At 66.9% G+C, this 55,444-nt stretch carries 56 protein-coding genes (1 of these 56 cut by a window edge); 34 read left to right on the top strand and 22 right to left on the bottom strand.

Annotation, left to right across the window (positions count from 1 at the left end):
* From GVV77_RS16130 to GVV77_RS16110, 5 genes are all read left to right on the top strand, one after another.
* Positions 1-1,383, top strand: the 3' portion of a protein-coding gene (locus GVV77_RS16130) for an aldehyde dehydrogenase family protein (protein WP_246199868.1). Its footprint begins 99 nt before the window's first position; 1,383 of the gene's 1,482 nt are visible here — the last part of the coding sequence; its start codon lies beyond the left edge, outside the window; its stop codon occupies positions 1,381-1,383.
* Positions 1,384-1,461: 78 nt separating this feature from the next.
* Positions 1,462-2,544 (top strand): ABC transporter substrate-binding protein, encoded by a 1,083-nt coding sequence (locus GVV77_RS16125; RefSeq protein WP_159620076.1) that lies wholly within the window; start codon positions 1,462-1,464, stop codon positions 2,542-2,544.
* A gap of 57 nt (positions 2,545-2,601) precedes the next feature.
* Positions 2,602-4,182 (top strand): sugar ABC transporter ATP-binding protein, encoded by a 1,581-nt coding sequence (locus tag GVV77_RS16120; protein WP_159620074.1) that lies wholly within the window; start codon positions 2,602-2,604, stop codon positions 4,180-4,182.
* A complete protein-coding gene (locus GVV77_RS16115) occupies positions 4,179-5,147 on the top strand; it encodes an ABC transporter permease (RefSeq protein WP_201291491.1) in 969 nt (322 codons plus the stop codon). The genes GVV77_RS16120 and GVV77_RS16115 overlap by 4 nt, the downstream gene beginning before the upstream one ends.
* Positions 5,144-6,142, top strand: a complete 999-nt coding sequence (locus GVV77_RS16110) for an ABC transporter permease (protein WP_159620072.1) — start codon at positions 5,144-5,146, stop codon at positions 6,140-6,142. Before GVV77_RS16115 ends, GVV77_RS16110 begins: the two co-directional genes overlap by 4 nt.
* A 35-nt stretch (positions 6,143-6,177) precedes the next feature.
* Here the strand turns inward: GVV77_RS16110 and GVV77_RS16105 are convergent, their stop codons facing one another.
* The 4 genes from GVV77_RS16105 to GVV77_RS16090 form a co-directional block, all read right to left on the bottom strand.
* A complete protein-coding gene (locus GVV77_RS16105; protein ID WP_159620070.1) occupies positions 6,178-6,951 on the bottom strand; it encodes an SDR family NAD(P)-dependent oxidoreductase in 774 nt (257 codons plus the stop codon).
* Positions 6,948-7,655, bottom strand: a complete 708-nt coding sequence (locus GVV77_RS16100) for a hypothetical protein (protein WP_159620068.1) — start codon at positions 7,653-7,655, stop codon at positions 6,948-6,950. The genes GVV77_RS16105 and GVV77_RS16100 overlap by 4 nt, the downstream gene beginning before the upstream one ends.
* Positions 7,656-7,730: 75 nt before the next feature.
* Positions 7,731-8,828: a glycerophosphodiester phosphodiesterase gene (locus tag GVV77_RS16095; protein ID WP_159620066.1), complete on the bottom strand. Its 1,098-nt coding sequence runs from the start codon at positions 8,826-8,828 to the stop codon at positions 7,731-7,733.
* Between the two features lie 105 nt (positions 8,829-8,933).
* On the bottom strand, positions 8,934-9,251 hold the full coding sequence (locus GVV77_RS16090) for a hypothetical protein (protein WP_159620064.1): 318 nt from the start codon (positions 9,249-9,251) through the stop codon (positions 8,934-8,936).
* 294 nt (positions 9,252-9,545) lie between these two features.
* Between GVV77_RS16090 and GVV77_RS16085 the strand changes: the two genes are divergently transcribed.
* A complete protein-coding gene (locus GVV77_RS16085; protein WP_159620062.1) occupies positions 9,546-10,223 on the top strand; it encodes a nucleoside/nucleotide kinase family protein in 678 nt (225 codons plus the stop codon).
* Between the two features lie 15 nt (positions 10,224-10,238).
* Here GVV77_RS16085 and GVV77_RS16080 read toward each other — a convergent pair whose 3' ends face one another.
* Positions 10,239-10,838, bottom strand: coding sequence for a CGNR zinc finger domain-containing protein (locus GVV77_RS16080; protein ID WP_159620060.1), 600 nt, complete (start codon positions 10,836-10,838; stop codon positions 10,239-10,241).
* A gap of 101 nt (positions 10,839-10,939) precedes the next feature.
* Here GVV77_RS16080 and GVV77_RS16075 point away from each other — a divergent pair, with 101 nt between their 5' ends.
* Positions 10,940-11,788, top strand: coding sequence for an SDR family NAD(P)-dependent oxidoreductase (locus GVV77_RS16075; protein WP_159620058.1), 849 nt, complete (start codon positions 10,940-10,942; stop codon positions 11,786-11,788).
* Between the two features lie 152 nt (positions 11,789-11,940).
* On the opposite strand, the gene GVV77_RS16070 is transcribed toward GVV77_RS16075, so the two are convergent.
* The gene (locus GVV77_RS16070; RefSeq protein WP_159620056.1) at positions 11,941-12,315 is read right to left on the bottom strand and encodes a VOC family protein; all 375 of its coding nucleotides are present in this window, start codon (positions 12,313-12,315) and stop codon (positions 11,941-11,943) included.
* Between the two features lie 63 nt (positions 12,316-12,378).
* Positions 12,379-14,352 carry an AfsR/SARP family transcriptional regulator gene (locus GVV77_RS16065; RefSeq protein ID WP_159620054.1) on the bottom strand — a complete coding sequence of 658 codons (1,974 nt, stop codon included), beginning with the start codon at positions 14,350-14,352 and terminating at the stop codon, positions 12,379-12,381.
* 134 nt (positions 14,353-14,486) lie between these two features.
* Between GVV77_RS16065 and GVV77_RS16060 the strand changes: the two genes are divergently transcribed.
* Entirely contained in the window at positions 14,487-15,365 is an 879-nt protein-coding gene (locus GVV77_RS16060) for an alpha/beta fold hydrolase (RefSeq protein ID WP_159620052.1), read from the top strand.
* A gap of 167 nt (positions 15,366-15,532) precedes the next feature.
* The gene (locus GVV77_RS16055; RefSeq protein WP_159620050.1) at positions 15,533-16,945 is read left to right on the top strand and encodes an FAD-binding oxidoreductase; all 1,413 of its coding nucleotides are present in this window, start codon (positions 15,533-15,535) and stop codon (positions 16,943-16,945) included.
* A gap of 117 nt (positions 16,946-17,062) precedes the next feature.
* Here the strand turns inward: GVV77_RS16055 and GVV77_RS16050 are convergent, their stop codons facing one another.
* Positions 17,063-17,554 (bottom strand): MarR family winged helix-turn-helix transcriptional regulator, encoded by a 492-nt coding sequence (locus GVV77_RS16050; protein ID WP_159620048.1) that lies wholly within the window; start codon positions 17,552-17,554, stop codon positions 17,063-17,065.
* Between the two features lie 188 nt (positions 17,555-17,742).
* Here GVV77_RS16050 and GVV77_RS16045 point away from each other — a divergent pair, with 188 nt between their 5' ends.
* The 5 genes from GVV77_RS16045 (at position 17,743) to GVV77_RS16025 (ending at position 23,546) form a co-directional block, all read left to right on the top strand.
* Complete coding sequence (locus GVV77_RS16045; protein ID WP_159620046.1) at positions 17,743-19,212, top strand: MFS transporter; 1,470 nt, start codon at positions 17,743-17,745, stop codon at positions 19,210-19,212.
* A complete protein-coding gene (locus GVV77_RS16040) occupies positions 19,209-20,543 on the top strand; it encodes an FAD-binding oxidoreductase (RefSeq protein WP_159620044.1) in 1,335 nt (444 codons plus the stop codon). Before GVV77_RS16045 ends, GVV77_RS16040 begins: the two co-directional genes overlap by 4 nt.
* Before the next feature lie 36 nt (positions 20,544-20,579).
* Positions 20,580-21,350: an SDR family oxidoreductase gene (locus GVV77_RS16035; RefSeq protein WP_159620042.1), complete on the top strand. Its 771-nt coding sequence runs from the start codon at positions 20,580-20,582 to the stop codon at positions 21,348-21,350.
* A gap of 246 nt (positions 21,351-21,596) precedes the next feature.
* On the top strand, positions 21,597-22,517 hold the full coding sequence (locus tag GVV77_RS16030; protein ID WP_159620040.1) for an NADP-dependent oxidoreductase: 921 nt from the start codon (positions 21,597-21,599) through the stop codon (positions 22,515-22,517).
* A gap of 42 nt (positions 22,518-22,559) precedes the next feature.
* Positions 22,560-23,546 (top strand): alpha/beta hydrolase, encoded by a 987-nt coding sequence (locus GVV77_RS16025; protein ID WP_159620038.1) that lies wholly within the window; start codon positions 22,560-22,562, stop codon positions 23,544-23,546.
* A 161-nt stretch (positions 23,547-23,707) separates the two neighbouring features.
* Here the strand turns inward: GVV77_RS16025 and GVV77_RS16020 are convergent, their stop codons facing one another.
* The gene (locus tag GVV77_RS16020) at positions 23,708-24,007 is read right to left on the bottom strand and encodes a hypothetical protein (RefSeq protein ID WP_159620036.1); all 300 of its coding nucleotides are present in this window, start codon (positions 24,005-24,007) and stop codon (positions 23,708-23,710) included.
* A gap of 406 nt (positions 24,008-24,413) precedes the next feature.
* Between GVV77_RS16020 and GVV77_RS16015 the strand changes: the two genes are divergently transcribed.
* Both GVV77_RS16015 and GVV77_RS16010 read left to right on the top strand, forming a co-directional pair.
* Entirely contained in the window at positions 24,414-24,743 is a 330-nt protein-coding gene (locus GVV77_RS16015; RefSeq protein WP_159620034.1) for a hypothetical protein, read from the top strand.
* Between the two features lie 153 nt (positions 24,744-24,896).
* Positions 24,897-25,478 carry a dihydrofolate reductase family protein gene (locus GVV77_RS16010; protein ID WP_159620032.1) on the top strand — a complete coding sequence of 194 codons (582 nt, stop codon included), beginning with the start codon at positions 24,897-24,899 and terminating at the stop codon, positions 25,476-25,478.
* A 149-nt stretch (positions 25,479-25,627) separates the two neighbouring features.
* Here the strand turns inward: GVV77_RS16010 and GVV77_RS18510 are convergent, their stop codons facing one another.
* From GVV77_RS18510 to GVV77_RS15995, 4 genes are all read right to left on the bottom strand, one after another.
* Entirely contained in the window at positions 25,628-25,753 is a 126-nt protein-coding gene (locus GVV77_RS18510; protein ID WP_281350602.1) for a hypothetical protein, read from the bottom strand.
* Positions 25,754-25,828: 75 nt separating this feature from the next.
* The gene (locus tag GVV77_RS16005; protein ID WP_159620030.1) at positions 25,829-26,164 is read right to left on the bottom strand and encodes an NAD(P)-binding domain-containing protein; all 336 of its coding nucleotides are present in this window, start codon (positions 26,162-26,164) and stop codon (positions 25,829-25,831) included.
* 25 nt (positions 26,165-26,189) lie between these two features.
* Complete coding sequence (locus tag GVV77_RS16000) at positions 26,190-27,116, bottom strand: SDR family NAD(P)-dependent oxidoreductase (RefSeq protein ID WP_159620028.1); 927 nt, start codon at positions 27,114-27,116, stop codon at positions 26,190-26,192.
* A gap of 229 nt (positions 27,117-27,345) precedes the next feature.
* A complete protein-coding gene (locus GVV77_RS15995) occupies positions 27,346-28,176 on the bottom strand; it encodes a helix-turn-helix transcriptional regulator (protein WP_159620026.1) in 831 nt (276 codons plus the stop codon).
* 440 nt (positions 28,177-28,616) lie between these two features.
* On the opposite strand from GVV77_RS15995, the gene GVV77_RS15990 reads away from it, so the two are divergent.
* The gene (locus GVV77_RS15990) at positions 28,617-29,048 is read left to right on the top strand and encodes a hypothetical protein (RefSeq protein WP_159620024.1); all 432 of its coding nucleotides are present in this window, start codon (positions 28,617-28,619) and stop codon (positions 29,046-29,048) included.
* Positions 29,049-29,303: 255 nt separating this feature from the next.
* Here the strand turns inward: GVV77_RS15990 and GVV77_RS15985 are convergent, their stop codons facing one another.
* Entirely contained in the window at positions 29,304-30,206 is a 903-nt protein-coding gene (locus GVV77_RS15985; RefSeq protein WP_246199867.1) for a DUF4352 domain-containing protein, read from the bottom strand.
* Positions 30,207-30,570: 364 nt separating this feature from the next.
* On the opposite strand from GVV77_RS15985, the gene GVV77_RS15980 reads away from it, so the two are divergent.
* From GVV77_RS15980 to GVV77_RS15970, 3 genes are all read left to right on the top strand, one after another.
* Positions 30,571-31,398 carry a hypothetical protein gene (locus GVV77_RS15980; RefSeq protein WP_159620022.1) on the top strand — a complete coding sequence of 276 codons (828 nt, stop codon included), beginning with the start codon at positions 30,571-30,573 and terminating at the stop codon, positions 31,396-31,398.
* 229 nt (positions 31,399-31,627) lie between these two features.
* On the top strand, positions 31,628-32,215 hold the full coding sequence (locus GVV77_RS15975) for an Rv1352/Rv1906c domain-containing protein (RefSeq protein WP_159620020.1): 588 nt from the start codon (positions 31,628-31,630) through the stop codon (positions 32,213-32,215).
* Between the two features lie 348 nt (positions 32,216-32,563).
* Positions 32,564-33,001: a VOC family protein gene (locus tag GVV77_RS15970; RefSeq protein ID WP_159620018.1), complete on the top strand. Its 438-nt coding sequence runs from the start codon at positions 32,564-32,566 to the stop codon at positions 32,999-33,001.
* Between the two features lie 15 nt (positions 33,002-33,016).
* Here GVV77_RS15970 and GVV77_RS15965 read toward each other — a convergent pair whose 3' ends face one another.
* On the bottom strand, positions 33,017-33,676 hold the full coding sequence (locus tag GVV77_RS15965; RefSeq protein WP_159620016.1) for an isochorismatase family protein: 660 nt from the start codon (positions 33,674-33,676) through the stop codon (positions 33,017-33,019).
* A gap of 130 nt (positions 33,677-33,806) precedes the next feature.
* Here GVV77_RS15965 and GVV77_RS15960 point away from each other — a divergent pair, with 130 nt between their 5' ends.
* The 5 genes from GVV77_RS15960 (at position 33,807) to GVV77_RS15940 (ending at position 39,243) form a co-directional block, all read left to right on the top strand.
* Complete coding sequence (locus GVV77_RS15960) at positions 33,807-34,772, top strand: GlxA family transcriptional regulator (protein WP_159620014.1); 966 nt, start codon at positions 33,807-33,809, stop codon at positions 34,770-34,772.
* Positions 34,773-34,936: 164 nt separating this feature from the next.
* On the top strand, positions 34,937-36,283 hold the full coding sequence (locus GVV77_RS15955; protein ID WP_159620012.1) for a sensor histidine kinase: 1,347 nt from the start codon (positions 34,937-34,939) through the stop codon (positions 36,281-36,283).
* A gap of 56 nt (positions 36,284-36,339) precedes the next feature.
* Entirely contained in the window at positions 36,340-37,038 is a 699-nt protein-coding gene (locus GVV77_RS15950; RefSeq protein WP_159620010.1) for a response regulator transcription factor, read from the top strand.
* 88 nt (positions 37,039-37,126) lie between these two features.
* On the top strand, positions 37,127-38,008 hold the full coding sequence (locus GVV77_RS15945; protein WP_159620008.1) for an ABC transporter ATP-binding protein: 882 nt from the start codon (positions 37,127-37,129) through the stop codon (positions 38,006-38,008).
* Complete coding sequence (locus tag GVV77_RS15940) at positions 38,005-39,243, top strand: ABC transporter permease (RefSeq protein WP_159620006.1); 1,239 nt, start codon at positions 38,005-38,007, stop codon at positions 39,241-39,243. Before GVV77_RS15945 ends, GVV77_RS15940 begins: the two co-directional genes overlap by 4 nt.
* Positions 39,244-39,390: 147 nt before the next feature.
* Here GVV77_RS15940 and GVV77_RS15930 read toward each other — a convergent pair whose 3' ends face one another.
* From GVV77_RS15930 to GVV77_RS15915, 4 genes are all read right to left on the bottom strand, one after another.
* Positions 39,391-40,185, bottom strand: coding sequence for an SGNH/GDSL hydrolase family protein (locus tag GVV77_RS15930; protein WP_159620004.1), 795 nt, complete (start codon positions 40,183-40,185; stop codon positions 39,391-39,393).
* 128 nt (positions 40,186-40,313) lie between these two features.
* A complete protein-coding gene (locus tag GVV77_RS15925) occupies positions 40,314-41,465 on the bottom strand; it encodes an AI-2E family transporter (RefSeq protein WP_159620002.1) in 1,152 nt (383 codons plus the stop codon).
* 257 nt (positions 41,466-41,722) lie between these two features.
* On the bottom strand, positions 41,723-42,808 hold the full coding sequence (locus GVV77_RS15920; protein WP_159620000.1) for an alpha/beta fold hydrolase: 1,086 nt from the start codon (positions 42,806-42,808) through the stop codon (positions 41,723-41,725).
* Between the two features lie 59 nt (positions 42,809-42,867).
* Entirely contained in the window at positions 42,868-43,314 is a 447-nt protein-coding gene (locus GVV77_RS15915; protein WP_159619998.1) for a VOC family protein, read from the bottom strand.
* A gap of 314 nt (positions 43,315-43,628) precedes the next feature.
* Between GVV77_RS15915 and GVV77_RS15910 the strand changes: the two genes are divergently transcribed.
* The 3 genes from GVV77_RS15910 to GVV77_RS15900 all read left to right on the top strand — a co-directional run bounded on the left by GVV77_RS15910 (position 43,629) and on the right by GVV77_RS15900 (position 45,626).
* Positions 43,629-44,231 (top strand): TetR/AcrR family transcriptional regulator, encoded by a 603-nt coding sequence (locus tag GVV77_RS15910; protein ID WP_159619996.1) that lies wholly within the window; start codon positions 43,629-43,631, stop codon positions 44,229-44,231.
* Between the two features lie 45 nt (positions 44,232-44,276).
* Entirely contained in the window at positions 44,277-45,062 is a 786-nt protein-coding gene (locus GVV77_RS15905) for an MBL fold metallo-hydrolase (protein ID WP_246199866.1), read from the top strand.
* Between the two features lie 132 nt (positions 45,063-45,194).
* Positions 45,195-45,626, top strand: a complete 432-nt coding sequence (locus tag GVV77_RS15900) for an OsmC family protein (protein WP_159619994.1) — start codon at positions 45,195-45,197, stop codon at positions 45,624-45,626.
* 257 nt (positions 45,627-45,883) lie between these two features.
* On the opposite strand, the gene GVV77_RS15895 is transcribed toward GVV77_RS15900, so the two are convergent.
* Both GVV77_RS15895 and GVV77_RS15890 read right to left on the bottom strand, forming a co-directional pair.
* A complete protein-coding gene (locus tag GVV77_RS15895; RefSeq protein ID WP_159619992.1) occupies positions 45,884-46,918 on the bottom strand; it encodes an N-acetylglucosamine kinase in 1,035 nt (344 codons plus the stop codon).
* Complete coding sequence (locus tag GVV77_RS15890; RefSeq protein WP_159619990.1) at positions 46,906-48,165, bottom strand: 6-phospho-beta-glucosidase; 1,260 nt, start codon at positions 48,163-48,165, stop codon at positions 46,906-46,908. The genes GVV77_RS15895 and GVV77_RS15890 overlap by 13 nt, the downstream gene beginning before the upstream one ends.
* A 344-nt stretch (positions 48,166-48,509) precedes the next feature.
* On the opposite strand from GVV77_RS15890, the gene GVV77_RS15885 reads away from it, so the two are divergent.
* Together GVV77_RS15885 and GVV77_RS15880 are read left to right on the top strand one after the other, a co-directional pair.
* Positions 48,510-49,727, top strand: a complete 1,218-nt coding sequence (locus tag GVV77_RS15885) for an MFS transporter (protein ID WP_159619989.1) — start codon at positions 48,510-48,512, stop codon at positions 49,725-49,727.
* Positions 49,728-49,796: 69 nt separating this feature from the next.
* The gene (locus GVV77_RS15880; RefSeq protein ID WP_159619988.1) at positions 49,797-50,180 is read left to right on the top strand and encodes a VOC family protein; all 384 of its coding nucleotides are present in this window, start codon (positions 49,797-49,799) and stop codon (positions 50,178-50,180) included.
* 86 nt (positions 50,181-50,266) lie between these two features.
* Here the strand turns inward: GVV77_RS15880 and GVV77_RS15875 are convergent, their stop codons facing one another.
* Entirely contained in the window at positions 50,267-51,610 is a 1,344-nt protein-coding gene (locus tag GVV77_RS15875; RefSeq protein WP_159619987.1) for an APC family permease, read from the bottom strand.
* Between the two features lie 189 nt (positions 51,611-51,799).
* On the opposite strand from GVV77_RS15875, the gene GVV77_RS15870 reads away from it, so the two are divergent.
* From GVV77_RS15870 to GVV77_RS15855, 4 genes are all read left to right on the top strand, one after another.
* Positions 51,800-52,402 (top strand): TetR/AcrR family transcriptional regulator, encoded by a 603-nt coding sequence (locus GVV77_RS15870; protein WP_159619986.1) that lies wholly within the window; start codon positions 51,800-51,802, stop codon positions 52,400-52,402.
* Positions 52,403-52,695: 293 nt separating this feature from the next.
* Positions 52,696-53,241: a carboxymuconolactone decarboxylase family protein gene (locus GVV77_RS15865; protein WP_159619985.1), complete on the top strand. Its 546-nt coding sequence runs from the start codon at positions 52,696-52,698 to the stop codon at positions 53,239-53,241.
* Between the two features lie 269 nt (positions 53,242-53,510).
* Positions 53,511-54,521 carry a type I glyceraldehyde-3-phosphate dehydrogenase gene (gap, locus tag GVV77_RS15860; RefSeq protein WP_159619984.1) on the top strand — a complete coding sequence of 337 codons (1,011 nt, stop codon included), beginning with the start codon at positions 53,511-53,513 and terminating at the stop codon, positions 54,519-54,521.
* Positions 54,522-54,638: 117 nt separating this feature from the next.
* Positions 54,639-55,076 carry an HIT family protein gene (locus tag GVV77_RS15855; RefSeq protein WP_159619983.1) on the top strand — a complete coding sequence of 146 codons (438 nt, stop codon included), beginning with the start codon at positions 54,639-54,641 and terminating at the stop codon, positions 55,074-55,076.
* Positions 55,077-55,444: the final 368 nt, after the last annotated feature.

The following is a 55,444-nucleotide window of genomic DNA, read 5'->3' as shown; positions in this document are numbered from 1 at the left end:
GACAACCCTGCCACCGGCGAGGTGCTCACCGAAGTGCCCGAGGCCGGCCCGGAACACCTTGAGGAGACGCTCGCCGTCGCCTATAAGGCCCAGAAGGACTGGGGCCGGCGCACCTACGCGGAGCGCGCCGACGTCCTGGCCGCCGTGATCGACGCCGTCGAGGAGCACGCCGAGGAACTGGCGCAGATCGTCGTCGCCGAGCAGGGCAAGACGATCACCGAGGCGCGCGGGGAAATCGGCGGGGTCAAGGCCTTCTTCGACTTCGCGCTCACCCAGAAGTACCGCAACGTCGGCGAGGTGGTCGCCTCCTCGGCGGCCAACCGCCAGCTAATCGTGCGCGAGGAACCCATCGGCATCGTCGCGGCGATCATCCCGTGGAACTTCCCGGCGGCGATCTATGCGCGGAAGGTCGCCCCCGCCCTGATGGCCGGCAACGCCATCGTGCTCAAACCCAGCGAGCTGACTCCACTGTCGGCCCTCGCCCTGGCGAAGGTCTGCGAGAAGGCGGGCGTCCCGGCCGGTCTGGTGAGCGTCCTCACCGGCGGGGGCCGGAGCATCGGCAAGGCCCTCGTCGAACACCCGCTGGTAGGCATGGTCACCGTGACCGGGTCGACCCGCGCGGGCCGGGAAATCCTGGCCCAGGCGGCGCACAAGGTGATCCCGGTGTCCCTCGAACTCGGCGGCAAGGCCCCCGTCATCGTCTTCGACGACGCCGACCTCGACCTGGCCGTGCAGGAGGCCTTCGAGTCGCGGTTCTGGAACTGCGGGCAGGTCTGCACCTGCAACGAGCGAACCTATGTCCAGCGGGGGGTGCACGACGAGTTCGTGCGGCGCCTCCTGGAGAAGGTGAACGGGCTCGTGGTCGGCGACCCGCTGGACGAGGGCAGCCAGATCGGCCCCAAGGTCTCCCAGGCCGAATGGGACAAGGTCAAGGCCTTCGTCGACGGCGCGGTCGGCGCCGGTGCGCGGCTTGAGGCCGGCGGCGGCCGGCCCGAGCACCTCGCGGAGGACAAGGGATTCTGGTTCGCCCCCACCGTCCTGACCGGCGTCAGCAACGACATGGACATCGTGCAGCAGGAAGTATTCGGCCCGGTGCTCCCGATCATCCCCTTCGACACCTACGACGAGGTGGTGGAGTACGCCAACTCGACCGATTACGGCCTGACCGCGTACGCCTACACCGAGGACTTCCGGACGGCCCTCTCGCTCACCGAGGACCTCGAGTTCGGCGAGGTGTACATCAACCAGACCGGCCCCGAGCAGGTGCAGGGCTTCCACACCGGTTGGAAAATGTCCGGTCTGGGCGGCGACGACGGCCAGCACGGCTTCGAGCGCTACACCCGCAAGAAAACTGTCTACCTGGACTACCGGCGCGGCAACTAGCCGCCTCCGCCTTTCGAGGCCCCGCCACAGCAGTCGGGGCCGCAGCCGAGCACGAAACTCAACAAGGAAGTTGGAATCATGAATCTGCACGCCACCCCGATCCTCAAGTCCCTGGCCTGCGCCGCCGTGCTGGGCTTCGCCCTGACCGGCTGCACCAACACGGGGACCACCACCGGGGGCTCCGGAGGCGGCTCCGAGACCCCTGAGGGAACTCAGCAGTCCGTCGCCTCCTCCGAGGGCCCCACCTGCTCCATTGAGGACTACGGAGCCGAGAAGATCGACCTGAAGGACGCCGTCGTCGGGTTCTCCCAGTCGGAGAAGGAGGACAACCCCTTCCGCATCGCCGAGACGCAGTCGATCAAGGATGAAGCCGAGAAGCTGGGGGTGAAGAAGCTGATCACCACCAACGCGCAGTCGACCCTGTCCAAGCAGATCTCCGACATCCAGGACATGATCTCCCAAGGAGCCCAGGCGCTCATCGTCGCCCCCCTGAACTCCGACGGCCTGGAGCCTGCCCTGCAGGCGGCCCGCGACAAGAACATCCCGGTCATCACCATCGACCGCAAGGTCAACGCGACCGCCTGCGAGGACTACGTCACCTTTCTGGGCTCGAACTTCGTGGAGCAGGGCAAACGAGCCGCCGACCAGCTGATCGAGGGAACCGGGGGGGAGGCGAAGGTCGCGATCCTGCTGGGCTCCTCCGGCAACGCCGTGACCACCGACCGGACCAAGGGGTTCAAGGACCAGGTCGCCGCCGAGGCGCCGGGTATCGAGATCGTGGCCGAGCAGACCGGCGACTTCGCCCGCGACAAGGGCCAGTCGGTCACCGAACAGCTGCTGCAGGCCAACCCGGACATCACCGCGATCTACGCGGAGAACGACGAGATGGGCCTCGGTGCCCAGGCGGCGATCGTCGCGGCGGGCAAGACGCCGGGCGAGGACATCCAGATCTACTCCATCGACGGCACCCGGAACGCGGTCGAACAGATCACCGCCGGCTCCTACAACGGCGTCATCGAATCCAACCCCCGCTTCGGTCCGCTGGCCTTCCAGACCCTGGTCGACTTCATGGACGGCAAGCCGGTGGGGCAGAACATCATCATCGCCGATTCGGAATACGACCCCTCGAACGCTGCCGAACGGGTGAACTCCGCGTACTGATTCCCCGGGGGCGGGGCCGCTCCGGTCCCGCCCCATCGTTCCAGAAAGGCAGCAAACGTGACAGAGCAGCTCAGCACCGCCGCACCGGCGCCCGTGCTCGAAGCCCGCGGGGTGGGCAAGACCTTCACCGGAGTCGCGGCCCTGCAGGGCGTCGACTTCACCCTCCGCGCCGGTGAAAGCCTCGCCCTGATGGGAGAGAACGGCGCCGGGAAGTCGACGCTGATCAAGGTGCTCACCGGGGTGTACCAGCCGGACGAAGGCCAGTTGTTCCTCCATGGCGAGCCGGCCAGCTTCGCCAAGCCGGTCGACGCCCAGCACGCCGGGATCAGCACCATCTACCAGGAGGTCAACCTCGTCCCCCTGATGACGGTGGCCCAGAACATCTTCCTGGGCCGCGAGCCCCGGAACCGGTTCGGCCTGATCGACTTCCGGAAGATGCAGGAGGACGCCCGCGCCCTCCTGGCGACGTACGACATCCACGTCGACGTGCGCCGTCCGCTGCGCAGCCTGGCCCTGGGCATGCAGCAGATGGTCGCGCTCGCCCGGGCTGTCTCCATCGACGCCCGCGTCGTCATCATGGATGAGCCGACGTCGTCGCTCGAGGCCCGCGAGGTGGAGACCCTCTTCCGGGTGATCGGGATGCTCCGCTCGCAGGGCATCGCGATCGTCTACGTCAGCCACCGGATGGATGAGATCTTCACCATCTGCGAAACGGTCACGGTCCTGCGGGACGGCAAGGTGGTCCACAACGGCCGCCTGGCCGACCTGTCACGGGTCGAACTGGTGGCGCTGATGCTCGGGCGGTCGGTGGAGAAGGTCAAGCGCGGCGGCGTGACCGCCTTCGGCGAGGTCAAGGAGGGCGAGGGCGAACCGGTCCTCACCGCCCGGGACATGAGCCGCAAGCACCAGATCAGCGGCATCGGCCTGGACATCCGGCCCGGGGAAGTGGTGGGCCTGGGCGGCCTGCTCGGCTCCGGGCGCTCCGAGACGCTCAAGGCGATGGCCGGCGTCATGCAGCTGGACGAGGGAAGCCTCACCGTCGACGGGAAACGCGTCCGCAGCGGATCGGTCGCGGCCGCCATCAAGGCGGGGGTCGTCATGCTCCCCGAGGACCGGAAGGCCGAAGGCATCATTCCGAACCTCTCCATCCGCGACAACATCGTCCTGGCCGCCCTGCCGCGCCTCTCCCGCGCCGGGTTCACCTCGCGCGCCAAGCAGGACGCCATCGTGGACGTGTTCATGAAGCGCCTGCGGATCAAGGCCGCGAGCCCCAACCAGGTGGTTTCCGAGCTGTCCGGCGGCAACCAGCAGAAGGTCATGATCGCCCGCTGGCTGGCTATGAACCCGAAGGTCCTGCTGCTCGACGAGCCCACCCGCGGGATCGACGTCGGCGCCAAGGCCGAGGTCCAGGCGCTCATCAACGAGCTGGCCGACGAAGGCCTGGCGATCGTCCTGGTCTCCTCCGAACTCGAGGAGGTCGTCGAGGGATCCGCGCGCGTCGTCGTCCTGCGCGACGGCGCGGTCGAGCGGGAGCTGCGCGGCAGCGAGGTCACCGAGCATCACCTCCTGGCCGCGCTGGTGGGCGAGAACCACTCACCGGCCGAAGAGTCACCAGCTGAGATTAAGGAACGCCTGTGAGTACCGTAACTTCCGCTGTCCGCCTGCCGCAGAAGGGATCGGCGCTGGTCTTCCTCCAGCGGTACGGCGTGTACCTGGCCATTGCGCTGCTCCTGCTGTTCAACCTGTTCTTCACTCCGAACTTCATGACGATCGATAACTTCCGCGTCCAGTTCATCCAGGTCGTGCCGGTGCTCATCGTGGCCCTCGGCATGGCCCTGGTGATCGGCACGGAGGGCATCGACCTCAGCGTCGGTGCGGTCATGGCGCTCTCCGCGGCGGTGATCCCCCTCTATATCGGGTACGGCGCGCTGCCGGCGGCAATCTTTGCGGTCCTCGCCGGCTGCCTGATCGGCCTGGCCAACGGCACAATGATCGCGCTCATCGGGGTGCAGCCGATCGTGGCGACACTCTCCCTCATGGTCGCCGGGCGCGGCATCGCCCTGCTGGTGGCCGACGAGCAGCTCAAGTCCGTCGTCGACCCGGGCTTCCTGGCCCTGGGCCGTGGAACCATCGCCGGGGTGCCCTACAGCGTCCTGCTCGCCCTGATCCTGGTGGGACTCGTGGCGGTGCTGGTGAACCGGACGACCTTCGGCAAGCAGCTGGTCTCCATCGGCGGAAGCCGGCGGGCCGCCGAGCTCGCCGGGCTGCCGGTGAAGCGCGTGCTGATCACCATCTACATCCTCGCGGCCGCACTCGCCTCCATCGCCGGCATCATTCAGACCGCAAGGCTCAGCGCCTCGGTGCCCTCGACGGTCGGAAACCTCATCGAACTTTCGGCGATCACCGCCGTCGTGATCGGCGGCACCCCGCTCAGCGGCGGCCAGGTGAAGGTTTTGGGGACCGTCGCCGGCGCCCTGCTCCTTCAGCTCATCGCGGCGTCGCTGATCAAGCACAATGTGCCCGATGCGTACTCCCAGATCACACAGGCCGTCATCATCCTCCTCGCGGTCTACCTTCAGCGTGGAAAGGCGGTGCTCAAGTGAGCCTGGCCCTTGAACCCAGTGTCGGACCGGCAACGACCAAGCAGGTCACGCGGGAGCGCATCGCCGGGAACGTGCAGCGCTACGGGGCGGCGATCGTCCTGGGGCTGCTGCTGGTGGTCGGCAGCCTTGCCTTCCCCACCTTCCCCACCCTGAGCAACTTCACGAATATCGCCACCCAGTCCTCGTTCCTGCTCATCGTCGCCGTCGGGATGACCTTCGTGATCCTGACCGGCGGGATCGACCTCTCCGTCGGCTCCGTCTACGCGCTCGGCGGGATCCTTGCCGCCTACGGCTCCACCTGGGGGATCGCCGGCGCCGTGCTCCTGCCGCTGCTGGTCTGCGGGACCGTCGGCATTCTCCAGGGCCTGCTGATCGCCTATGGCGGGATGGCGCCCTTCATCGTCACGCTGGCGGGCCTGCTCGGCATCCGCGGCCTGGTCTTCGCCCTGACCAACGAGGGCGCCAACACCCCGCTGATCAAGGATGCAGCGGTGACCGCCCTGGGCCAGGGCGGCATGCTCGGCCTGCGCTGGCCGGTGGTGATCGCCGTGGTCGTCGTGGTCATCGGGTCGGTGCTGCTCGCCCGCGGCAGGGGCTCCCAGACGGTCCTGGCCGTCGGCGGCTCCGAGAGCGCGGCGGTGCTGATGGGCCTGCCGGTGGCCCGCGTGAAGTTCAGCGTCTACGTGGTGAGCGGCCTGTGCGCCGGCCTCGCCGGCGCGTTGAATGCGGCCTACTCCTCCTCGGGGGTGCCGACCGTCGGCGTCGGGCTCGAACTGAGCGCGATCGCCGCCGTCGTCATCGGCGGAACGCTGCTCACCGGCGGCCGCGGCAACCTGATCGGGACGACGGCGGGCGTGCTGCTGCTGACGGTGATCCAGAACCTGATCAACCAGGTCGGCTCCCTCACCTCCTCGGTGCAGGCGGTGGTGTCCGGGATCTTCCTGGCCGTCGTGGTCATCATCCAGACAGTGCTCTCCCGCACCCAGCGTTTGTAGCCGGGCCCGCGGTTGCCGGGGCGTCCTACCAGCGGTCAGCGCAGGTAGGACGCCCCGTTTGCGTCGACCACGGTTCCGCTGACCCACTCTGGGGCGCCGGTCGCCAGCCACAGCACGACGGCGGCGACCTCCTCCGGCTCGGCGACCCGCCCGAACGGGCTCTGGGCGCGGACGGCGTCGCCCTGGGCGCCCTGCAGCACCGGCCGGCCCATCCTGGTGTCGACGAACCCGGGGGCGACGGCGGCCGCGACGATGCCGTGCGGTGCCAGGGCCACCGCGAGTGACTGGGTCATTGAGTGGAGCGCGGCCTTGCTCGCGCCGTACGCGGGGGTGGCCGGTTCGCCCCGGTAGGCGCCGCGGGAGCCCACACTGATCAGCCGCCCGCCCGCGGGCCCGCGGGAACGGTGGATCAGGTGGTCTGCCATCAGCCAGGACAAGTTGGCCGGGCCCATCAGGTTGACCTCGAGGGTCTGCCGCCACGCCTGCTGCCAGTCGGCATAGGAGGTGCCGTCCACGGGGTGGGAGGAGAAGATGCCCGCATTGTTAACCAGCACGTCGATGCCGCCGAGCTCCCGCACCGCCGCGGTGAAGACCCGCCGGCAGGCCTCCGGTGAGGCGACGTCGCCGACGACGACGGCGTGGCCGTCACCGGGCAGCCCGGCCCGCACCCGCTCGGCGGCGTCGGCGTCATGCCCTGCGTGCACGGCCACCCGGTGGCCGGCGTCCGCGAGCGCATAAGCAATGGCGGCGCCGATGCCGCGGCCGGCACCCGTCACGAGGCTTGAGGTCGTTGGGCTCGATGTCGTCATTCCGGCGACGATACCCAACCCGGGCCCGGAGTGCCATCGGATTCCCCGGAGGTGGCCTCCCGGGCGAGCTCCACGGCGGCGGCGGCCATCTCGTCGGAAAGCTTCAAGACATCCCACACCCCCGTGAGCCGCAGATCCCCGCTGAAGGCCGTCACGGTGGTTCCGCCGCCGTCGTGCGCGGCGAAGAAGTGAAGGAAGACCGGATGCTTTCGATGGATTGACGCTTCGTGGTGCCGCAGCCCCGTGGTGTCCCAGTCCCTGCCCAGCTCCACCCAGACGGAGGAGTCAACCTCCCGGGCGGTGGCACCCGGCCGGGTGAACACCGCCTGCAGGGTGGAGAGCGTTTCGGAAACTCCTTGGGGCGAGGTCCAGGAGTCCCGGGTGGAAAACCGCGCGGCGGCCGTACGCAGCATGACGTCCGAGGGCAGCCGGACGGGCCGCCGGAAGACCGCGCCCTGGGTGAAGAGCACCGCGAGCGAAAAGCCGGCCAGGTAGAAGTAGGGCGTGGACAGCGGGACGAACCGAACGTGGGTCTCAGCCAGGTCCTCCAGCGCGGAAGCTGCCACCCACCCGGCCACGGCCACCAGCACCGCGGCGGTCTTCCGCCGCGGCGTGGTGAAGTAGAGCATCAGCCGCTGCACCCAGCTCAGCTCATCGTCGGGCGGCCCGCCGCCGACGCCCCCATTCGGCCGGTCCGAAGTCATGCGCCAGTGTCGCACGGGCCGGGCATCTCCGGCAGGGTGAACCTGCGCGGAGTCCCGGCCCGCTGCCAGCACCTCCTAGGAGGACGCCTTGGCTTCCTTGTACTGGTGGGGCAGTTTCATCGACTTCCCGGCGAGGACCCCGCGCAGCCGGTCCGGGTAGTCGGTGATCAGCCCGTCGATGCCGAGGTCAATCAGGCTGGACATGGTGGCCTCGTCGTTCACCGTCCAGGGAATGACCTGCATTCCCGCGACGTGCGCCCGCTGAACCATGTCGGCGGTGACGTAGGGAACGTAGTTTCCGTCGGTGACCGTGCCGTTCTGCGGCAAGCCATGCACCGGGGAAACGGCGTCGAAGCCCAGGAAGGAGGCCGCCTGGACGAGGTCGCCGCCGAAGTCGTCGGCGTCGATGCCGCCGAGCCAGGGCGAGGCACCGGGCTGTCCGACCTGCAGGAAGTCCTTATTGGTGAGGGCGACGGTGCGGATTTCCGGCGCCTGCTGCTGCACGAGGCGCAGGGCGCCCCAGTCGAAACTCTGGATGGAGGCCCTGCGCTCCATGCCGGCCGCGCGGATCTCCCGCAGCGCCACCTCGACGAACTGCTCCCGCGGGGCGGTCTGTTCCGGGGCGCCTGCCTCCACCTTGGTTTCGATGTTGAACTCGACCTGGCTGGCCCGGTGTGCCTTCACCAGGGCGAACAGTTCGGCCAGAGTCGGCATCTTTGCACCCGGCGCGATGACCTGGCCGGGGTAGGCGGGCAGCGCCCGCGATCCGCAGTCGAGGGTACGGACCTGGTCGAAGGTGAGGTCCTTGACGTACTTGCCGGCGTAGGGGAACTGCGGGTCGCCGGGGACCACGGGCGCGGTGTCGGCACACTTGCGGCCGTCGATCCGGCGGTCATGGGTGATCACCTCCCGGCCGTCGCGGGTGATCTGCAGGTCAAGCTCGAGCGTCGAGACCCCGGTGCGCAGCGCGGCGGCAAACGCCGGGAGGGTGCTCTCCACAGTGAGGCCGATGCCGCCGCGGTGCGCCTGAAGGTCGAAGTGGGTACCGGCGGCCGGCGCGGCGGGGCCGTTGGGGGCAGGCACGGGACCGGCCTGTGCGGCGGCGGGGGCGGCGGCGCCGAATGCCAGGGCGAGGCAGAGCGCTGCCGTGGCGGGAAGGTGTCGTGGTTTCACTTGAGCTCCTGGTCGGGGGTGGTTTGCGGTTCCACCGTCGCGGGAATCAGCGAACGGACCGGGTCGGCAAGGTGGCCGGGGCCCCGACTCCCCCTGAACATCGGCCTAACCGGCCAGAATCCCCGCAGCTTTCACGAACGTCTGGACCGGCGTCGTGACGTGGGGTGAAAGGCGGATACGCCGGCCGTCGTGCGCTGTCGCGCTGATGCCGGCGTCCGTGAGTGCCCGCAGGGCCGCTCCCGCGTCGGGAACCCCAACCGACACGATCCGCGCACGCTCAGCGCGCCGCCGGGGCGAGAGCACCGGAAGACCGGCGGCATCGAGTTCGGCGAGCAGGCGGTCCACCCCCGCCGCGATCCCCGCCTCGATTCCGGGCAGGGTGGCGGCCTCGACCAGTTCGAGCGCGGCGGCGAAGGACCCCACGGCGAAAGGCGAAAGCTGGTCGATGCCGAAGCCGAGGGCACCCGCGCGCGATGGTGCTCGACGCCGTCATAGACGGTCGCGTCGTCGACCCCCGCCCAGCCGCTCAACGCCGGACGGATCAGTGCAATCCCGGCCTCCGAGAAGGCCAGGGCGCCTGCACCCCACCCGCCGCGAATCTATTTTTGCACTCCGACACGGAGTCCCGGGAAGTGCCCACGCGCGCCCGCCCGGGTGGCGCGCCGTGAGCCGTCCCGACACAATGGCGGTACATCGTGCCCAAGGCGAAGGGGAGCCGTGTCAGCTGAAGCGATAAGGGCCGCGGGCCCCGGTGACCTGGAGCGGTTTCTCCCGCGGTCCGTCGACGGCGGGCGCGTCCTGCTGGGCATCACCGGAGCTCCAGGCGCCGGAAAGTCGACGCTCGCCCGGGCCCTGGTGGACGCTGAACCCGGCCGGCGCGGCTATGTGCCGATGGATGGATTCCATTTTGCCGATCAGGAACTGGTGCGCCAGGGGCTGCGTGACCTGAAGGGCGCCCCGGAAACTTTCGACGCCTATGGGTACGCCGCCCTGCTGGCACGGCTGCGCTGCCGGCCGGCCCACACCGTCTACGCGCCGGCCTTCGAGCGGGACCTCGAACAGCCCCTCGCCAACGCCCTGCCGGTGCCGCCCGGGCTTCCGCTGCTTATCACCGAGGGCAATTACCTGCTTCTCGACGCCCCGGGGTGGCGGGAGGTTCACGGGCAGCTGAGCGAGGTGTGGTTCGTCGACGTCGATCCGCCCCTTCGGGTGCAGCGCCTGATCGACCGGCATGTCCGGTTCGGCAAGTCCGAGGATGCCGCCCGCGCCTGGGTCGAGCAGGTGGATGAGCGGAACGCCCGCCTTATTGACGCGACGAGGGCCGCCGCCGACCGGGTGATTGACCTGACTGCCTTCTCCGTCCCAGGATCAGACCCAGTGAGCTCCGGCGGCTGACGACGATCGATCAAGCTACTGGTCGGTAGCGTCCTTCGCCGCGGCACTGGCCTTGCGCTGCCGGTAGGAGCGCATCGCCATCTTCGTGCCGCACGGATTCGCCCTGCAGTAGGCTCCGGCCCCATTACGGGTGCGGTCGTAGAACGCAGTCTTGCACTGCGGGTTACCGCAGGCCTTGACCCTGTGCCACCGCTCTTCAATCGTGGTGACGGTCAGGGCTGCCACGACCTGGCCCAGGATGGCCGCGAACCCGGACTGCAGGGGGACGAGCTTCTGCCGGAGGGAGAACGGCATGGCCGTCAGGGGGTGTGCCGCGCCGATCTTGGCGATGGCGTCCTGCGCCCGGGCCACCTCCTCCTCCGAGACGGCATGGCCGGCGTTGTGCAGCATGCTCACGACCAGGGCGTCACGGAGTTCCTTCGCGGCGGCAAGGTCCGCAGGAGTGAGGGCCAGACCCTCCGGTGCCCCCATGTGCTGGGAGAGCCAGTGGGCGAGCTGATCGGGGCTCTCCCATTCCTCGCCTTTTTCCCCGGTCGCCTTGGTGTTGGCGAACGCCATCAGGGCCTCCACTCCTGGAGTGGCGGTCAGAACCGACGGGCTGGATGATGTGCTCACGCGTACAGTATACACCCCTTCTGTTACGTCAAATTACTTTGAACATAACATGCACACCCCAAGGGCTTGTATGTAATGTTCTAACCTTTTATGATCATAACATGATCATTTCACAGACGCCCATCGAGGCGAAGACATGGTTTATCACTGGCGCATCGAGCGGCATTGGCCGTGAGCTTGTTCTCGCGGCTCTGGGCCGGGGCGACAGTGTCGCTGCACTGTCGCGGAAGACCGCGCCGCTGGATGACCTGGCGCGCGAGTACCCGGACCGCCTGCTGCTGCTGAGCGCCGACGTGGCGGACGAAGCGGCGGTCACCGCCGCCGCATCGCGCACCGTTGAGAATTTCGGGACGATCGACATCGTGGCGAACAACGCCGGTTACGGTCTGTTCGGCGGCATCGAGGAAGCAAGCGATACGCAGGCGCGTGCCATCTTCGACACCAACGTGTTCGGCGTGCTCAACGTCCTGCGCGCGACCCTTCCCGTACTGCGGGCCCAGGGAAGCGGCCTGATCCTCCAGGGTTCATCACTCTACGGTCAGTTCGCGCACCCGGGCGTCGGGATGCTCGCCGCGACCAAGTTCGCGGTCGAGGGCCTCTCCGAGGCCCTGGCGCAGGAGGTTGCCCCTCTGGGAATCAAGGTCAGCATCGTCCAGCCCGGCGCCACCGAGACGCCGTTCCTGGCGAACCTTGCGTTTGCCGAGCCCATCAAGGCCTACGACGGAACAGTGCGGGCCGTGCAGAAAGCCATCGGTGAGATCCCGGCCGGATCCGGCATTGAACCGGCAGCCGCCGTGGCTGCCCTGATGGCCGTCGTCGACTCGGACACCCCGCCGCTCCGCATCGCCCTGGGCGAAGCGGGTGCCGACCAGATGCGTGCGGCACTGAACGGCCGCCTCACCGAGCTGGATGCCTGGTCCACCGTGACTGCCTCGGCCGACACGAAGTAACACCCTCCCAATCCCCACTCCACCCGACCGGTCGGTGCCCCCTGGAGGTGCCGGCCGGTCTCGGCGTTAACGGCACGGAGCCGGCACCTCGCGGCGAACCGAATGCCATCACGGTGGAGACGATCGTGGCGGGCTCAGGATTACCCGGTACCTCAGGCTTCCCGGGGCGGAATCTCCTGGAGGACCCACCGGTTGCCGTCCGGATCGGCGAAATAGGCGAACAGGAAACCCCCAAGGTCCTGCGGCTCGCCGATCGGGGCTCCGCGGCCGACCAGTTCGGAGCGCGCCGCTGCCATGTCCGGCACCACAAGCTGGAGTCCCTCGAGGCTTCCGGGAACCATGCCGGTCATCCCAGTGCCAATCACGATGGAGCAGGACGATCCCGGCGGAGTGAGCTGGACGACCCGCATCCCGGCGATGTGCTCGGCGTCGTGGTCGAGAACGAAGCCGAGGGCGTCGACATAGAAGGCCTTGGCCCTGTCCACATCGGAGACAGGCACCTGGACAACCTCAAGGCGGAGTTCCATGGGCGCCACCCTACGGGACAAGGGCGCCGCGGGGTGGATTCCGGGGATGAATTTCTGGTCCGTTTACTCCGGCCGGCCGCCCAGCCGGTCCTCGAGCCGGGAGAGGAAAGCGGAGACGGGTCCCAGGTTGCAGAACCCGCTTCCGGCGCCTGCGTATTCGGCGGCGGCGGGAAGCAGTTCCGCGTACGCCCTGCCCATGGTGTCTTTCTCACCGAGTTGAAGAGCCGCCTCGGCGATCAGGCACCAGAGCGCCTCGCGGTGATGGGTCGGCTCCGGCTCCGGAACCCCGCGGAGGACGGCGAGCGCCGCCTGCCGCTCTCCCCTGGCCAGCAGGACCAGGGGTTCGACCCAGGGCCGGTACGGGCCCCAGGCGATCCCCTCCTCCGTGGGTGCGGGCCGCCCGTGCCGAATCCGCAGGCACAGCAGGGACAGCGCCAGGGCACCTCGCTCAACTCCGGGCATTCCGGCGCCGTGCAGGCGGCCCGCCGCGGCGCGGTAGGCTGCGGCCACCTCGGTGGGAGCCCCGCCGGTCAGGTCCATCCGCAGGGCGCGGTACCAGCTGGTGAAGACGCCGACCAGCGGTGATTCGTACTCCTCCGCCAGCCGGTCGGCCTCGGCGGCGTGGTGATCGGCGGAGGCCACGTCCCCCGGTGCGGCGCTTGCCTGCATTCGGATGAGGTGGCCCAGCAGCTCGTAGGTGGGCAGGTCGTGCTGTCCGGCGAGCTCGAGGATTTCGGAGCCGAGGCGCGCCCGCTCCGGGGCCAGCCCCGATCGGGAAAACGACTGAAGAAACGTCCCGTTCAGCGCGAAGGCCAGCAGCGCCGGGGCGTTCAGGCCGCGGGCCAGCTCCTCCGCTTCCTGGGCGGCCTCCCGTCCCCGGGTGCCGGGCAGTCCCCGGGATTCGACCGCAATCGTCGTCAGCAGCCGCGCCCGGAGCGTCCCGTGCGGTCCGGCGGGCAGCGCGGCGAGGGTTTTCTCCGTGAGTGCGAGGATGTGTGCCGCCTGGACGGGATCGTCGGACCTCGTCCACAGGGCCGGAACGTCGTAGGCGCCGATCACCCGCGCCGTCAGGTCCACATCCGCCAGCCCGTCGGCTGCAACCACCGCCGCCAGTCGCTGTCTGCGCGAGGTCTCAAGCCCGCCACCCCCGGTGATGGCAAGATGGCGCAGCAGCTCCACCGTCGAGCGGAGCCGCCCCTTGGAGCCAACGCCGGAATTCCGGCCGTAGCCGGACAGCGTCCGGGTCCACACCAGTTCCGGGGCATCCGAGGGAGCCGGGTCCAGGTCGAGCCCGGGCGACTGGTGCAGGATGTCGTGCTCGAGCGCGCGGAGCACCGAATTCGGGGACAACCCCAGCTTCTCATTCAGCAGGGCCCGCGCCCGCCGCAGCACTTCAAGGGCTTCGTGCTGGCGGCCCGACCGGTAGAGGGCCAGGGCAAGGAGGCGCCATCCCTCCTCCCGCCAGGGGTGTTCCTCCACGAAGACCTCGAGGTCGGGCACAGCGTGCACTGCCTGCCCGGCCCGGAGCTGCTCCGCCGCGCGGGCCTCCACCGCCCCGAGGCGAAGTCCCCCGAGCCGCCTGCGCTCGGCGAAGGACCACGGCTCGTCGGCGAAATCGGCGTAGGCCGGCCCCCGCCATCGGGACAGGGCTTCCTCGAGGGCGGGCAGCGGAAGGCCGGCGCCGCCGGCCGCCGGCCTCAGGGCCTCTTCAAACAGGAGGAAGTCCACCTCACAGGAATCCAGCTGCAGCGCGTACCCGGAGCCGGCCGACACGACCACCCGCGCCTTGCCCCGGGCCGGGCGCTCGGGCTCGAGAGCCCGGCGCAGCACGCCGATGTAGGTGTGCACTACTCCGGCGACGTTCGCCGGAGGGTCCTCCCAGAGGTCCTCGACGAGCGTCGCCAGCGCGACGGGGCGCCCCCGCGCCGCAGCGAGCCGCGCCAGCAGCGCGCGCTGCCGCGGGCCGCCCAACGGGATCGGGGCTCCGTTCGCATCCCAGGCCGCCGTCGTCCCCAGAACGCCGATTGTCACACCCATGCCCGGACCACCTTCCACACCGCCTTCCTCAAGTGTGACTGACGCATGCACCGGCGGCGGACGCCATTGAGAAGCCGTTGAGTCGGCGGTGCGAGCCTTGGGCTGCACCCAGTTCCCGACCCAAGGACTCCTTCATGACCCCCACGATCAAAAACTTCACCTACTCAAAGGTGACGGTCGCCGCCGACGTGCAGTTGAACGTCGCCGTTGCCGGCTCGGGCAGCCCCATCGTGCTGCTTCACGGCTTTCCCCAGACCCACCTGATGTGGCGGCGCGTCGCCACCGCTCTGGCCGAAGACCACACCGTGATCTGCCCGGACCTGCGGGGATACGGCGACAGCGGCAAGCCCGCCGAGACCGGCCCGGACGTATATTCCAAGCGGACGATGGGCCAGGACGTCGTCGCCCTGGCCGCCGCACTGGGCCACGAGAGGTTCGCCCTCGCCGGGCACGACCGGGGCGCCCTGGTCGGCTTCCGCACCGCAATGGACCACCCCGATACCGTCACGCACTTCGCCAGCCTCGACGTCCTGCCGACGCTGGACATGTGGAACGTGCTGCACGGACAGTCCGCCGCGGTCGGATTCCACCTCTACCTCATGGCCCAGCCCCCGGGTCTCGCCGAGGAGATGATCTCCAACAGCGCCGACGCCTTTTTCTCCTACTTCCTGGACGCCTGGACGAAGGACTCCACCGCCATCCCGAAGGACGTCCGGTCGGCCTACCTCCGGGCGAGCGCCAACGCGGTGCCCTCCATCGTGGCCGACTACCGGGCCTCCGCCGGCATCGACGTCGTCCACGACCAGGCGGATCTGGACTTCGGGAACACGCTCCGGATGCCGGTGACCGTGATCCAGCAGGACTGGGGCTCCGCGCTGGGCTTCGACGCCGCCGCGCTGTGGAAGGCGTGGGCGCCCGACCTTGAGCACTTCAGCACCCAGGCAGGGCACTTCATGGCCGAGGAAACCCCGGCGGAGATTGCGCAGGCCATCCGGGACCTGCTCCTCCGCTAGGTCGGGCACGGCCACGGCCGGTGGAGAGGGGCCAGCGGGTCCTGTAATCAGTCTGTAACCCGTTGACCCGCCGGATCGGCGGACCCGATAATGGACCCGCCGCGTTTCCCCGCGGACTCACACAGAGCCCCGACGCGGCCGGTCGGTGAATCATGCACACTCCCCTGATGCCCAGTCATGACGGCGCGGCAGCCGCCGTCCTTGCCCTCAACGCGGAAACGTCGGGGGAGGTGATCGACGAAGCCCACCCGGAGTACGACGACGCCCGGCGCGTCTGGAATGCCATGATCGACCGCCGCCCCGCCGCCGTCCTCAGGGCCGCGGGCGAAGACGACATCGCCGCCGCCATCCGGTGCTCCATCGAACACGGGATCCCGCTTGCCGTCCGCGGCGGTGGGCACAGCGTGGCCGGTAACGGCACGGTGGACGGCGGGATCGTGCTCGATCTCAGCGCCCTGTCCGCGGTGGACGTCGACGCCGACCGGAGCCTGGTGCGGATCGGCGGCGGGGCGACGCTGGCGCAGGTGGACGCGGCGACCGAACCCCACGGGCTGGCGGTGCCGCTGGGAGTCGTGTCGGCGACGGGCGTAGGCGGGCTCACCCTCGGCGGGGGCATGGGATGGCTGACACGGCCCTACGGGCTGAGCATCGACAACCTGGTGTCGGCGCGGGTCGTCACCGCGTCGGGGAAAGTGGTCGAGGCCGATGAACAGCAGAATCCGGAGCTGTTCTGGGGCCTGCGGGGCGGAGGCGGCAACTTCGGCGTCGTCTCCTCCTTCACCTTCCGGGCCCACCCCCTCCCCCGGCCCCTCTACGCCGGCAACCTCGTCTACACCCCGCGGACCTGGGACACGGCCCTGGCCGCCTACGCCACCTGGACCGAAACGCTCCCCAATGAGCTGAACAGCATCCTGACCTTCATCACCCCGCCGCCGCACTGGGAGATGGGAACCGATCCGCTGATGATCGTCGGCTTCGTCTGGGCCGGTGAGGACCAGAACGTCGGGGAAGCTCTCATTGCCGACCTGCGTGCCGCGGCCCCTCCCGAGATGGAGGAGGTGGAGCCGACCACCTGGACCGGATGGCAGTCCGCCGTCGACGAGCTCTTCCCCAAGGGCGTGCGCGCCTACTGGCGCAACTCCGCGCTGAAGCATCTCTCGCCGGAGGTCCAGGAAATCCTCCTCCGCCGGGCAGCCGAACAGACCTGGCAGGGCACAGGGTTCGACATTCACCACATGGGCGGAGCGGTGGCCCGGGTGCCGGCCGGCGCCACCGCGTTCCCCGACCGCCAGTCGCCCTACTGGCTGAACATCTACGGATTCTGGACCGACGACGGCGACGACGGGCGCAACGTAGGGTTCGTTAAGGCGCTCTCCGGGGACATCGCCCCGCACGCCGCGCCCGGCCGGTACGTCAACTTCATGGGCGCCGAGGAACCGGCCGCGGCCGACCCGGGAACCCGCTCCCCCGACGACACCGCCGTCTACCGCGGGGAGGTCTTCGACCGCCTCACCGCGCTCAAGACCGAGCTCGATCCGCGCAACGTCTTCCAGCTCAACCACAACGTCGCGCCCCGTTGACCGGCGGCGGAGCGGTTGAACGGTGGCCGGTTGGCTAGGTGGCGGCCTAGCGCTGGAGGCCGTTGCCGCCGGGGAGCGCCCTCCACCTAAAGGCGGGCCCGCACGTCCCGCACGCCGTCAGGCCTGCGGTTCCGCCGTGGGAGCCGGAGCCCCAGCGAGGTGCGAGCCATGCCGCAGCAGGGTCTCAAGGGCGTCGGCGAGGTTGTCCACCTGCTCATCGCTGAGCGCGTCAGCGAACCACTTCTGCGCCGACCGCAGATGCGGCCCGAGGGCGCGCCGGTAGGCGGTGCGCCCCTCGTCCGTGAGGGCGATCAGGGAGGCCCGGCCGTCGGCGGCCTGGCTCGCGGCTTTTTCGACCAGCCCGCGCTTCTCCAGCCGGCGGAGCTGGTGGGCGAGGCGGCTTGAATCCCAGCCGATGGCGCGCGCACACTCGGACGGCCGCGCAGTGCCCTTCGCAGCCATCGACAGATGGGCCAGCACCGTGAACTCTGCCTCCGAGAGCTTCGCGTCGTTCCACAGGTCGCGGCCGACCTCGCGCCGGAGCAGCTCGGTGACCTCCTGAAGGTTTTCCCAGGTCCGGAGTTGACGCTCGGTCATGTTTGCTGACATATCAGGAAGTCTACCCGGGCCGGGATACCGCTGCCCCGCCGCTTACGCCGAGAGCATGGAGGACTTGCGAGATTGCTGACGCGTCAGCTACGGTCGTCTTATGTTGCTGACGAATCAGCAACTTCGAACCCGGCAGCCGGAACCGCCCCAGGCGGGCGGAGCAGGCGGGCACTCCCGAAAGGCTTCTCATGCCGTCCATCCTCCAACCCACCCTCCACGACCGAGCCGCCCCACCGCCGCCCGCGATCGAAAATCCCCGCCGGAGAGCAGGGGCGGTGCTCGCCCTGCTGGCGGCAGCCCAGTTCGTGGTGGTGCTCAATGCGAGCAGCGTCAACCTGGCGCTTCCCAGCCTGATTGGGGATCTCGGCGCCTCCGCATCGCTGTCCGCGTGGGTGGTTTCCGCCTACCTGCTGACCTTCGGCGCCCTGCTGCTGTTCGGCGGCCGGCTGGGTGATGTCATCGGCCGGCGCCGGATGTTCGCCATCTCGGTGGCACTCTTCGGTGCGGCGGCCCTGGCGGGCGGGCTTGCCCCGACTCTTGAGACGCTCATCGCCGCCCGTGCCGTGCAGGGCGCCGCAGCCGCCGGGCTTGCCCCAGCTGCGTTGTCGCTGCTGACGACCCTCTTCACCGATCCGGCGGCCCGACGGCGCGCCATCGGCGTGTGGGGTGCGGTCGCCAGTTCCGGTGGTGCCGCGGGCGTCCTGGTGGGCGGAGGCTTCACTGCGGCCTGGGGCTGGCGCGCGGTGCTGCTGGTGAACGTTCCCCTCATTGTGCTGATGCTGGTGGCCATTCCCCTGCTGATTCCCGCCATTCCGCGGGGAGCGGCGCAGCGCCTGGACGTCCCGGGTGCCGTGCTGTCCTTCCTCGGAATCTCCGCACTGATCGGCGGCCTGACCCTCGGCAATGAGCAGGGCTGGCTCTCCCCCATCACCCTGGGCCTGCTGGGGGGCGGCGCCGTCCTGCTCACTGCCTTCGGGCTCACCGAACGGGGAAAGCAGGCTCCGTTGATACCCGCGCACCTGCTCAGGCGCTGGCCCTCGACCGGCGGAAACATCGGCATGGTCCTCATCGCCGTGGCCCTGTACCCGACGATGCTGCTGCTCTCACTCATCCTCCAGGGATCCCTCGGCTTCTCACCGATCGGCGCCGGGCTGATGATGCTGCCCATGTCTCTGGCCACCATCGGGGCCGCCCTGTTCACCCCGCGGCTTGTCGCCGTGCGGGGCCCGCTGGCCTCCCTGTTCATCGGGCTTGCACTGCTCGGCCTGGCCACCGGGGCCCTGGCGCTGGCAAGCGCGCTCGGCGCGCCGCCGGCCGTTCTCGTCCCGGCCACCGTGGCCTTCGGTGCAGCGGTCGGCATAGCTGTCACGTCGGCGACCACCCAGGCCCTTGCGGGCGCCAGCCCCCGCGAGGCCGGCTCGGTCAGCGGCCTGATCCAGACCGCCCAGCAGCTGGGCGGCGCGGTGGGGCTCACCGTCATCGGCGCCATCGCCGCCGCAGTGACCGGATCGCTTCGCGGAAGCGGACCGGGCGCCGTCGACACCGGGTACGGTGCCGCGCTCGGGGTGGCCGCCGTCATCGTTCTCGGCGGACTGCTGGTCCTGGCCGTGCGGCAGCGTCGTTTCGCGCAGGCATCGACCGACCCGGCCCGCGCATGAGTTCCACACCGCAGCGCGGCAGGGCCGGCGGCATCACCCGCTCGTCGCTGCCCTCCTCCCTCCGGGAGAGCCTGGTCCTCCCCTCCGACCCGGGGTACGGGCCACTGCGGCACACCTACTCCTACCGGGGCTCACCGGCGGCCGTGCTGCGCCCGCGCACGACCGGAGCCGTCGTTGACGCACTGTCCTACGCGACGGCGTCGACCCTCCCCCTGAGCGTGCGCAGCGGCGGCCACGGCATCAGCAGCGCCTCCACCAACGACGGCGGAATCGTCCTCGACCTCTCGGCGATGAACACGGTCGAGGTCCTCCATCCAGGCGCGGGGCTGGTGCGCATCGGCGCCGGCGCCCGGTGGGGAGAGGTTGCGCGGGCCCTCTCCCCCTCCGGCCTGGCGGTCAGCTCGGGTGACTCCGGCGACGTCGGCGTAGGCGGGCTCGCCACAGCCGGCGGAATCGGCCTGATGGGACGCAAGCACGGGCTGACCATCGATTCGATGACAGCGGCCACCGTCCTGACCGCCGACGGCACCGTGCTGACCGCGAGCGCGGCCGAGAATCCGGACCTCTTCTGGGCGGTCCGCGGCGCGGGAGCAAATTTCGGCATTGTGACGGACTTCGAATTCACCGCAGCCAGGGTCCCCGGCGTCATCTCCACCACCGTCCAGTACGACACGTCGGACACCGCCGGGTTCCTGCAGCGGTGGGGCGACGCCGTCGAGGCGGCACCCCGGGAGATCACGGCGTTCCTCTACCTGTTCGCCGGCTCCACCGCCGGCATGGCCAGCATCGTCTACGCGGGGCTGGACGCGGACGCCGCCCGGCGGGCGCTCGCACCGTTCCTCGCGCTGGCCCCGCTCCTCGGCGGGCAGTCCCAGGCCATGCCCTACGCCGAACTGGTCACGTCCACCCACGCCCCGCACACCGGTGCGGTGCCGCTGCAGACGCGAAGCGGGCTCGCGGTGCACCTCGACGCCCCGATCGCCGTCCGGCTCGCCGGGATGCTGTCCAGCGGAACCGCCGCCACACTGCAGATCCGCGCGGTCGGCGGGAGGATCAACGACGTCGACGCCGACGCCACTGCGTATGGGCACCGGCATCAGAACTTCTCCGTTTTCGTCGGCGCCGACCCTGCCCGCCGAGGAGATCTCTGGCGGGAGTGGGAGGAGCTTCACCCCCACCTCGACGGGCTCTACCTCAGCTTCGAAATGGACAAGGATCCGCGCCGGCTCGCCGATGCCTTCCCGACCGCGACCCTGACCCGGCTCCGCGGCCTGAAGGCCGTCTACGACCCGGCGGGGCTCTTCAACGCCAACTTCCCCCTGAGGGCATGACCCTCCGGGCGCCTACCCACCGCAAAAGGACAAACGATGAACACCCTCACCCCGCCCGCCTGGGCCCACCCGCACACCGACCTCACCGGCAGGACCGCGCTCGTCGTGGGAGGTGCAGGTGGTGTCGGTGAAGGCGTTGTCCGGGCACTCCTCGATGCCGGCGCGCGAGTCGTGGCCGCGGGCCGGAGCAGCACCCGTCTCGACGAGCTTGCCTCCCGGCTGCGCTCCCCGCGGCTGCGCACCACGCTGCTTGATGCCCTGGCGGAGGACCTGGACCGGGCGGTGTCGGCCCTTGCGGCTGAACACGGCGGGTTCGACGCCGTCGTCGTGAGCGTCGCATCGTGGGGAGATCAGGGCCGCAAGCCTCTGCTGGCCCTGACCGATGCCGAATGGGACGGCCTCGTGGCAGCGAACCAGACCAGCGTGTTCCGCCTGTACCGCGCCTTGGTCCCACAGATTGCCACGGGCGGCGTGCTGGTGCAGCTCAACGGGCTGAGCGCCGACCTCCCCTTCCCCGGTGCCGGCGGTGTCGCACTGACCGCTGCGGCCACGAAGTCGCTCACCCGGACCCTCGCCGCCGAGCTGGACGGGCATGGACCGCGGGTCCATGAGGTGATCCTCGGCGTCGTCCGTACCCGGGCGCGGCAGCTCGCCGGCGTCGACGACCCGCGCTGGATCGAGGGCACCGAGGTCGGAATCCATCTGGCCGAACTCATCGCCGGCACGAGCCCGCTGACCGGCGCGGCGCTCCACTACTTCGTGGACAAGGCCGCAGGCCCCTCGGGAAGCGCGCCGGAACGTCCCTGACCGGGCGGACCGTTCGGACCCGGAGAGCCCCGGGCCGGTGCCCGGAGGGTAATGTTGCGGCGATCTCGATGGGCCCTTGAGGTCCGGCCGGAATAATGTGCGTCAGTCACTGGTTCCAACAGCATGAAAGAAAATGGGGTCGGCAACATATCTCAGAATGAGTGGTCGACCACCTTGCGGGACATAGACCCAGCCCCGCAGCAACTCCAGCAGCCCGTGAACGAACTCCAGACCAAAGGACCCATCATGAAAGCGCATCTCCTCAACAGCTACGGCCCCGACTCCATCGTCCTCGGCGAGGCCGATGAGCCCACCGCAGCGGCCGGGCAGGTCAAGGTTGCCGTCGAAGCGATCGGCATCAACCCGCTGGACTGGAAGTTCAGCAACGGCTACCTCGCCGAGATGTTCCCGCTGCCGCTGCCGGCGGTTCTGGGGACGGACATCGCGGGCACGGTGCTCGAGGTCGGGGACGGCGTCGAGGGATTCACCGTCGGCGACCGGGTGGTCGGCTTTGCCGACAGTGGAGCGTTCGCGGAGAAGGCCGTCACCGGCGCCGCCCGGCTCGCGGTGATCCCGGACGGCCTGACGGCGGAGCAGGCGGTCACCCTGGCCACCTCCGGTGAAACCTCCCAGCGTGGCCTGTCCCTGCTGGCGCCGTCGCCGGCGTCCACCGTCGTCGTCAACGGTGCGGCCGGCGCCGTAGGAAGCGCCGTCGTACAGATCCTCGTCGCCGACGGCCACAAGGTCATCGGCACCGCCAGCCCCGACAACCACGACTACCTCCGCTCCCTCGGCGCAACACCGGTGACCTACGGCGAGACCATGGCCGACGAGATCACGGCCGCCGCACCTCAAGGAGTCGACGCCGCGTTCGATACCGCAGGCCGGGAATTCATCGCCCGCGTCGCCGGGCTCGTGCCGGCATCGCGGATCGTCACCATCGTCGACTTCGCCGCCGGGGCCCAGGGCGCGATCGTCGCAGCAGGCGATCCCACGGCACTCACCGCCGAAACCCTTCCCCCGGTGCTGGACCTCGCCGCCCGGGGCGGCTTCCAGACCGAAATCGCCCGGAAGTTCCCCTTCGAGCAGGTCTCCCAGGCCCTCGCGCTCAGCCAGGGCGGACACCTCCGCGGCAAGATCGTCGTCTCCGGAGCCAACCAGGCCTGATCCCTCCACCTCTCCTCCACCCAAGACTTTCAAAGGAAAACCATGACCACCGCCCCCACCGCCCACGCCCGCCCGCCGTACGACCCTGAGCTGGCCGAGCTGCTCGACAACAGCCCGCTGCCCTCAACGGTCACCGCCGACATGATCGATTTCCTCCGGGCCAATCCGTTCGGCCCCACCCTCGAGGACCTCCTTGCGACCCGCCCCATCTCGCACCGCGAGTACACGATCGCCCGCCCGGGCAGCGAGATCATCGCCTCGGTCTTCACCCCCGCCGACAAGGACGCCTCGGCTCCGGCGATCTACTTCCTGCACGGCGGCGGAATGATCATCGGCAACCGCTTCACCGGCATCGGGCATGTGCTCGACTGGGCCGTTGAGCACCGGGCCGTCGTCGTTTCGCTCGAATACCGGCTCGCCCCTGAGAGCCCCGCACCGGGCCCGGTGGAGGACGCCTACGCGGGACTGCTCTGGTTGGTGGCCAACGCCGGCGAACTCGGAATCGACAGCGAGCGCGTGATGATCGCCGGAACCTCCGCCGGCGCCGGCCTTTCGGCCGGTGTGACGCTGCTCGCCCGCGACCGCAAGGGCCCGAACCTGATCGCCCAGATGCTGCTGAGCCCCATGCTCGACGACCGGGACGCCACCGCGTCGAGCCACCAGTACACGCAGACCGGCTCGTGGAGCCGCGAAAGCAACTCCACGGGCTGGAACGCCCTGCTCGGGGACCGCCGCGGGACCGACGCCGTCGACATCTACAGTGCACCGGCCCGGGCGACCGACCTGACGGGCCTGCCGCCGGCGTTCATCGATGTCGGATCGGCCGAGGTCTTCCGCGATGAGGATGTCGACTACGCGTCCCGTCTGTGGGCGGCCGGAGTGCAGGCGGAACTGCACGTCTGGGCCGGCGGCTTCCACATCTTCGACGGTGCGGCGCCGGAAGCGCTGCTGTCCGTCGCCGCCGTGGCCGCACGGGACTCGTGGATGGGCCGCACCCTCGGGCGGCTCCCTGCGGCCGACGCCGCCTAAGAACTCCTTACCCTTCGCCGGCGGGCGGCCGATGGAACCTGCGACTGGCATCTGAGCCGGCATCGACCGGTGGAGGATAGGGCCGATCAGCACTGCGGGCGCCGGTTCTTGAACCGGCGCCCGCAGTGGTTATTGCGAACAGGGCCAACGTGGGCGGGCAGTCAGGTGCGCGGCATCTTGGGATCGGTGAAGGGGCGGAGTTCATCTTCGATGGCTTCCATGATTTGTTCGACCGTCTCTCCCCGGGCCGACGCGGTCCGCTTCACAAATTCGATCGTGCTGTGGGCCAGGGATGTGACCAACAGGGGAACATCGGCCCCGGCCAGAACAGTGGCGATTAGGCTTCTTAGTTCACGTTCCGAGGTCAGACCCTCGTCGTAGTAACGGTAGGCGCTCAGCACCTCGCACACCCGTTGGGCGTTGGCGATGATGTCCGTGGGTGCTATCTGCTCATCGGCCATGGCGCCAGCGCCTTGGGTGGAGTGGTCGAAGCGTGGCCGCAGGGCCGGACGTGCTCCAGAGCGCCGTAGGTAAGCCGGCTGGGCGTCTGTTGGCCAGCGCGCCCGCGGGCCCAGCATGACGGACTGGACGGCGTATGCGGGGGTGCCCGGCTTTTGGTTCCGGTGGCATATGGGCTCCCTGAAAAGCTTTCTAATAGGGAGACCACGGTCCAGGATAACGATTCAAGAGTGCGAGGATTTGGACACGGTGTCAACCCCCGCCGTGACCCCTCCCTTTCGGCTCTTGTCGACTTTGATCCGAAGGCCGAAACTGGGCTACGGGGGCCGCTCCGTCCCGCCGGCAGACGACGCGGCGGCTGTACCAAGCAGTGGTCCAGTTCCAACCATTGAGTACAGGGAGGTACCCGTGTCGAAGTTCGCAAAAAAGCGGTCAATCACCGATCGGGAACCGGTCCCAGCGGCCGAGATTGCCGAGGCGGTCACCGCCGGCAACTTCGTCTACGATGACGGAGCCACCCAGACGTTCGAGGAGGGCGGCACGACAATCTACGTCGAGCACGGGCGGCCGACCCGGGGTGAATGGTACGTCGATGGCAGCGGACGGTTCTGCTCCTTTTGGCCGCCGAGCTACCGCGCCTGCTACGAGCTTCGGTACCTCGTCGAGGACGGGGAAGTCGTCGGCCTCGAATTCATCGAACTCAACCGTGGATCAACGTTCACCGGACGCTACTCGTAGCCAGGCCCGTCTGACCCGCACGGGCGACGGTGGCCGACCCTTCCATCCGATGCGGAGGCCACCGGCATTCGAAGTTGAGCATTCGTCCGGGGCTTGATGGGGGAAGGGGCCTCGGCGTAGAGTCCTCGACGACATGGGAGCGAGGAGCGGATCATGGGGCAACTGATCGTTCAGGACTTTGTCAGCGCCGACGGTTTCGCAGCCGATGCCAACAACGAGTTCACCTTCTATGAATTCCTTGACGGGGGCACTGCTGAATTTGACCGCAGCCAGCTGAAGTGGTTGGAGACAATCGACACGATGGTCCTCGGGGCAAACACCTACCGCATGTTCGTTGAGTACTGGCCGACACCGGCGTCCAAAGACGAGATCATCGCGCCAACATTGAACTCGCTGCACCGCGTCGTTTTCTCCCGCCACCTGACACACGCCCCGTGGGGAGACATGGCGGAGGCGGCTATCGAATCAGGTGACCCTATCGAAGCGATCAGGCGGATCAAGGCCGAGGCCGCCGGGGACATCGTTGTCTGGGGAAGCCTTACCCTGGCACAGACGTTTCTGGCCGCGGGCGTCGTGGACTCGGTGAGGCTCGTGGTGATGCCGATCGCCATAGGCGCGGGCCAGGGCGTCTTTCCGCCCGGGCAGGACCCGAGGATTCTGACCCTTCAGAGCGCAACAGCGTACGACCAGGGTCTGGTCGAGCTGGTGTATAGAATCCGGACAAGGAACGAATAGCGCCCTTCACCGGCGGACGGCCGAGGAATCCTTCGACTGGCATAAGAGCCGGCATCGACCGGTGAAGGATCGGGCCGATCATCACTGCGGGCGCTGGTCCTCGGACCGGCGTCCGCAGTGATGTCCGCAGTCATCCGGCAGAGCGGTTATCAGGCCATATCCCCCGTGACGAGTCGGGCGGCCACCGGCAGGCCATGTGCTCCTGACCGAGCGTAGGCGTCGAGCTCGGCGACGTCCTGACCGAGCGTCGTCATGGCTTCGGTGAAGATGTTCATGTCGATGACCTGCAGCGTCCTCAGGTGCTCGGCGTTATCGCGTCAAGGACGACGACCCCGGCCCGTGCGGCACGGTCAGCGAGAGAGGAAGCGTAGCCCGGCAGACCTGTCCCGTGGTTTCAGGCTAGCCAAAAGCCCACCGGTGGTGAGGACGTCCTCAATGTCGGAGTCCTCGCGCAGGCACAGTCCCACGATGTCGCTGACCATGCCGAGGTCCGAGAGAGTTGCATGTCGGACGTAAGGAAGCCCCTCAAGGGCGGCCAGGGACGTCTCCCGGCGCACCCAGATGTTCAGTTCAAAACCCGCTTGAATGATGGCGCGGGCCATTGGTGCGCCCTGGTCGCCGAGCCCGACCCATCCGACGCGGAGGGCGCCGTCATTCGGAGTTGAGCCGGAAGTAGCAGTGGTCATGATTGTCTCCTTCGTTGTCAGGGGATCAGGCAGAGCGCCGGGCGAGAAGCTCCCGGGAGAGGTCCCAGAGCCGGTCGGCGTTCGCGGCGTCGAGGGCATAGGGCGCAACGCCGGTGTAGTCGGGGCCGCGGTGTTCGGCGACGGGTGCTTCGTTGACGTCCTCAAAGTAACGTCCGCCGATGCCCTCGAGGTCCGGTGAGGTCGCCACGTACAGGGTCGTGGCAGCGCCCTGCTGGGGCGTCTTCTGGCGTTCGACCGGCGTGCGCAGGCCGCCCGTGTGGCGCTGCAGGTTTGTGGCGATAGCACCTGGCATGACGGCGTTTGAGGTGATGCCGTCCTTCGCCCACCGACCGGTGACCGCCACAGCGAACAGGGCAGCGGCGGTCTTGGACTGGCCGTACGCGAGGAACGCGTCGTAGGGAATGAAGTTGAAGTGCGGGTCGTCGAAGAGGACCGGGGCGAACAGGTGTCCGCTGGAGCTCAGCGACACGATGCGGGCGTTACCCGCCGCAGCCAGTGCCGGGTGGAGGGCTTGGGCGAGGGCGAAGTGACCGAGGTGGTTGGTGGCGAACTGCATCTCCCACCCCTCGGCGGTGCGCTCCAGCTCGGGCAGGGCCATGATGCCCGCATTGTTGACCAGCACGTGCAGGGGCCCGGTCCATGCGTCGGCGAATTCCGTAATCGAGGTGAGGTCGGCGAGGTCGAGCCGGCCGAGGAAAATTTTCTGATTTCCCGTCGAGGCGCGCAGTTCCTCGGCGACCGGGGCCGCAGCCTCCAGGTTCCGCACGGCGAGGGTCACCTCCGCACCGATCCTGGCGAACGCGCGGGCGGTTTCGATGCCGATGCCGGAGGCGCCGCCGGTGATGACGATGCGCTTGCCGGTGAAGTCGATGCCTTCGGTGACATCCGAGGTGGTCGAGGAGAAACCAAACGGGGTGGTGATGCGGGTCATGACGGAGAACTTCTTTCGTCGAAGAGAGGATGCTTCATCGTGCGGAGGGGTCCGCTGTCACGCCGGCCCCAGCCAAAATGTGCCGCTGGGCGGAGTACGGGGCCCGGATAGAAGTGTGCTCTTACGCGAAAGCGGTAGGTAGCACCCTGTCTTTCATAGGAATGGCAGGGCTACCATCGACGGTTGAACCCAGTCAGGGCAGCGGTCGAGTCCTACCGGCCGGAGTCCGCTACTGCGGGCGGGCGAGCCGTTCCAGCGCTGCGGCCGAGGGGCTGCCGGGCGCGGCATGGTGGATGACGAGCAGGTGGCCGTCGGTTCCGGTGACGGCGAACTTCTCGTGGAACAGCTCCAGATCGCCGACCACGGGGTGGTGGAGGGTCCGGCGCCCGGCGACTTTCGGGCGTACGTCGTGCCGGTTCCAGAGCTGCAGGAAATACGCGCTGCGTTCGGAGAGATCAGTGACCAGTCGCACGAGGCGGGGATCGTTGGTTCGTTCGCCGACAGATGCGCGCAGCCCTGCCACGGATTCGCGCATCACCTGGTCGTAGTCCTCATAGAGGTCGCGTTCGGCGGGGTCGAGGAACGCCTCCCGGAGGACATTTGTGCCGGGAGCATTACGGGGCGAGAGGGCGATCGCGAGCGGGTTGGCGGCCAGCACGGTCATGAACCGGTCCTGCACGAAGGCCGGCACGCTGCCGATTGTGCCCAGAAGAAGCCTCAGACCGGGCGCAACGGTATCCGAAGCCGCCGCGTCCTTTGCCCGACCGGGGGCGGCAGGTCCGGAGCGGGGCTGGGCCAGCTGGTGGAGGTGCAGGGTGGAGGGCGGGTCGAGCATCAGCGCCCGCGCCAGTGCATCGAGGATCTGCGGGGACGGCTGGTGGTCCCTGCCCTGCTCGAGGCGCACGTAGTAGTCGACGCTGATTCCTGCCAGCTGCGCGACTTCCTCTCGCCGCAGCCCGGTGACACGACGCCGCCCGTAGGTATGGAGGTTGACGTCCTGGGGACGTACGAGCTTCCTCCTCGCCTTAAGGTAGTCGCTGAAGGCCGGATTCTTCTGCACGAACCTAATCTAGACCTGCGTCCAGACTCACCGCTCCGCTCCAGGCCGCCGCTGCCCACGATGCGACTGCCTTCTATCGGGGTCAGCCACGAGATGGTGATGATCCTCCTCGGCGTGGCCGGGGAGGGAAGCCGGGCGCGGCTGTTTCGGGGAGGTCTGCGCCGGCTCTTTTGCAGTGACTGGCCTTGGTCTAGGCTTAAGTTGCGCCTTGCGAGGCGGCTCAGGAATGGCTTTGCTGGGAGGTCCGGACCGACCGAGTGAAAATTGCATCAGATGCACCTGAGATGAACGGCTCCGGGTCACGGACGCCGGGTCCGCTCGAATTCAGCTGCATCCGCTCTGGGCAAAAGCGGACGGATCCGCCGGACATCCAGCCGCAGCGCTGATCGCGCGCCCCCTCCCCATCACCGCTCCGGCGTTTGTGGAAGTAGAAAATCATCATGAAAAAGTCTCTCAGCTGGAGGCTGTTAATCCTTGTTGCCGGGACGCTGCTTGGCCTGCTTGCGGGCCTCGGGCTGTCAGCTCCCGCGGTTGCTGCCCCCGTTCAGACTGTGGCCACTACGGATCACTATGACGACAAGGACGACGACAGCGATCTCAGATTGAAGGTCGACCGCGACGGCAGACTGAAGGTCATTGGCGAGGATTACGAGGCCAAAAAAGTTTATGTGAAGATCGTCCAAACCAACCATAAGGACAGGGAACGGGTAATCGACGAGCGTGAGGTATGGACCCGCCACGGCGATTTCAAGTTCGACAGCAAGAAGGCGAAGTGCGGCAATGAATACCGGGCTTACAGTTACAGCAAGAAAGACGGCCGGGACAAGAGCGACAAGCTCCGGATCGACTGCCGTAAGGACGGCCGCCATTAGCAGTAGTTCACACCACGGTCAGGCCTCCTAAACGGCTTGCCGGGCATCCCTGAAGCAGGCAACGGACGGGGTGCATCAGCTCACCACCTCACCACCTTGGACCCGGTGGAGGGTCATCGAACCCTCCACCGGGTCCACGCCCACTGCCATAAGCGTTTCTCGAAGCGCAGCCTTCCAGCCGAGCACGTTTACTTTACTGAACACCGAAGCCCCCGGTGATCTGTCCGGGGGCTTCGCTGCTTGCACGCGCATGCTCTATTGAACGGCGACGAATACCTTGTCATTGAGCATGCCGGGCCTGATAGCGAGAACCCCTTGCCCTGCCGTGGCACTCGGCACTTCAAAAACCGCATTACCGGTCGTAGTGCCGTCCGTGTAGAGCGTGCCCGTGGTATCGATAGCCTCCGGCGGTACCACGGCTTTATCGAAACTATTGACCGTTGTACCGTCTGCTGTGACGTACTCGACTGTTACGAAAGCCGGAATCTGCCCGGCTGGGTCATCACCGAGGTATGTGGCCGAGTAGTTCACGAGCATGTACTCCGACCCATCAGCGGGCGGTTCGTTGAATTCATTGGCAGAGACAACCTGATCAGTGGCGGCGAGGGCGACTGAGTTGACGACGATGCGCCAGTCATCGGATTCGATCACCGAGCCGATCGCGTATGGATTCGCGCGCGTCCCAGCTTCGTCGGCTGCGCCTTCTTCGGCTTCTCCATTATCGGCTACGGCATTCTCGGACGGTTCGACAACCTTGGTATCGCCGCTGCCGAAGGATTCTTCGAAGGAGTCTGCGACAACGGTGGTGAACACGACTACCCCGACAATCGTTCCCACGATCGACAGGATCAAGGCCGTGATGCCCATCCACTTGGATTTGCCCTTGAGGAACAGGGAGACGAGACCCAAAATAAAGGCAACCGGCAGCAATATCCAGCCGACGATGAGAGCACCTGGTATACAGGCAAATATAAAGCCGAGCACCGCCGTGATGAGAGCGATGAGCCCCACGACGTTCGACTGCTTCTTCCTCTTCAGTGTCTCAGGCGGAAGCGTCTGCGTGGACGTCCCATGGCCAGGATGCGCGGAAAATGATTGCTGTGGCGGGTAGGGCGAGTTTTGCTGTGAGCCCTCCCCAGGAAGCTCTGGTGTTGTCATATCTTAATGATGACAGATGTAAAAGGATCTTGTGTCCACAACGCGACAATCGCAGCGCCATATAGCGTAAACCGATCCGTCTTGCACCCACGCCACCAAGGCACGACCCTCCAAGCCACGAAGGTCGGCTCTATGATGCGCTCACAGTTTCGTAGTCCTCTATCCCTCTCTAGGTTCTTTGATTTTTGATAACGTGGACCATCGCGGTGGTGAGGATGTGTAAAGTAACTAACCGGTATTACGAGCGTCCTGAAACAGCAAATCTGTAGAAGTACCTGCGCTTCCGTGAGTACTGAATGCGTTCGACTCTGGAGCCTTCGAAGGGCGACAAGAGACCTACTTCTAACTTCGCTGAGGACTACTGTTGAGAAAAATTGGCCTTATCGCATTATCACTTCTACTCGCGAGCTGCGCGGCCCCCTCCTCTGAGGAATCAAGCGAAACCCGACACCAGCCCTCATCTCCTATAGCGGCATCCTCGTCAGCCCTCGCTGTCCTTGAAGCATCTGACGGTGCAACTTGTCAGACCCTCATTGGTACTGATGGGGGACTCGTAGCGGAGTCCGGTCAATTTCTCATCGATGTCAAAGAGCTCAGCGATGCGACCGCCACCAACGCGGTAGACCTTGCCGATGCGCTCAGAGGAGTGGCTGATACGTCATCAGAGCAACTCCGCGATTCTCTTACCGTGATGCAGGAGCCGTTCCGTGATCTTGCAGCCGCTTACAAGAATGGTGATGAGTTCAGTCTCGACGCATCGCGATTCAAAGCCGCCGGCGAGGAGGTTATCGGTCTATGCGAGCCCCTGTTGCAGAACGGCGCAGGGGCTGAAACGGATGTCGAAGCTCCAACCGACATCGACACAGCGCCTCCTGCTGATGGCGGTAGCTACTCTTCGATCTTGGATCTGCAGCGGGCGTATATCATGGCGGGCGGCGAGTGCTCTGTGCTCAATCAAACGAACCAAATTACACTCGCTGCGGAATCCGGCGATTGCAATGATACTTCGGTCCTGTCCACCTATCTCTCCGCCACGGACATCAGCGAACTTATCCAGAACAATAAAGCGCTTAATGAGGAAATAGGATTTGAATCTGACGCCGTTTGGCTCATCGGTCAGAATTGGATTATCAATAGCGAAGACGCCGCTGAAGTTCGGAAAGAGATGGGCGGACAGTTGGTTAGCTTCTGAGTCGATCAGCAGCACTCACCACTCAATCCCGGGTGATCATCAACCCTTCCAAACCTCAAAGGCCGCCAGGTTCACGAAGGATGAATCAAGGGCGTCCGCGTCGTGTTCGCCATGTAGGACCAAGTCACTCGGGATGAAATGATGGCGGGTGCCACAAAGGGCGACAGAATGACTAGCCTTCACCCCGCGCCTACACGCGGCATCAGTCACATATCGAATACAGGGGAAAATGAATAAGAAAATGAAGCTGGCGAGCGCCGGCGCGTTCGTGATTGCGGTGTTTGCAGGCGGCTTGGGAGTTGGCTCTGCTTCCGCAGACCCGACCAAAAGCGAGGAATACGCTGCAGTAGAGACAGAAAAGGCCGAGCAGCAGACTAAACTTTCGGAACGGGAAGAGGAGATTGCGGAGCTGAAAGGCCAGCGGACGGAACTTCTGGGGCAACTCGACGAGGCGCGAGCGCGAGAAGGTAGCCTTAAGACGCAAGAGGCGGCGATCAAAAAACGTGAAACAGCAATTGGGGCAGCGGAAGCAGGTTTGAGGAAGCGTGAGGATGCCGTGAAAGGCGCCGAGTCAGCCAAGGCAGCTACGACAATCGGCGAAGGCACATGGACCGTCGGCCGGAACGTCGAACCGGGCATCTACACGACGGCGAAGCCCGTTTCGGGTTCGTGCTATTGGGGCATTTACACATCGGGAACGAACGGTGATGACATTATCGCGAATGACATCGTTACGGGCGGTCAACCGACGGTAACCCTCCAAGTCGGACAAGATTTTGAAACGACACGGTGCGGATCTTGGTCTAAAATAGGCTAATCCTGCACATTAGAGCTGCCTCATCAATATGATGAGGCAGCTCTAATGCGCCCATCTGTGGGTCCGTAGAATGGTGGGCCCGTGCGTGACCATTGTCCTGACTGACCAGCCATGGAATTATGCGTGCCGTGGATATTGCAGCGAGGATTAGAGACGCGCTCCATTGCGCTTCGGACGGGAGGAAGCGGGGCCAGCGCTCGTTGCGACGAGGATGCCGGATAAAGCAGAGTTGCGGGCGTGACGGCCCCAGCCCACGCCACGGTGACACTTCTCGCCGTTGCGCTGTGCTTCAGCAAGAACCGGCAGGTCCCTCCCGCGGGGCCGCCGTGACTTGCTAGCGTGTGGCGCATGCCCATCAAACTCGAGAACGTCGGCATCGCGGTCAGCGACCTCGAAGCAGCTATCGCCTTCTTCGCCGACCTCGGGCTCACCGTCCTCGGCCGCGACACGGTCAGTGGAGAGTGGGCCGACACCGCCGTCGGCCTCGATGGCAACCACGCCAAGATCGCCATGCTACAGACGCCCGACGGCAACGGCCGCCTCGAACTTTTCGAGTACCTCCACCCCGACGCGATCGAGACGGAGCCCACCCTGCCCAACGAGATCGGTATGCACCGCGTCGCCTTCTCCGTCGACGACATCGACGCGGCCCTCGAGATCGCCGCAAGGCACGGATTCCACCCGCTGCGCGGCGTGGCCACCTACGGGGATGTCTACAAGCTCACCTACGTCCGCGGCCCCAGCGGCATCCTGGTGATGCTCGCGCAGGAACTGAACAAGAACTGAACAGGACCTGACCCGTCATTGCCTCGGTGATGAGGAAAGGGTCGAGGTGGCGCGTGCCGCTCCGGCCGCAGCCGAGCCGCCCAGGTCTCCTGCGGGCAGTTGCTTTTGGGTGGTCAGTGCCGTCGTCCAGGCATCGGTCGAGCCGACGGCGGCCCAGTTGGAATTGAGCAGTGCGAGCAGGGTCGTGTGCACGGTCTCGGCGTCGGCGAAACCGGCATCGTTGGCGAGGTTGATCGCCCCGGTGGCATCGGAAAGGACCTCGGTGGTGAAGCCGAGGGCTTCGGCCTCGACGGCCGAGCCGAGGATGCAGTTGTTGGTCATGTAGCCCACGAGGGTGACGGTGTCGACGCCGTTCTCGTGCAGCCATGCGGTGAGGTCGGTGTCGGCGTACACGGAGCCGTACTGCTTCACGACGCTCTTCCACGTGTCGGTGCGCCGGTTCTGGATCTCCGGGTGGAGCTCGAATTCCGGCGTGCCCGGTGCGAAGACGGGAGCTCCCTCGCCGGCGGTGTGCTGAACGACGGCGATGGGGATGCCTGCCGCGGTGGCCGCGTCAATCGCTGCAGTGATACGCGGCAGTGACTCCTCATGCGGCGGATACTGAATCTCGAGCAGACCGCTGAAGTACTGCTGCTGGACATCGACGAGGACGAGGGCGCGGCGGGGTGTGCTCATGGGGATGCTCCTGGGTAGGGAAGGTCGGTGACCGTCCGGTGGCGTTGATTCCATGCTTCACCGTGCAGAGGCGGCACAACAGTGGCACGCATGCCTGGGTACGATGGAATCAGGCCAAACGGGAGACTTCATGCGGATTGCGGTGTACGCCTTCGACGGGGTGACGATGTTCCATCTCGCCGTCCCGCAGATGGTCTTCGATGAGGTGGCCCGGCAGGGACTTGGCGACTGGACGACCACCCTCTTCTCCGACCGCCCCGGCGCGGTCCGGACAGCCGAGGGCTATCAGCTGGCCGGAATCGAGGGACCGGACGCTGCGGCGGGGGCGGATGTTGTGGTGGTGCCCTCGTGGTTCGACGACGGCCGCGTTCCAAGCGACGCTCTGCGGGCCGTACTGCAGGATGCACACCGGCAGGACGTCGCAATCCTGGGCCTGTGCCTTGGGGCGATCGCCGTGGCGGACGCGGGCCTGCTCGCGGGCCGACGGGCCGTCACGCACTGGCAGGCCTTCACCGCCCTGATCGAGCGGCATCCGGACATCCTCCTCGACCGCTCCGTGCTGTATATCGACCACGGTGACGTGATGACTTCGGCGGGAACGGCATCGGGCCTTGACGCGTGCCTTCACCTTGTGCGGACCCGCCTGGGAGCGGACGCGGCGAACAGGGTGGCGCGCAGCCTCGTGGTCGCGCCCCACCGCGAGGGCGGACAGGCACAGTACATCGAGCATCCGGTTCCCCAGCGTTCCGCAGACGATCCGATTGCGCGTTTGCTGGAGTGGACGCTGGGAAATCTCCGCGAGCCGCTCACCATTAATCAGCTTTCGCAGCGGGCCCACATGAGCCGGCGCACTTTCGTCCGTGCTTTCCGGGCAGCCACCGGGACAACACCCGCCGCCTGGGTGCGGTCCCGCCGGCTCGATGCCGCCCGCCGCCTCCTGGAAACCACCGATCTGTCGATTGATCAGATCGCCGCGGACTGCGGGTTCGGCAACGCGGTCACACTCCGCCAGAACTTCGCGGCCGCGTTCTCGACCACTCCGACCGACTATCGACGCCGCTTCGACACCCGCCCCTCCACCCCGACCCTGCCCTAACGCCCACGGAGACCACCAGGGCCTCCTACCCACTGGGGTGTGCCGCGGAGGGCAGAGGTGAAGCTGCTTAGTGGTCCTTCCGGACTAGACCTCATGGTGGATCCGCCGGAAGGGCGGCTCTCGCTACACTACGCAGGGACGATCCGGAGGGTGCTGCTGTCGACATGCCGAACATTGTGAACCGTTTCCTGCCTGCAACGGGCTCCGTGGAGGGGCAGTGGGAGCGGCCGGGTCCCACCCCCGACCAGCAGCGCGCAGACGTCATCGGCGTCCTCATCTTCTTCCTCGTGAGCGCAGTCGCCCTTGAACTGAGCCGCGGCGCGGGAGCGATGGCCGAGGAACGCAGCCCGATCTGGCTGCAGCACGCGGTTCTTGCCCTGATGATCCTTCCGCTGGTGCTGCGGCGCCGGTTCCCGGTCGCCGTGATGCTCGCAATGTCAGCCCTCTTTATCGCCCTGGGGCTGTGGATTCCCGCTCTTTCGCTTCAGCTCTCCTTCCAGGTGGCATACTTCGCGTCGCTCTACTCGGCGGTGGCCTGGGCGAAGGACCGCCGGGTGCTGTGGCTTGGGACCACCGTGGTGGTGGTCGCAATGGCACTGTGGCTGATTCTGGCGTTGACGGTGTCATCGACGTTCGACGGGCTGATCGAGAGCATCGAGGAAGGTGACGAGACGTCGAAGGGGATCCTTGATCCACTCACGTCAATAGCGCTCTACAACTCGATCGTGAATATCGCATACTTCGGGGGTGCCATCCTTGTCGGTCTGTCCTCCCGGCGGAACGCCCTGCAGCGGGCGCAGCTGGCGGAACAGGCCGGGAGGATCACCCGCCAGTCCGCGGAACTGGCCCGGCGGGCGGTCATCGAGGAACGCCTGCGGATTGCGCGGGAACTGCACGACGTCGTCGCGCACCACGTGTCGGTCATCGGAGTCCAGGCCGGAGCTGCCCGCCGCGTTCTGAACCGGAAGCCCGAGGCCGCCGCCGAAGCCCTCCGCACGATCGAGCAGGTCAGCCGCCAGGCGGTGACGGATATGCGGGGCCTGTTGGGAGTACTCCGCTCGGGAACCTTCGACGAAGACCCCAAAGAAAATGAAGGACGCCATCCCGAGCCGGGCCTTGCAGACCTTGACGCTTTGGCCCAAAGCCAGCGTGCCTTCGGCTTGGAGGTTGATTTCGCCCGGATCGAGGATGTTTCGGGCGCGCTTGAGGAGGTATCGGCGCCGCTCGCCCTGTCCGTGTACCGAACCGCCCAGGAATCCCTGACCAACATCCGGCGCCACTCGACCGCGTCCGCCGCCGTGCTCACCCTGCGCACCGGGAGATCGGGCGAGCAGCGCTGGGTGGAACTTGAGACGGTCGACAACGGCAGGCCGCTCCGGCACGCGGAGCCCGGCTCCGGGTACGGGCTGCAGGGAGTCCGCGAACGCGTGGCACTGCACCGCGGCACCGCGGAAATAGGACCCAGGTCCGACGGCGGGTGGCGGGTCCGCGCCCGTTTCCTGCTTCACTGAATTCGCAGAGCGCAGCCACCCTGGCGCTGACCTCCAACCCACCGGGAAAGGCCGCAATGGACCCCATTCGAGTACTGCTTGCAGACGATCAGCGACTGGTCCGCGCAGGTTTCGCCACAATGCTTTCCGTTGAGGACGATATTGAGGTGGTGGGCCAGGTAACCAACGGGCAGGAGGCGGTGGACTTCGCGGCTTCCCGGAACGTCGACGTCGTCCTCATGGATGTGCAGATGCCGGTGATGGACGGCATCCGGGCGACCGAGCTGATCACGGCGGAGGGGCGGGGAAAGGTCATCATCCTCACCACCTTCGAACGCGACGATTACCTTTTCGATGCCATCCGGGGCGGCGCGAGCGGCTTCCTCCTGAAAAACGCCGATCCCGAGGATCTCGTCGCAGCGGTGAGGGCCGTCGCAGGCGGGTACGCACTGCTCGCACCCGAGGTCACGGTGCGGGTGATTCGACAGTTCGCCAGCCAGCTCGGCGGCGGAAACGCTCCACCGGCGCATCGGCAGCCCAGCCCGGAACAGCAGCAGAAACAGGCCCTGCTCGCTCCCCTGACCCAGCGCGAGAAAGAAGTCCTGACGTGCATGGCGGCGGGCCTGAGCAACGCGGAGCTGGCCACGAAGCTGTCCCTTGCGGAAGCGACAGTGAAATCCCATGTCTCCTCCCTGCTGGCAAAGATCCAGGTGCGCGACCGCGTGCAGGCAGTGGTCTTCGCCTACGAGAGCGGGCTCATCCGTCCGGGGGAATGAAAGTTCCACCTTTCGGCTCATCCCTCACGGGGCCGGTCTCTATAGATTGAGTGCAGGACGCGATCCCACGGCCCCATCGGAGGAACCCATGCTGCAGGTGCAGAACCTGACCCGACGCTTCGGCGAGCACACCGCCGTCGACGACGTCACCTTCTCAGTCCCGTCAGGGAAAATGACCGGGTTCGTCGGCGCGAACGGCGCAGGAAAGACAACGACCATGCGGATGATCATGGGAGTGCTCACGGCGCATGCCGGGGAGGTGCTGCTCGACGGCCGCCCCGTCACCGCCGACGACCGGGCGACGTTTGGGTACATGCCCGAGGAACGCGGCCTCTACCCCAAGCAGCCCATCATCGATCAGCTCATCTACCTCGGACAGCTGCACCGGATGAGCCAGGGGGATGCACGATCCCGCGCCCAGGAACTGCTCGAACGATTCCAGCTCGGTGACCGCCGAAAGGACAAGCTGGAGTCGCTGTCACTGGGCAACCAGCAGCGGGTTCAGATCGCAGCCTCACTCCTGCACCGGCCGTCCGTGTTGATCCTTGATGAGCCATTCTCCGGACTCGATCCCGTCGCCGTTGACTCCATGGTCGAACTTCTCCGCGAGCACACGGCCCAGGGGGTGCCGGTCCTCTTCTCCAGCCACCAGCTCGACCTCGTGGACCGCCTGTGCGACAACCTCGTGATCCTCCAGAAGGGCCGGCTGGTGACCTCCGGCAGCGGTGATGAACTCCGTGCCGCCGCCCCACGCCGGCACCGGCTCACGGTGTCGCCCGACGCCGGGTGGGTGCGGGAAGAGGCAGGAGTGACCGTCATCGACGTCGCAGGCCAGGACGCCGTGGTGGAACTGGACAACGACGACGACGCGCAGCGGCTCCTCACCGCCGCCATGGCACGCGGACACGTGCACGAATTCAGCCGGATCCGGCCAAGTCTCAGCGAAATCTACCGGGGGGTATCCCAATGAGCACCATCACGAAACTCCAGCACAGCGGGCACCAGCCCGAAGGTGCTGCGCCCTCCGTCCCGGGCGGCACCCAGCCGGCATGGCTGATCGTCACTCTGCGCGAGGTGATGGTGAAGACGAAGGACCGAGGTTTCGCGATCTCCACCGTGGTGACCCTGGTGCTGATCGTCGCGGGCGTGGTGTTCAACGCCTACATGGACAACCGCGGGGAAGACTTCGCCGTCGCCGTCACGTCGGACGCCGGCCGGTCCGTGGTGGCGCTCGCCGACGAGGAAGGCAGGGCCGACGACGGCAACACCGCGTTCGAGGCGGTGGTTGTCGGGTCGGACGACGCCGCCCTGGACCAGGTACGCAGCGGGGACGTCGACGCCGCACTCCTGCAGAACGAAGACAATCTTTGGACGCTGACCGGCAAGGAGGAGGTCTCCCCAGGGTTGAGCGGCGGGCTCGGAGCCGCACTGGAGAGCTTCGTCCTGCGCACCAACGCCGCTGCCACCGGAATGTCCCCCCAGGAACTGCTCGCCGGGTCGGAGCTCGAACAATCGCTGCTTGAGGGCAGCACCGAGAACCAGGCCGTCGCCTCCGTAGCGGGGTTCGCTTTCGGCTTCCTGTTCTACATGGCGGCAATCATCTTCGGCCTGCAGATCGCGAATTCGGTCGTTGAGGAAAAGCAGAATCGGGTGGTCGAAATCCTCGCCACCGCCATTCCCATCCGGCAGCTGCTGTACGGGAAGGTTCTGGGCAACACCATTCTCGCCATGGTTCAGCTGGCGATGTACGGCGGCGCCGCGCTTCTCGCCCTCAACCTCACAGGCACGTCCGACCTCGTGGGCGGCATCATCCCGGCCTCCGGCTGGTTCCTCGTGTTCTTCCTCTTCGGATTCCTGATCCTCGCGGCGATGTGGGCGGTGCTTGGATCGCTGGCCAGCCGGCCGGAGGACCTGAACAACAGCTCCGCGCCGGTGCTGGCGCTGATCCTGGCGGCGCTGGGCGCCGGCCTGTTCGCCACCGGACAGCTCCTGGTCGTTGCCTCCTATGTGCCCGTGGTGTCATCCGTCGCCATGCCCATCCGCATGCTCAAGACCGAGGTGGCCGTGTGGGAGCCGATCCTGTCACTGGTGATCGCGCTGGCGGCCGCGGCGGCGCTTATCCACCTCGGCGAGAAGATCTACCGCCGAGCGGTGATGCAGCCCGGCTCCCTGTCCCTGCGGAAGGCCATGAAGCTGGAGCAGTAGGGGCGTGTCCCTCGTCCTACTTCGTTTCGATGAGCTGAATGAGGTTGCCGCAGGTATCGTCGAAGACTGCCACGACAGCGGCACCGATGTCGGTGGGCGGTTGCGTGAACACAACGCCCCTGCCGGTCAGCCCGGCGTACTCGGCTGTTAGGCCGGACCCTCCGTTGTGCCGGCCCATCGTGTCTCTGCTGATTCGACGATGCTGAGCTTGGGCAGCTTAGCTACCCGTCCGTCTCCGGATGATCGCCCTCGGATACGGCGGTTGAGCCAAGGCAGCACGTAAAACCACCACCACTGTGCTTCTGTACGGAACGTTCGCGGAGGCCGTGTTCCCTCCAGTGCCGCATTCCAGGCATAAGCGCCTGGCAGACCCAACGCATCAGCCGCCCCCAGAGCGAGACGTTCGTGTCCCAGCTGGGAAAGATGGAGGCGGTCGAGAGCCCAGGCCCGGGGGTCTTCGAAGACTGTCCCCTCGGTGCTGGCGAGCGAGACGACACCCCACCGGTCGGACAGCTGCCGGTAGATGGCGTTCAGGCGTCGTCGGCGGACGCCGATAAGGCTTCCTGCCGGCGATACGCCCAACAGATCAGGGATCGGAACGAACATCACGTCGGTGCCTGATTCCCTGAACGGGGTGACCAATCCAGCAAGGCTGGCCTGGAGGGCGTCGAAGTCGACTCGCGGACGCAAGATGTCATTCATACCCGCCGTGATAGTGACGAGATCGGGAGCAAGGCTCAGTGCCTGGTTCAGCTGATGTTCGCGCACCTGGTCGGTCTTGTATCCGCGCACGGCAAGGTTCGCGTACTCGACGGGTCCGTGCTGAACGGTAAGCAGACCCGCGAGGCGGTCCGTCCATCCGCGCGGGGTTCCGTCCGGCCAGGGAAGGTCCCCAACCCCTTCGGACAAACTATCCCCGATCGCGATGTACCGATAACTCATAGTGGTTCCTTGGTCGGAAGGTTCGGACGTCATGCGGCCTTGCATCGGATCCCGGCGACGAGCCGGCCCGATCTGGCTCGAGGCGTGGAGTGGAGACTCTTCGGACAGGCGCAGCACGCCCTCCCAGACTATGCCCTGGTCGGGGACATCGCGGCGGGTTCGAGCATCTGCTCCCTGGAGTACTGCAAGGCGACCATCACCACGGCGATGACGGGTGTGGCAAGAAACGCGCCAACGATGCCGAACAGCGACGCGCCGGCCGCCACTCCAGTGAGGACTACAGCTGGGTGGAGCCTGAGGGACCTACCGACCAGGAGCGGCTGCAGGACATTACTTTCGATCTGCTGCACGAGCAGGACGATGCCCAGCACAATCAGGGCTGTAACCCACCCCTCGGACAGGAGCGCCACGAGCGTCGCGAGGAGCCCGGTCGCGACGGCGCCGATCACCGGAAGGAATCCGCCGAAAAATATCAGCACCGCCAACGGCAGAGCAAGCGGGACCCCGAGGGCCCACAGCCCGACCCCGATGACCACGGCGTCCACGAGAGCTACTGCCGCCTGGGAGGACACGTATGCGGACAAGGTCTGCCAGCTCCTCGATGACACCCCTGCGGCATGGACGAACGCCGTGCCCGTCGTCCACCGCAGAAGCCAGTCGGAGAACCTGTCTCCGTCCTTGAGGCAGAAGAACGTCAGAATCAGCGTCAGCAGCACCGTCACCGTGATGGAACCGACCGTCTCGAGGCCTGTGAACAGCTGTGCCAGGATGTGGCCCAGGTTCTCCTGCGGCCAGATGAGCGCCGATTCGAGGAGCCCGTTGATGTCCGCCTCCGTGAACGACAACGACGCCGCGAACTCGTTCAGACTCCGAACGTTGTCCTTCGTGCGCATCGATAGTTCCCGCACCCCGTTCACGGACAAGGCGGCAGTCGCCCACCCCGCCCCGACCGCCGCACCCACCAGACCGACGATCGTGATGGCTGCGGCTGCCGCCGTGGGCAGGGCGCGACGCAGGAACTTTGTGACAGGCCAAAGTATCGACGACAGCAGCAGGGCCAGGATCAGCGGGAGTACGACCACCCACACTTTGAAAAGCAAGTAGCACACGCCGATAACCGCAGCCGCAATAATCAGGATCCGTCCCAGGATCGGAGTCGCCGCTCTCAGGGCCGAAAGCAGCGCTCCGCGGCGGATACGCCGTGGTGTCCTCCGGATCTCATCAGGACCGCATCTTCCTTCTACGGCGGCTGCCATGATCAGGTCCTGCTGCTCGGCCATTTCTTTCCTTCAAGTGAAGTGGTGGACGCATTGTGCGTCACCGCAGTCACTTTATAGAGAGGTTCTAGGCAATTTCGTCCGCCAAATTGAGTACACGATGTACTCCATTAGGACTATCTCCGTTCCTTGACTCGTCACTTCCACCGGGGTGATGCCCGGCCGGTACCGGGGAGCCCGGGGGGACGCGACCGCGGGCCAGCATGAACGAAGCCCATCACCGGGATGGTGATGGGCTTCGTGGGACTGCTGGTTGGGTGTTACTTGGTGTTGTTAGTGGGTGCCAGGAAGGAGTTCAGGACCTTGACCAGTTCCTCGGGGGCCTGTTCCGCGACCCAGTGGCCGGCGCCGGGGATGACCGCGGTCTGCACCTGCGGGGCGGCTGGCTTGATGCCTTCGGCTGCGGCGGGTCCCCAGCTGTTTTCTCCACCGATCCCGAGGACGGGGATGGTCAGCGGGGTCTTGGCGCGCTCGGCGTTCTGGGCAAGGGTGGCGTCCCATTCACGGTAGAGCCCGAAGCTGGCGCGCAGGCTGTCCTTGTCGCGGTTGTACTGCTTGACGTAGTACTTGATCGCCCGTTCCGACAGCGTCTCCCCGCCGCCCTGGATCTTGAACTCGTAGCGGTAGAACGCGTCCGCGTTGCTGCGCACCAGGTCGATGATCAGCTCATCGTCGACCCGGTTGAAGGGGATGTGCCACAGGCGGTTGTTGGTGGCCTCGTCGAGGAACAGCGGCGGGCCCTGGGGGGTGATCCCGGGAGGGCCCGGAATCTCGGCGCCGGCGAAACGCTCGACCCGGTCGCGGTGGTCGGCGGCCAGGGCATAGCCAATGATGTACCCGGTGTCGTGTCCGACCACGGAGAACTTCTCATGGCCGAGTTCGGTCATCAGGGCGGCCAGGTCATCGGCAAGGGTGGCGGTGTCGTAGCCGTCAGTGGCTTTTTCGGTCAGGCCGATGCCGCGCTGGTCGACTGCGATCACGGTGTGGTCTTCGGCCAGCGGGCCCATCACCGAACGCCATGCGGAGGAGTCCTCCGGCCAGCCGTGCACCAGCAGAACCGCCGGGCCTTCCCCGCCGACCACCGCGTGCTGGCGGATGCCGTTGGCCTCGACGAATTTGCTCTCGAAGGTGTCGCTGAAGCCGGCAGGCAGCTTCTGCTGCCCACTGGTCACCCAGCTTTTCACTTCCGCCTTGGGCTCGGAGGCTCCGACGGAGACGGTGCCGACCACGAGCGCCGCGGCGATCGCGGCCGCGGCGCCTATCCACCGGCGGTGGGTCCGCCTGGCAGGACGCGATGACGCCGCGTGGAGATTTTCCTGATCTGGATTAGAAGCAGGGTTGTGCATGGGGTCCCCTTTCATGAGACTCGCTGAAGGTAGGAGGTTTTCGTGGTCAGGCTTGGCGGTTAGACGCGGCCGGGGAAGCGGGTGGTGATTTCCTGGAGGATGAATTCGTTGCCCTCGGGATCGCTGAAGATGGCGAAGGAGAAGTAGCTGGCGCGCTCCGGGGCCAGGCCAGGGGTGCGTCCCTCGGTCCGGACGCTGGGAATGCCGCCCTGTGCTTCGTGGAAGACCTCGGTGATCTCGATGCCGCGGGAGGCGATGTCGGCGCGGGCCGCCTCGACGTCGTCGACGACCAGGTAGGTGCCGCGGGTCGAGCCCGGGGCGGCGTCGGTGAGGCCGTTGCTGATGATGAGGGAGGCGTGGGATCCGGTCGGGGTGTAGTGCACGGCGCGGAAGCCGCCCTCCCCTTGGATGTCCACATCGAGGCGCCAGTCGAGCTTGTCGTAGAACGCCTTGGCGCGGTCCACGTCCGCGACGGGCAGGATGATGAGTTCGAGCTTGTAATCCATGATTCTGTTCCTGACTGGTTGTGATGGGTGGTGCACATGGGCTGGTGGAACGTGGCCCGCAGGCTGTTCAATCCCGAATTCCGGTGATCCAGACCGTCGTCGCGATTGCGACTACACTCATAACCGAGCGCACTCATAAATTATTCCGGGATTAGCTGCGGCTCGGGGGGCCGGGCATTCACCGGATGGGAGTGCCCGCCGATCAGGCTGCGACCTGCCGGAGATGGGAGAATGATCCCGGTGCTTGCACTCCGCACGTATGCAACTAATCTCGAAACCGAGCGCACTCAGAAACTATCTCCGGAGGGTCCGTTATGTCTGTCGCCTCTCGGCCGCCTGGCCGGCGCGAACGGAACAAGCAGGAGAAGTTGGATCGGATCATCGCCGCTGCCAGCGAACTGTTCGCCAGGCATGGGGTGGACGACGTCACGACCCAGCAGATTGCCGATAAGGCCGATATCGGCACGGGAACCCTCTTCCTCTATGCCAGGAACAAGGGCGAACTCCTACTGCTGGTGGAAAACGCCATCTATGGGGCAGCGCTTGAGCGGGGCCGGGCGGATGCCGAGGCCGCCCCGAATGTATTGGAGGCGGCTCTCGCCATCGTGCGGCCCATCGTGGAGTGCAACCGCGCCCATGCCGGAAACGGCCGAACGTACCTGCGCGAGATGATCTTCGGGGACCCCAGCGAGCCGAACCACGGCGACGCCCTGGCCATCATCGCGGAAAGCGAAAAGATCCTCACTGCAGCGGTCCAAAGGGACGAGCGGTTCGGAGCGGACGACGCCGCAACCGTCGCCCGGATCATCTCCTCGGTCCTCTTTTTCAGCATGGCGGTCGGCACCAACGCCCCCCTCGGCGTCGAAGGGGTTATGCAGGATATCCGACGACACTTGGCCATCGTCCTGCATCGGTAGCGCCGTCACCGCACGGCCTGCGGCCGATGATGCGAGGATGGGACGGTGGAAGCCGAAAGTTCCTCGCCGCTGGCCCGCCGCACCGCCCTGACCAGATCCCGGCTTGCTCCGAACCCCGGGCCGATGAGCCTCGAGGGCACCAATTCGTATCTGATAGGTCCGGAAGACAGCGCGGGAGCGGCAGTGGTGGATCCCGGCCCGCTGGACGAACAGCACCTCCGCGCGCTCGCTGCCGGCCGTGTCCAACTCATCCTGATCACGCACCGCCACGCTGACCACACGGCCGGGGCCGCGCGCCTGCACGAACTGACGGGCGCACCCGTGCGCGCCGCCGACCCGAATCATTGCATCGAGGCACAGCCGCTGCAGGACGGCGAAGTCCTCTCGGTCGCCGGAACAGAAATGCGAGTGATGGCAACGCCGGGGCACACGTCGGATTCGGTGTGCTTACACCTGCCCTCCGACGGCCCGGCGGGCTCGGTCCTCACCGGTGACACCATTCTGGGCCGCGGAACAACGATGATTGACCATCCCGATGGCCGCCTCGGCGACTACCTTTCCTCACTGAACCGGCTCGAACCGCTCGGACCGGCCACTGTGCTGCCAGCCCACGGCCCGGTCCTGGCGGCACTCGACGCCGTCGTGCGCGCCTACCGCGCGCACCGCCTGGACCGCCTCGCGCAGATCCGCTCCGCCATCACCGGGCTTGGGCCGGATGCCGGAGTACGGGAGGTCACCGACGTCGTCTACGCCGATGCGGATCCCTCGGTGCGGCGGGCGGCCGAGAGCTCGGTGGCCGCCCAGCTGGAGTACCTCCGCACCGTGCTGTAACGACGTCCCGGATCCGGGCGGCGTCGACATTGGCCTGGAGAAAGTCAAGCCCACATCCGAGATGCGCTCCCTAGGATAGGGAATGCAGCCGCGGACACGAATCGACGCGTCCGTCCAACAGCAAGGAGAACCATGGCTACCGTTCGCACAGCCCACACCGTCTGGAGTGGCGACCTCGCCTCAGGCTCGGGACAGGTCACCCTCGATTCCTCCGGCATCGGCACCTACGACGTCACCTGGAAGGCACGCGCTGAGCAGTCCGAGGGCAAGACCAGCCCTGAGGAGCTCATCGCCGCAGCTCACTCCGCCTGCTTCTCGATGGCCTTCAGCCACGCCCTGAGCGAGGAAGGCAAAACCCCGGAGCGCGTGGAAACCAAGGCGGAGGTCGACTTCCAGCCCGGCACCGGGATCACCGCCATCCGGCTCACGCTCGACGCCACCGTGCCCGGGATCTCGGAAGAGGATTTCCAGCGCCTCGCCGAGGCCGCCAAGGAGGGCTGCCCGGTCTCGCAGGCCCTTGCCGCCGTCAAGGACATCTCGCTGACAGCCACCCTGCACGGCTGACCCACCCCGCGCCGAGCCGTTCAGGAGGACCCCGGACACCACCGTTCCGGGGTCCTCCTGCCGTCAGTGCCAAGGGGCCCGGCGGAGTCCCGTGTCACCCGCGGCGCGGCGTGGCCCCCTACGGGGACGTCAACAATCTCACCTGCGTCCGCTGCCCCAGCGGCATCCTGAAGAAGCTCGCCCAGTAATTGAACAAGAGCTGACCCTCAACCGACCCGTCACCGACGCTGCTCGGGGCGGACACCGCGCAGCAGGCGTCAGTTGGCTGCCGATCCGACAGGCCCACGAAGGTCTGTCTCCGAGAGAATCCGCGCAAAGGATGCCCGCAGGCGGCTCTCGCACTCCCGGTTGGCCCCGAGGCGGTCCAGGCCCAGCAGGGCGGCGCCCACAATCGGCGCCGATCCGGTGGTATGCGCAGCGGCCAGCGGTGCGGCGCCCCGAAGACCACGACGGATCTCAGAGTGAAGGAGATCGTTCCCGCTGGTGAGCACGCCTCCACCGAGAACCACGGTGGTGGGCTTTTTCAGCAGCTCCAGCCGCCGCAGCGCGGCAAGGACGAGGACAACCACTTCCTCCGCCTGCCGCTCGACAATCCGGACGGCGACGGCGTCCCCTCCAGAGGCTGCCTGCAACACCACCCGAGCGAGCGTCCTCAGCTCGGCTGGGTCCAGCCGGCCATAGTGGAGGGCCTCGATGACGTCCTCGAGCGAGTCGGCACGAAACCGTTCCGTGATGAGGTGAACCAGCGAGGTGGGCTCGCCCCTGCCGTCGGCCGCCCGCGCCGCCCACCACAGAGCTTCGTCGCCCAGCTGCATCCCGCCGCCCCAGTCACCGGAAATCCGTCCGAGTGAGGGGAAGCGCGCCTGCCTGCCGTCCCGCGACACACCGACGCAGTTGATTCCCGCCCCGCAGACCACGGCCACCGCATCACGGTCATCGGTTCCGGCACGCAGGAGGGCGAACGTGTCGTTGTCCACGACGGTCTCGCGTGCCCAGCCCCTGGCGGCCAGTGCGTGCGTCAGCTCTGCCGTTTCGCCTGGCAGGTCAGCTCCGGCGAGATAGGCGCCGGCAGAGTCTGCCACACCCACAGCACCCTCGAAACCGGCCCGGGCGGCGGCTTCTGCGACGAGTCCGTCGAGGAAATCGGCGCAGCCGTCGATGCCCAGGAAGTGGGGTGAGGACCCGGGCCCCCGTACGTGCGCGAGAACCTCCCCGGAGGAAGCGATCAGCGCGACATCTGTCTTGCTGTTGCCACCGTCGATGGCCAGCACCGCCGCGTTCATCCTGCCCATGGCAGGTGCTGCCGGTTCGCGCTGAGCAACCGGTCGGTCAGCTGGTCGGCAAGGTCGATCTGCCCCACGAGGGGGTGGGCGAGCAGGGCGCGGAAGACGCGGTCCCGGCCGCCCTGCAGCGCGGCGTCCAGCGCCAGTTCCTCGTAGGCCGACACATGGGAAATCAATCCCGCATACAGCGCATCCACCGGTTCCACCTTCGCCGGGACAACGGCCCCGGACGTGATCCTTCCGGGCACCTCGATGACGGCCTCGGCCGGGAGGAACGGGAACGTTCCCTCATTGCGGACATTGACCACCTGGACGTCGCCGCGGTCGCTCATCAGTGAGGCGACCAGGTTGATGGCCGCCTCGGAGTAGAACGCTCCACCGCGCTCGGACAGCAGCGCGGGCTTCTCATCGAGGGACTCATCCGCATACATCCTCAGGAGCTGCCCTTCAATGTCCGCCACCCGCTGCCCGCGGGAGGACTCCCGGCGTTGCTCCCCAACCACAACATCATGCTGGTAAAAGTAGCGGAGGTAATAGGACGGGATGGAACCCAACCGCGTCAGGACACCTTCGGGAAGGTGCAGGTGCCCTGCGATGTCGGCCGCATGGCGATCGAGGAGCAGAGGCAGCTGGTCCACGCCGTCGAGGCGCACCGCCCGCTCCCAGGTCAGGTGGTTCAGGCCGACGTGGTCCAGCTCGACGCGCTCGGGGGAAACCTCGAGCAGCCGCGCGAAATATCTCTGCAGACCGATGGCCACGTTGCAGAGGCCAACGGCGCGGTGGCCCGCGTCGAGCAGGGCGCGCGTCACGATGCCCACAGGGTTGGTGAAATCGACGATCCATGCACCCGGTGCGGCAAGCCGGCGCACCCTGTCCGCGACATCGAGCACCACGGGAACCGTGCGCAGCGCCTTCGCGAGGCCTCCGGCTCCCGTGGTTTCCTGTCCGAGGCAGCCGCAGTCAAGGGGCCAGGTCTCGTCGCCGATCCGGGCCGCCTGCCCTCCGACGCGCAGCTGGATCAGGACCACGTCGGAATCCGTCACGGCGGCATCGAGATCGGTGGTCGCGATTAGCTTCGCGGGGTGGCCACCTCGGGCGAGAATCCGCCGGGCCAAACCGGCAACCAGTTCCAGCCGTTCGGCGGCGGGATCGGTCAGCACCACTTCGTCGATCAACAGCGAGTCCCGAAGCCGGGATATGCCGTCGATCAGTTCGGGAGTGTAGGTCGAGCCTCCGCCGACGACCGTCATTCTCATCCTCAACCGCTCCTCACTGAACCCGCTCGCCAATGGGCCGGGATGATCGCACCATCGCACAACTTCGGATTGAACATCCTGCGGAGGCAGCCCGGTTCAGGAGTCTAGCCGACGCTCCAGGCGGGCGCGGCCAGACACTGCCTCGGGGCGCCCCCACTCCTCAACGCGTCCAGGAGGAGAACAACCGCTCTTCGGCGAGTGCAGGATTGGGCGTTTCACACCTCGAGATGCGGTAAGTTGTCGGCAGTTTGAAAGTCCGGGCCCGAACCGATCCTGCCCCGGCAAAGACGGGACCGCATGGCGCACGAGCGCTCGTCGTCTCCCGAAGGATGGAAGATCACCCGATGCCCGCTGCTGCCCGGAACACACCAGACCGCACCGCCAGGTTCGGCTTCGCCTTCATCGGCGTCCTGCTCATCGCAGTCAACCTTCGGGTGTCCTTCGTCAGCGTGGGACCGGTTCTCGGGAACATCAGCGCAGACCTTGAGCTCTCGAGTGCCGCAGCGGGATTCCTTACGGGCCTTCCCCTGATCGCTTTCGCCGTCTTCTCACCCGTGGCGCCCGGCTTCGCCGCCCGTCTGGGCCTGGACCGGGCGCTGTGGGTATCCCTGCTGCTCCTCGCCGCGGGCATCGTGCTCCGCTCCCTGCCCGTGCCCGGCTTCATCTGGGGAGGCACCGCCCTGATCGGCCTGGCCATCGCGTTCCTCAATGTCCTCGTGCCATCCCTCGTGAAGCGGGACTTCCCACGGAGGGTCAGCCAGGTCACCGGAAGCTACACCGCCACCCAGGCCGCCTTCGCCGCGGTCGGGGCGGCCGTCGTCGTTCCGGTGGCGCAGACGTCCCCGGCGGGGTGGCGGCTCGCCCTCGGAATCTGGGTGGGGCTGGCCCTCATCGCCCTGGCGGTGCTCCTGCCGTGGCTGCGCCGGCACGGGGCAGCCGCCGCGCACGCCACCGCGCCGCAGGCCCGTTTCCGCTCGCCCTGGGCTTCGGCCCTGGGCTGGCAGGTGACGGTCTTCATGGGACTGCAATCGATCGCCTTCTACGTCCTGATGGCCTGGCTTCCCACCATCGAACAAAGCCGGGGCGTCCCCGCCACCACGGCGGGTATCCACCTTTCCGTTTTCCTGCTGGTCAGCGTGTTCGCCAGCCTCGCCACCGGACGGATCCTGCACCGGGGACCGGATCAGCGGCTCGTAGCCTTCTCCACCAGCGCGCTCATGGTCGTGACCTTCCTCGGGCTCGCGCTGGCGCCGGGGCTCATCCTGCTGTGGGTCATTCTGGGCGCAATCGGATGCGGGGGCCTGATCGTCATCGCCCTGTCCCTCTTCAGCCTCCGCACCGTGAACTACCCGCAGGCAGCCTCGTTGTCCGGCATGGCGCAATCCTTCGGCTACGGTCTGGGAGCGGCGGGCCCGGTGATCTTCGGCGGCCTCCGTGATGTGAGCGGAGAGTGGACGCTTCCGCTCCTGGCCACCGCGGGCGTCATGGCTGTGCTCGCCGGAACCGGTGTGCTTGCCGGCCGCGACCGGGTGATCAGCGGCACCGAACGACCTGGACATTGATGAGCCTCCGCTGAATTTCTGCCGGCGGCGGCATCGCCACCGCCCAACGGAGCGTCCTAGACTTTCCGCATGGCGGTGCGCGGCGGATTCCCCATCCTTTCAACCCAGGACCTTGAGCGACTCGTGAGCTTCTACGAGTCAGCATTCGACGCCGAGCGCACATACGGGTACCCCGGGCCCGATGGAAACGACGTCTTCGTCTCCCTCCGCGTCGGAGGAGCCACCGTCGCGATCGCAGCCGACGAGGTGCCCACCGCCGCCGCCGACCGGATAGCACTCTGGTTCTACGTCGATGACGCCGATTCTGCCTACGAGCAGGCCCTTCGAGCCGGCGGCCAGGCGGTGAGGGGGCCCGCCGACATGCCGTGGGGCGAGCGGGTTGCCAGCATCAAAGACCCCGACGGTTTCCTGATCAGCATGGGCGCCGAAAAACGCAGCTCCCAGCACAGGTAAAGGTACAACCGTCGAGCGGCATGGTGGGAGGTACCGGAATCCGGCTGCCCGGCACTGCGGCGAACCCGGTATGCCGGCGGGCGGCGCTACACCGAGGCCGAGACGCGCTCCTCCCGTTTGCGGCCGGCGCGGGCGAGCAGGTAGAGCAGCGATCCGACCACCACGTAGGCGATGGCACCGAGCCAGATGATCCCGGACTGCTGGGCCAGCAGCACAATGCTGGCGATCATCGCGAGGATCGGCACGATCCGGGGAACCGAGAAGTGGGCGTGCTCCACCTTGTCCTTCTTGAGCACAAGCACGCTGACATTGGCCGACAGGAACACCAGGAGCAGCAGCAGCACGGTGGTCTCCGCCAGTGAGTTGACGTTTCCGACGAGGGTCAAAATGATCGTCAGGACGGCGACGACGATGATCGAGACAAAGGGCGTGCGCCGGTTCGGCAGCACCCGGCAGAACGCATCGGGAAGAAGCTTCGCTTCCGAGAGGCCGTAGCCGACCCGGCTGGCCATGACCATGAACAGCAGGGTGCCGTTGGCGATGGCGACCAGGGCGATCAGGCTGAACAGCCAGAGCGGGATCCCGACGCCGCTGGCCCGCACCACGTCGAGCAGCGGACCGGTGGAGTCGGCCAGTTCGGCCGGAGGCAGGACGATCACGGCACCGAGTGCGATCAGGAGGTAGACGACCGCCGCGGTGCCGATGGCTCCGAAGAGGGCCCGCGGGTAGGCCTTGGAGGGGTCGCGCACCTCCTCGGCCATGTTGGCGGCTGCCTCGAAGCCAAGGAAGGAGAAGAACGCAATGACGGACGCCGCGAAGGCGCCGCCCAGTGGCGACACATCCGGGGCGAATTCGAGCAGCCGGGCCGGTTCCCCGTCACCTCTACCGAGCACGATGGCGGCAACCACGATGACGAGCACGAGGCCGGTCACCTCGATGATTGACGCGATGAGGTTCGCGCCGAGCGATTCACGGACGCCGCGGAGGTTGATCAGCGTCAGCAGGATGATGAAGACCACCGCCGCCGGGCGCGCCGGCACGTCGATGAGCGCCGCCAGATAGTCGCCCGCGAAGGCGTTCGCCAGGGCTGCAGCCGTGGTGATGCCCGAGGCCATCATCAGGAATCCGACGAGAAAGGATACATAGGGAACTTTGAAGGCACGCTCGGCGTACCGTGCGGCTCCGCCGGCGTGCGGATACTTGGTGATGAGCTCCGCATAGGTCCCCGCTGTGAGGAGCGCCACGACCAGCGCGATGAGCAGCGGCAGCCAGATCACGCCCCCGACGTCGGCGGACATGGAACCCACGAGGGTGTAGATGCCCGCCCCGAGGGTATCCCCCACGATGAACGCGAACAGCAACGGGGCACCGACGGCCCGCTTCAGTCCGACGTGCTCACTCGGTGTCGCCGTGCCGGTTTTTTCACTCATCGCACCATTTGAATCCTTCCCCAGCGGGGACGCAAGAGACAGCACGGGATGGCCCTGCTTTAAGACCACTGGAACGGTCCCCCTGCCCGCAGGTGACCCGGCAGCGTGGCCCGGACCCGGAGTCCCGCCACCCAGGGAGTTACAGCCGTGGTACTGGGCCGGCTGGTCAACAAACGATAGGCTCACTCCATGGGCAGACCGCGTAAATTCCTCGAAACCGATGTCGTCCACTCCGCGGGCAAGGCCTTCTCCGACCACGGCTACGGAGGCACCACCCTCGAGGATCTGGTTGGAGCGACAGGCCTGGGCAAGCAGAGCCTGTACAACGCGTTCGGCGGCAAGCGGGAGCTCTTCCTGCGGGCACTGAGCTCCGACACCGCGGACGCCGTCGCGGCCCTGGACGAGGAACTGGGCGACTCGACTGCCACGCCGCTGGAACGGATCCGCGGCCATCTGATCAAACTGGCAATCACCCTCAGCGATGGCGGCGACAAGGGCGTGCTTTTCACCAAAGCCACAGTGGAACTTGCCGGCCGGGACGCCGACGTCACCCAAACTGCCCTCCAGGGCTTCCGCGATCTCGAGGGGATCTACCGCCAATGCATCATTGACGCGCAGGACGGCGGAGAGGTCGACGAGGCCGCCGATGCCACAGCGCTGGCATCCTTCTTTGTGGCCCTGACCCGCGGCATGGAGGTCCTGGGCGGCGCCGGCGTCAGCCGGACCGAACTCACGGCCGTCGCGTTGACCTCGATCAAGGTTCTTCCCGTGCTAGGAGAGGTGCCGGCCTAAGGCCCACCCGCCGCATCACTGACCCGGCCCGGTCCGCCCCCCACGGCGTCACCCGCCGGCGCCCCCGCCCGTCGAAGCCGCCGACCCGACCGCGGGTCCCAGGTGACCGGGCGGTCCTTCACCATGCCACAGTGCCTCCGTCGGTTCCTGCCGGCCGCTCCGCAGCCGATTGAGCGGCCGGACGGACCGGATTCTAGTTCTAACGTCTAGTTCGATTTGGTTCCGTGAGAATTAAGAGTAGGATTATTCTCACGCCAAGAAACAAGTTCTAGCGTTACAAATCTGGAGGAACCATGACCCGCATGCCGCTCATTGAACTGGACCAGGCCTCAGGTGCCGCACAGGAGCTCCTGACCCAGGTGAAGAAGGGGATGGGTGCCGTACCCAACATGACCAAGGCCATGGCGAACAGCCCGGCAACCCTGAAGGGGTATCTGGCACTGTCCGGCGCCCTGGCCGGCGGCGTCCTCGGCCGCAAGACCCAGGAGCGCCTGGCCCTCAACCTCGCCCAGGCCAACGGGTGCGACTACTGCCTCTCGGCCCACACCTTCACCGCACCCCGCGTGGGACTCACGGAACAGGACGTCCAGGACGCACGCCGCGGCACCGCTGCGGATGCCAAGTCCGACGCCATCCTCAAGTTCGCCGCCGCGGTTCTCGAGAGCCGCGGATCCGTATCCGAGCAGGACATCGCCGACGTCCGGACCGCCGGAGTTTCGGATGAGGAAATGGGCGAGATCGTGGCCAACATCGCGCTGAACGTCTTCACCAACTTCTTCAACAAGACCGCCGACGTCGACATCGACTTCCCGGTCGTCACCTCCGCCACCGTCTCCTAGATACCGGCGCCGGCGGCTCCTCCCCTCGGGGCGGGGCCATCGGCATTTCCGGCTCCACCGGCGCAGGGAAGCGTGCCGCCCCGGGCTCGAGCGGTCCGCGGTCCCTTCGCCGGGGACGGGGGACATGCGATCCTTTCCTGAGGGGACAAGGCACCGACTCCCTCCACGGGTTCCGGTGGACAGCGGCCGCACGCTAGCGGACCTTTACTGACGCTTCGCCGATGGGTGGGGCGCCGATCAATATCCCCAATCTCCTGAGGAGAACCACAATGACCACCCGTGTAGCAATCAATGGATTTGGACGCATCGGACGCAGCTATTTCAGGGCCGCCCTGGAGCAGGGCGCCCCCTTCGAGATCGTCGCCGTCAATGACCTCACCGACGCCGGGACACTGGCCCACCTGCTGCGCTACGACTCCGTCGTCGGTAAACTTCCCGTCCCGGTGGAGGTGAGCGGGGGCAATCTCATCGTCGGCGGGCACACCGTGCACACCTTTGCGGAAAAGGATCCGGCGGCGCTGCCCTGGGCCGAGCTGGGCGTCGATATCGTCATCGAATCGACCGGCTTCTTCACCAAGGGCGCGGACGCCGGCAAGCACCTGAGCGCCGGCGCGAAGAAGGTCATCATCTCCGCTCCTGCCACCGATGAGGACGTGACCCTGCTGCTGGGAGTCAACGAAGGCGACTACGATCCGGCCAGGCACCACATCATCTCCAATGCTTCCTGCACCACGAACTCGGTCGGCACCCTGGCCCGGGTCCTGCATGAGGCGTTCGGCATTGAAAAGGCGCTGATGACGACGATCCATGCCTACACCGCGGACCAGAACCTGCAGGACGGACCGCACCGGGATCTTCGCCGGGCACGCGCCGCGGCCATCAACATCGTCCCGACCTCCACCGGCGCGGCGAAGGCCATCGGCGTCGTCATGCCCGAACTCAAGGGCAAGATCGATGGCTACGCGATGCGCGTCCCCGTACCAGTTGGCTCCGCCACCGACCTCACCGCGACGATCAGCCGCGAAGTCACGGCCGAGGAGGTCAACGCGGCCTACAAGGCTGCTGCCGAGTCGGGTCCGGTAAAGGGCTATCTGACGTACACCGAGGATCCGATTGTCTCCTCGGACATCGTGGGAGATCCCTCCTCGTCGATCTTCGACGCCGGGCTCACCAAAGTCATCGGCAACCAGGTGAAGGTTGTTGCCTGGTACGACAACGAGTGGGGCTTCTCCAACCGGATGGTGGACCTGACCAATCTGGTAGCCGATTCCCTGGCCTGATCGGGAAGAGCCATGGGGGCGCACGGCCCAGCGGCCGGCGTCCCCATGGCCTTCGGCAGAAACAGGCATGCTCCAGGTTCTGGCCGGGCGGCACCGAGAGGTCTACCCTCGGGATCTATGAGCGAGGAATGCGTTTTCTGCGCCATTGGCGAGGGCCGGCTCGACGCCCTGGTGGTCGGTGAGAATCCAAGGGCGCTTGCCTTCCTGGACAGGCATCCCATCAGCGACGGCCATACGCTGGTAATATCGAAGCACCATTCGGAAAACTTCCTCGATATGCCGGCCGAGGACCGGGCGGCGGTCGCCGATCTTGCCCACGATGTTGCCCACAACCTCTCGCACACCCTGCCGCGCTTCGAGGGGTTCAACCTGATGATGTCCAATGGGCAGGCTGCGGGCCAGACTGTCTTCCACACGCACCTGCATGTTTTCCCCCGCAGGGCCGGGGACGGGTACCACCTCGAGCAGAAGCCGCAGCGCGTGCCGTCGAACGAGGAACTCCGCGCCATACAGTCGTTGATCCTGGCGGGAGCACCGGCCCGCAGTGACGACTGACCCCCCCAACCCGAGATCGGTGAGGTTGGGGTGGTCGGCTGGGCGCGGGCCGGACCGGTCCCAGTGGAACATCCGGTCGGCCTCGTCAAAGGCCTGGTCACCGATGCTCGCGTGCCGGTACCGCAGCAACCCGGGAATAGAATTTTCATCCCGTCGTTATGTTGACCGAAAAGTATAAAACATGGACCCTGGCCGGAAGATCCCTCGGCGGTACAGCGGGCCCTCCCCCAGATTGGAAGTCATGCGATTCATCAATGATCCGTCCACCGACCTGACCTATGCTGATGTGTTTTTGGTGCCCTCGGCCTCGGAGGTGGTTTCGCGTTTTGACGTGGATCTCTCCGCCGCTGATGGGACCGGTTCGACGA

The sequence above is a fragment of the Arthrobacter zhaoguopingii genome (assembly GCF_009828605.1).
Lineage (GTDB): Bacteria > Actinomycetota > Actinomycetes > Actinomycetales > Micrococcaceae > Arthrobacter_D > Arthrobacter_D zhaoguopingii.
This window is presented reverse-complemented; position numbering and strand designations above follow the sequence as displayed.

Coding starts and splice junctions, on each gene's coding strand:
- GVV77_RS18510 (WP_281350602.1), bottom strand. CDS start 25,753: ATGAACATCTTCACCGAAGCCATGACGACGCTCGGTCAGGACGTCGCC.
- GVV77_RS16055 (WP_159620050.1), top strand. CDS start 15,533: ATGCCCAGTCATGACGGCGCGGCAGCCGCCGTCCTTGCCCTCAACGCG.
- GVV77_RS15940 (WP_159620006.1), top strand. CDS start 38,005: ATGAGCACCATCACGAAACTCCAGCACAGCGGGCACCAGCCCGAAGGT.
- GVV77_RS15920 (WP_159620000.1), bottom strand. CDS start 42,808: ATGCACAACCCTGCTTCTAATCCAGATCAGGAAAATCTCCACGCGGCG.
- GVV77_RS16020 (WP_159620036.1), bottom strand. CDS start 24,007: ATGGCCGATGAGCAGATAGCACCCACGGACATCATCGCCAACGCCCAA.
- GVV77_RS16060 (WP_159620052.1), top strand. CDS start 14,487: ATGACCCCCACGATCAAAAACTTCACCTACTCAAAGGTGACGGTCGCC.
- GVV77_RS15965 (WP_159620016.1), bottom strand. CDS start 33,676: ATGAGCACACCCCGCCGCGCCCTCGTCCTCGTCGATGTCCAGCAGCAG.
- GVV77_RS15970 (WP_159620018.1), top strand. CDS start 32,564: ATGCCCATCAAACTCGAGAACGTCGGCATCGCGGTCAGCGACCTCGAA.
- GVV77_RS15975 (WP_159620020.1), top strand. CDS start 31,628: ATGAATAAGAAAATGAAGCTGGCGAGCGCCGGCGCGTTCGTGATTGCG.
- GVV77_RS16045 (WP_159620046.1), top strand. CDS start 17,743: ATGCCGTCCATCCTCCAACCCACCCTCCACGACCGAGCCGCCCCACCG.
- GVV77_RS15910 (WP_159619996.1), top strand. CDS start 43,629: ATGTCTGTCGCCTCTCGGCCGCCTGGCCGGCGCGAACGGAACAAGCAG.
- GVV77_RS16030 (WP_159620040.1), top strand. CDS start 21,597: ATGAAAGCGCATCTCCTCAACAGCTACGGCCCCGACTCCATCGTCCTC.
- GVV77_RS15865 (WP_159619985.1), top strand. CDS start 52,696: ATGACCCGCATGCCGCTCATTGAACTGGACCAGGCCTCAGGTGCCGCA.
- GVV77_RS15930 (WP_159620004.1), bottom strand. CDS start 40,185: ATGAGTTATCGGTACATCGCGATCGGGGATAGTTTGTCCGAAGGGGTT.
- GVV77_RS15900 (WP_159619994.1), top strand. CDS start 45,195: ATGGCTACCGTTCGCACAGCCCACACCGTCTGGAGTGGCGACCTCGCC.
- GVV77_RS15895 (WP_159619992.1), bottom strand. CDS start 46,918: ATGGGCAGGATGAACGCGGCGGTGCTGGCCATCGACGGTGGCAACAGC.
- GVV77_RS16050 (WP_159620048.1), bottom strand. CDS start 17,554: ATGTCAGCAAACATGACCGAGCGTCAACTCCGGACCTGGGAAAACCTT.
- GVV77_RS16125 (WP_159620076.1), top strand. CDS start 1,462: ATGAATCTGCACGCCACCCCGATCCTCAAGTCCCTGGCCTGCGCCGCC.
- GVV77_RS16025 (WP_159620038.1), top strand. CDS start 22,560: ATGACCACCGCCCCCACCGCCCACGCCCGCCCGCCGTACGACCCTGAG.
- GVV77_RS15870 (WP_159619986.1), top strand. CDS start 51,800: ATGGGCAGACCGCGTAAATTCCTCGAAACCGATGTCGTCCACTCCGCG.
- GVV77_RS16105 (WP_159620070.1), bottom strand. CDS start 6,951: ATGACGACATCGAGCCCAACGACCTCAAGCCTCGTGACGGGTGCCGGC.
- GVV77_RS15945 (WP_159620008.1), top strand. CDS start 37,127: ATGCTGCAGGTGCAGAACCTGACCCGACGCTTCGGCGAGCACACCGCC.
- GVV77_RS15880 (WP_159619988.1), top strand. CDS start 49,797: ATGGCGGTGCGCGGCGGATTCCCCATCCTTTCAACCCAGGACCTTGAG.
- GVV77_RS16035 (WP_159620042.1), top strand. CDS start 20,580: ATGAACACCCTCACCCCGCCCGCCTGGGCCCACCCGCACACCGACCTC.
- GVV77_RS15875 (WP_159619987.1), bottom strand. CDS start 51,610: ATGAGTGAAAAAACCGGCACGGCGACACCGAGTGAGCACGTCGGACTG.
- GVV77_RS15915 (WP_159619998.1), bottom strand. CDS start 43,314: ATGGATTACAAGCTCGAACTCATCATCCTGCCCGTCGCGGACGTGGAC.
- GVV77_RS16100 (WP_159620068.1), bottom strand. CDS start 7,655: ATGACTTCGGACCGGCCGAATGGGGGCGTCGGCGGCGGGCCGCCCGAC.
- GVV77_RS16075 (WP_159620058.1), top strand. CDS start 10,940: ATGATCATTTCACAGACGCCCATCGAGGCGAAGACATGGTTTATCACT.
- GVV77_RS15960 (WP_159620014.1), top strand. CDS start 33,807: ATGCGGATTGCGGTGTACGCCTTCGACGGGGTGACGATGTTCCATCTC.
- GVV77_RS16070 (WP_159620056.1), bottom strand. CDS start 12,315: ATGGAACTCCGCCTTGAGGTTGTCCAGGTGCCTGTCTCCGATGTGGAC.
- GVV77_RS15955 (WP_159620012.1), top strand. CDS start 34,937: ATGCCGAACATTGTGAACCGTTTCCTGCCTGCAACGGGCTCCGTGGAG.
- GVV77_RS15950 (WP_159620010.1), top strand. CDS start 36,340: ATGGACCCCATTCGAGTACTGCTTGCAGACGATCAGCGACTGGTCCGC.
- gap (WP_159619984.1), top strand. CDS start 53,511: ATGACCACCCGTGTAGCAATCAATGGATTTGGACGCATCGGACGCAGC.
- GVV77_RS15985 (WP_246199867.1), bottom strand. CDS start 30,206: ATGACAACACCAGAGCTTCCTGGGGAGGGCTCACAGCAAAACTCGCCC.
- GVV77_RS16065 (WP_159620054.1), bottom strand. CDS start 14,352: ATGGGTGTGACAATCGGCGTTCTGGGGACGACGGCGGCCTGGGATGCG.
- GVV77_RS15885 (WP_159619989.1), top strand. CDS start 48,510: ATGCCCGCTGCTGCCCGGAACACACCAGACCGCACCGCCAGGTTCGGC.
- GVV77_RS15890 (WP_159619990.1), bottom strand. CDS start 48,165: ATGAGAATGACGGTCGTCGGCGGAGGCTCGACCTACACTCCCGAACTG.
- GVV77_RS16000 (WP_159620028.1), bottom strand. CDS start 27,116: ATGACCCGCATCACCACCCCGTTTGGTTTCTCCTCGACCACCTCGGAT.
- GVV77_RS15925 (WP_159620002.1), bottom strand. CDS start 41,465: ATGGCCGAGCAGCAGGACCTGATCATGGCAGCCGCCGTAGAAGGAAGA.
- GVV77_RS16010 (WP_159620032.1), top strand. CDS start 24,897: ATGGGGCAACTGATCGTTCAGGACTTTGTCAGCGCCGACGGTTTCGCA.
- GVV77_RS16005 (WP_159620030.1), bottom strand. CDS start 26,164: ATGACCACTGCTACTTCCGGCTCAACTCCGAATGACGGCGCCCTCCGC.
- GVV77_RS15990 (WP_159620024.1), top strand. CDS start 28,617: ATGAAAAAGTCTCTCAGCTGGAGGCTGTTAATCCTTGTTGCCGGGACG.
- GVV77_RS15855 (WP_159619983.1), top strand. CDS start 54,639: ATGAGCGAGGAATGCGTTTTCTGCGCCATTGGCGAGGGCCGGCTCGAC.
- GVV77_RS16040 (WP_159620044.1), top strand. CDS start 19,209: ATGAGTTCCACACCGCAGCGCGGCAGGGCCGGCGGCATCACCCGCTCG.